At 41.8% G+C, this 56,920-nt stretch carries 60 protein-coding genes (2 of these 60 running past the window's edge); 31 read left to right on the forward strand and 29 right to left on the reverse strand.

Going from position 1 to position 56,920, the window contains the following annotated elements:
* The 6 genes from fliG to ACOQOA_RS14760 all read right to left on the reverse strand — a co-directional run.
* Positions 1-396 carry the 5' end (the start) of a flagellar motor switch protein FliG gene (gene fliG, locus ACOQOA_RS14735; RefSeq protein WP_155153335.1) on the reverse strand. It extends 621 nt beyond the left edge of the window, so only the first 396 of its 1,017 coding nucleotides appear in the window; the start codon lies at positions 394-396; the stop codon falls past the left edge of the window.
* 48 nt (positions 397-444) lie between these two features.
* On the reverse strand, positions 445-2,103 hold the full coding sequence (fliF, locus tag ACOQOA_RS14740) for a flagellar basal-body MS-ring/collar protein FliF (protein WP_420549377.1): 1,659 nt from the start codon (positions 2,101-2,103) through the stop codon (positions 445-447).
* Between the two features lie 469 nt (positions 2,104-2,572).
* A complete protein-coding gene (locus ACOQOA_RS14745; protein ID WP_420549378.1) occupies positions 2,573-4,051 on the reverse strand; it encodes a flagellar hook protein FlgE in 1,479 nt (492 codons plus the stop codon).
* A 104-nt stretch (positions 4,052-4,155) separates the two neighbouring features.
* Positions 4,156-4,818: a flagellar hook assembly protein FlgD gene (locus tag ACOQOA_RS14750; RefSeq protein ID WP_420549379.1), complete on the reverse strand. Its 663-nt coding sequence runs from the start codon at positions 4,816-4,818 to the stop codon at positions 4,156-4,158.
* Between the two features lie 52 nt (positions 4,819-4,870).
* Positions 4,871-6,463: a flagellar hook-length control protein FliK gene (locus ACOQOA_RS14755; protein ID WP_420549380.1), complete on the reverse strand. Its 1,593-nt coding sequence runs from the start codon at positions 6,461-6,463 to the stop codon at positions 4,871-4,873.
* 288 nt (positions 6,464-6,751) lie between these two features.
* On the reverse strand, positions 6,752-7,177 hold the full coding sequence (locus ACOQOA_RS14760; RefSeq protein ID WP_420549381.1) for a hypothetical protein: 426 nt from the start codon (positions 7,175-7,177) through the stop codon (positions 6,752-6,754).
* A 329-nt stretch (positions 7,178-7,506) separates the two neighbouring features.
* Here ACOQOA_RS14760 and ACOQOA_RS14765 point away from each other — a divergent pair, with 329 nt between their 5' ends.
* Positions 7,507-7,923 (forward strand): flagellar biosynthesis repressor FlbT, encoded by a 417-nt coding sequence (locus ACOQOA_RS14765; protein WP_420549382.1) that lies wholly within the window; start codon positions 7,507-7,509, stop codon positions 7,921-7,923.
* Positions 7,924-7,990: 67 nt separating this feature from the next.
* On the opposite strand, the gene ACOQOA_RS14770 is transcribed toward ACOQOA_RS14765, so the two are convergent.
* Both ACOQOA_RS14770 and ACOQOA_RS14775 read right to left on the reverse strand, forming a co-directional pair.
* On the reverse strand, positions 7,991-8,443 hold the full coding sequence (locus ACOQOA_RS14770; protein ID WP_420549383.1) for a flagellar biosynthesis regulator FlaF: 453 nt from the start codon (positions 8,441-8,443) through the stop codon (positions 7,991-7,993).
* A gap of 132 nt (positions 8,444-8,575) precedes the next feature.
* On the reverse strand, positions 8,576-9,598 hold the full coding sequence (locus ACOQOA_RS14775) for a flagellin (protein WP_420549384.1): 1,023 nt from the start codon (positions 9,596-9,598) through the stop codon (positions 8,576-8,578).
* A 252-nt stretch (positions 9,599-9,850) separates the two neighbouring features.
* Here ACOQOA_RS14775 and ACOQOA_RS14780 point away from each other — a divergent pair, with 252 nt between their 5' ends.
* The 10 genes from ACOQOA_RS14780 (at position 9,851) to ACOQOA_RS14825 (ending at position 22,221) form a co-directional block, all read left to right on the forward strand.
* Complete coding sequence (locus tag ACOQOA_RS14780) at positions 9,851-10,750, forward strand: flagellin (RefSeq protein ID WP_420549385.1); 900 nt, start codon at positions 9,851-9,853, stop codon at positions 10,748-10,750.
* 186 nt (positions 10,751-10,936) lie between these two features.
* On the forward strand, positions 10,937-11,845 hold the full coding sequence (locus ACOQOA_RS14785) for a flagellin (RefSeq protein WP_420549386.1): 909 nt from the start codon (positions 10,937-10,939) through the stop codon (positions 11,843-11,845).
* Positions 11,846-11,989: 144 nt separating this feature from the next.
* Positions 11,990-13,906 carry a hypothetical protein gene (locus ACOQOA_RS14790; RefSeq protein WP_420549387.1) on the forward strand — a complete coding sequence of 639 codons (1,917 nt, stop codon included), beginning with the start codon at positions 11,990-11,992 and terminating at the stop codon, positions 13,904-13,906.
* Complete coding sequence (locus ACOQOA_RS14795; RefSeq protein ID WP_420549388.1) at positions 13,903-15,888, forward strand: 6-hydroxymethylpterin diphosphokinase MptE-like protein; 1,986 nt, start codon at positions 13,903-13,905, stop codon at positions 15,886-15,888. The genes ACOQOA_RS14790 and ACOQOA_RS14795 overlap by 4 nt, the downstream gene beginning before the upstream one ends.
* A 3-nt stretch (positions 15,889-15,891) precedes the next feature.
* Positions 15,892-16,908, forward strand: a complete 1,017-nt coding sequence (locus ACOQOA_RS14800) for an N-acetylneuraminate synthase family protein (protein WP_420549389.1) — start codon at positions 15,892-15,894, stop codon at positions 16,906-16,908.
* 3 nt (positions 16,909-16,911) lie between these two features.
* Complete coding sequence (gene asnB, locus ACOQOA_RS14805; protein ID WP_420549390.1) at positions 16,912-18,747, forward strand: asparagine synthase (glutamine-hydrolyzing); 1,836 nt, start codon at positions 16,912-16,914, stop codon at positions 18,745-18,747.
* Between the two features lie 11 nt (positions 18,748-18,758).
* A complete protein-coding gene (locus ACOQOA_RS14810) occupies positions 18,759-19,880 on the forward strand; it encodes an N-acetyl sugar amidotransferase (RefSeq protein WP_420549391.1) in 1,122 nt (373 codons plus the stop codon).
* On the forward strand, positions 19,877-20,605 hold the full coding sequence (locus ACOQOA_RS14815; protein ID WP_420549392.1) for a hypothetical protein: 729 nt from the start codon (positions 19,877-19,879) through the stop codon (positions 20,603-20,605). Before ACOQOA_RS14810 ends, ACOQOA_RS14815 begins: the two co-directional genes overlap by 4 nt.
* Before the next feature lie 100 nt (positions 20,606-20,705).
* Complete coding sequence (locus tag ACOQOA_RS14820; RefSeq protein WP_420549393.1) at positions 20,706-21,530, forward strand: class I SAM-dependent methyltransferase; 825 nt, start codon at positions 20,706-20,708, stop codon at positions 21,528-21,530.
* Complete coding sequence (locus ACOQOA_RS14825) at positions 21,523-22,221, forward strand: GNAT family N-acetyltransferase (RefSeq protein ID WP_420549394.1); 699 nt, start codon at positions 21,523-21,525, stop codon at positions 22,219-22,221. The genes ACOQOA_RS14820 and ACOQOA_RS14825 overlap by 8 nt, the downstream gene beginning before the upstream one ends.
* On the opposite strand, the gene ACOQOA_RS14830 is transcribed toward ACOQOA_RS14825, so the two are convergent.
* The 10 genes from ACOQOA_RS14830 to ACOQOA_RS14875 form a co-directional block, all read right to left on the reverse strand.
* Positions 22,218-22,742 carry a PAS domain-containing protein gene (locus tag ACOQOA_RS14830; RefSeq protein ID WP_420549395.1) on the reverse strand — a complete coding sequence of 175 codons (525 nt, stop codon included), beginning with the start codon at positions 22,740-22,742 and terminating at the stop codon, positions 22,218-22,220. The two genes, ACOQOA_RS14825 and ACOQOA_RS14830, sit on opposite strands and share 4 nt — an antisense overlap.
* Before the next feature lie 32 nt (positions 22,743-22,774).
* Complete coding sequence (locus tag ACOQOA_RS14835) at positions 22,775-23,122, reverse strand: hypothetical protein (protein ID WP_420549396.1); 348 nt, start codon at positions 23,120-23,122, stop codon at positions 22,775-22,777.
* Between the two features lie 8 nt (positions 23,123-23,130).
* A complete protein-coding gene (locus tag ACOQOA_RS14840) occupies positions 23,131-23,856 on the reverse strand; it encodes a cytidylyltransferase domain-containing protein (RefSeq protein ID WP_420549397.1) in 726 nt (241 codons plus the stop codon).
* 11 nt (positions 23,857-23,867) lie between these two features.
* Complete coding sequence (locus tag ACOQOA_RS14845; protein ID WP_420549398.1) at positions 23,868-24,950, reverse strand: NAD-dependent epimerase/dehydratase family protein; 1,083 nt, start codon at positions 24,948-24,950, stop codon at positions 23,868-23,870.
* Between the two features lie 23 nt (positions 24,951-24,973).
* Positions 24,974-26,122, reverse strand: a complete 1,149-nt coding sequence (locus ACOQOA_RS14850) for a DegT/DnrJ/EryC1/StrS family aminotransferase (RefSeq protein WP_420549399.1) — start codon at positions 26,120-26,122, stop codon at positions 24,974-24,976.
* 12 nt (positions 26,123-26,134) lie between these two features.
* Positions 26,135-27,154 (reverse strand): Gfo/Idh/MocA family protein, encoded by a 1,020-nt coding sequence (locus ACOQOA_RS14855; RefSeq protein WP_420549400.1) that lies wholly within the window; start codon positions 27,152-27,154, stop codon positions 26,135-26,137.
* Positions 27,154-29,199: a FlgK family flagellar hook-associated protein gene (locus tag ACOQOA_RS14860; protein WP_420549401.1), complete on the reverse strand. Its 2,046-nt coding sequence runs from the start codon at positions 29,197-29,199 to the stop codon at positions 27,154-27,156. The genes ACOQOA_RS14855 and ACOQOA_RS14860 overlap by 1 nt, the downstream gene beginning before the upstream one ends.
* A 67-nt stretch (positions 29,200-29,266) precedes the next feature.
* The gene (locus ACOQOA_RS14865; protein ID WP_420549402.1) at positions 29,267-29,707 is read right to left on the reverse strand and encodes a hypothetical protein; all 441 of its coding nucleotides are present in this window, start codon (positions 29,705-29,707) and stop codon (positions 29,267-29,269) included.
* A complete protein-coding gene (locus ACOQOA_RS14870; RefSeq protein WP_155155631.1) occupies positions 29,704-30,030 on the reverse strand; it encodes a rod-binding protein in 327 nt (108 codons plus the stop codon). Before ACOQOA_RS14870 ends, ACOQOA_RS14865 begins: the two co-directional genes overlap by 4 nt.
* Positions 30,031-30,038: 8 nt before the next feature.
* The gene (locus tag ACOQOA_RS14875; protein ID WP_420550112.1) at positions 30,039-31,178 is read right to left on the reverse strand and encodes a flagellar basal body P-ring protein FlgI; all 1,140 of its coding nucleotides are present in this window, start codon (positions 31,176-31,178) and stop codon (positions 30,039-30,041) included.
* A gap of 350 nt (positions 31,179-31,528) precedes the next feature.
* On the opposite strand from ACOQOA_RS14875, the gene ACOQOA_RS14880 reads away from it, so the two are divergent.
* From ACOQOA_RS14880 to dksA, 3 genes are all read left to right on the forward strand, one after another.
* Entirely contained in the window at positions 31,529-31,981 is a 453-nt protein-coding gene (locus ACOQOA_RS14880) for a flagellar assembly protein FliX (protein ID WP_420549403.1), read from the forward strand.
* 190 nt (positions 31,982-32,171) lie between these two features.
* Positions 32,172-32,294, forward strand: a complete 123-nt coding sequence (locus ACOQOA_RS14885) for a hypothetical protein (protein ID WP_420549404.1) — start codon at positions 32,172-32,174, stop codon at positions 32,292-32,294.
* A 118-nt stretch (positions 32,295-32,412) separates the two neighbouring features.
* Positions 32,413-32,778 (forward strand): RNA polymerase-binding protein DksA, encoded by a 366-nt coding sequence (gene dksA, locus ACOQOA_RS14890; RefSeq protein WP_235914136.1) that lies wholly within the window; start codon positions 32,413-32,415, stop codon positions 32,776-32,778.
* 52 nt (positions 32,779-32,830) lie between these two features.
* Here the strand turns inward: dksA and ACOQOA_RS14895 are convergent, their stop codons facing one another.
* Positions 32,831-33,160: a DUF1330 domain-containing protein gene (locus ACOQOA_RS14895; protein ID WP_420549405.1), complete on the reverse strand. Its 330-nt coding sequence runs from the start codon at positions 33,158-33,160 to the stop codon at positions 32,831-32,833.
* 104 nt (positions 33,161-33,264) lie between these two features.
* On the opposite strand from ACOQOA_RS14895, the gene soxR reads away from it, so the two are divergent.
* Positions 33,265-33,600, forward strand: a complete 336-nt coding sequence (gene soxR, locus ACOQOA_RS14900) for a redox-sensitive transcriptional activator SoxR (protein ID WP_420549406.1) — start codon at positions 33,265-33,267, stop codon at positions 33,598-33,600.
* Between the two features lie 111 nt (positions 33,601-33,711).
* On the opposite strand, the gene ACOQOA_RS14905 is transcribed toward soxR, so the two are convergent.
* The 6 genes from ACOQOA_RS14905 to flgF form a co-directional block, all read right to left on the reverse strand.
* Positions 33,712-34,038 (reverse strand): S24/S26 family peptidase, encoded by a 327-nt coding sequence (locus tag ACOQOA_RS14905; protein WP_420549407.1) that lies wholly within the window; start codon positions 34,036-34,038, stop codon positions 33,712-33,714.
* A gap of 23 nt (positions 34,039-34,061) precedes the next feature.
* Positions 34,062-34,547 (reverse strand): superoxide dismutase, Ni, encoded by a 486-nt coding sequence (gene sodN / locus ACOQOA_RS14910; protein ID WP_155155644.1) that lies wholly within the window; start codon positions 34,545-34,547, stop codon positions 34,062-34,064.
* A 328-nt stretch (positions 34,548-34,875) separates the two neighbouring features.
* On the reverse strand, positions 34,876-35,652 hold the full coding sequence (gene flgH, locus ACOQOA_RS14915; RefSeq protein WP_420549408.1) for a flagellar basal body L-ring protein FlgH: 777 nt from the start codon (positions 35,650-35,652) through the stop codon (positions 34,876-34,878).
* Positions 35,653-35,709: 57 nt separating this feature from the next.
* On the reverse strand, positions 35,710-36,720 hold the full coding sequence (flgA, locus tag ACOQOA_RS14920) for a flagellar basal body P-ring formation chaperone FlgA (protein WP_420549409.1): 1,011 nt from the start codon (positions 36,718-36,720) through the stop codon (positions 35,710-35,712).
* 71 nt (positions 36,721-36,791) lie between these two features.
* Positions 36,792-37,577, reverse strand: coding sequence for a flagellar basal-body rod protein FlgG (flgG, locus tag ACOQOA_RS14925; RefSeq protein WP_420549410.1), 786 nt, complete (start codon positions 37,575-37,577; stop codon positions 36,792-36,794).
* 23 nt (positions 37,578-37,600) lie between these two features.
* Entirely contained in the window at positions 37,601-38,320 is a 720-nt protein-coding gene (gene flgF / locus ACOQOA_RS14930; RefSeq protein WP_420549411.1) for a flagellar basal-body rod protein FlgF, read from the reverse strand.
* Positions 38,321-38,790: 470 nt separating this feature from the next.
* On the opposite strand from flgF, the gene ACOQOA_RS14935 reads away from it, so the two are divergent.
* From ACOQOA_RS14935 to ACOQOA_RS14970, 8 genes are all read left to right on the forward strand, one after another.
* Positions 38,791-39,327 carry a flagellar basal body-associated FliL family protein gene (locus tag ACOQOA_RS14935; protein WP_420549412.1) on the forward strand — a complete coding sequence of 179 codons (537 nt, stop codon included), beginning with the start codon at positions 38,791-38,793 and terminating at the stop codon, positions 39,325-39,327.
* Positions 39,328-39,519: 192 nt separating this feature from the next.
* Positions 39,520-40,584, forward strand: a complete 1,065-nt coding sequence (gene fliM / locus ACOQOA_RS14940; protein ID WP_420549413.1) for a flagellar motor switch protein FliM — start codon at positions 39,520-39,522, stop codon at positions 40,582-40,584.
* Positions 40,585-40,610: 26 nt separating this feature from the next.
* On the forward strand, positions 40,611-41,321 hold the full coding sequence (locus ACOQOA_RS14945; protein ID WP_420549414.1) for a DUF6468 domain-containing protein: 711 nt from the start codon (positions 40,611-40,613) through the stop codon (positions 41,319-41,321).
* An 11-nt stretch (positions 41,322-41,332) separates the two neighbouring features.
* Complete coding sequence (locus ACOQOA_RS14950; protein WP_420549415.1) at positions 41,333-42,085, forward strand: MotE family protein; 753 nt, start codon at positions 41,333-41,335, stop codon at positions 42,083-42,085.
* 230 nt (positions 42,086-42,315) lie between these two features.
* Positions 42,316-42,702, forward strand: a complete 387-nt coding sequence (locus ACOQOA_RS14955) for a response regulator (protein WP_155156921.1) — start codon at positions 42,316-42,318, stop codon at positions 42,700-42,702.
* 213 nt (positions 42,703-42,915) lie between these two features.
* Positions 42,916-43,689, forward strand: coding sequence for a hypothetical protein (locus ACOQOA_RS14960; RefSeq protein WP_420549416.1), 774 nt, complete (start codon positions 42,916-42,918; stop codon positions 43,687-43,689).
* Positions 43,686-44,408 carry an OmpA/MotB family protein gene (locus tag ACOQOA_RS14965; RefSeq protein WP_420549417.1) on the forward strand — a complete coding sequence of 241 codons (723 nt, stop codon included), beginning with the start codon at positions 43,686-43,688 and terminating at the stop codon, positions 44,406-44,408. Before ACOQOA_RS14960 ends, ACOQOA_RS14965 begins: the two co-directional genes overlap by 4 nt.
* A gap of 61 nt (positions 44,409-44,469) precedes the next feature.
* Positions 44,470-47,940, forward strand: a complete 3,471-nt coding sequence (locus ACOQOA_RS14970) for a hypothetical protein (protein ID WP_420549418.1) — start codon at positions 44,470-44,472, stop codon at positions 47,938-47,940.
* A 59-nt stretch (positions 47,941-47,999) separates the two neighbouring features.
* Here ACOQOA_RS14970 and fliP read toward each other — a convergent pair whose 3' ends face one another.
* The 4 genes from fliP to ACOQOA_RS14990 all read right to left on the reverse strand — a co-directional run bounded on the left by fliP (position 48,000) and on the right by ACOQOA_RS14990 (position 49,932).
* Entirely contained in the window at positions 48,000-48,818 is an 819-nt protein-coding gene (fliP, locus tag ACOQOA_RS14975) for a flagellar type III secretion system pore protein FliP (RefSeq protein WP_420549419.1), read from the reverse strand.
* Positions 48,815-49,150 (reverse strand): flagellar biosynthetic protein FliO, encoded by a 336-nt coding sequence (locus ACOQOA_RS14980; RefSeq protein WP_420549420.1) that lies wholly within the window; start codon positions 49,148-49,150, stop codon positions 48,815-48,817. The genes fliP and ACOQOA_RS14980 overlap by 4 nt, the downstream gene beginning before the upstream one ends.
* 39 nt (positions 49,151-49,189) lie before the next feature.
* Complete coding sequence (locus ACOQOA_RS14985) at positions 49,190-49,492, reverse strand: hypothetical protein (RefSeq protein ID WP_420549421.1); 303 nt, start codon at positions 49,490-49,492, stop codon at positions 49,190-49,192.
* Between the two features lie 104 nt (positions 49,493-49,596).
* Positions 49,597-49,932, reverse strand: coding sequence for an EscU/YscU/HrcU family type III secretion system export apparatus switch protein (locus ACOQOA_RS14990; protein ID WP_420549422.1), 336 nt, complete (start codon positions 49,930-49,932; stop codon positions 49,597-49,599).
* 162 nt (positions 49,933-50,094) lie between these two features.
* Here ACOQOA_RS14990 and ACOQOA_RS14995 point away from each other — a divergent pair, with 162 nt between their 5' ends.
* The 8 genes from ACOQOA_RS14995 to recA form a co-directional block, all read left to right on the forward strand.
* A complete protein-coding gene (locus ACOQOA_RS14995) occupies positions 50,095-50,493 on the forward strand; it encodes a flagellar basal body rod protein FlgB (RefSeq protein ID WP_420549423.1) in 399 nt (132 codons plus the stop codon).
* Between the two features lie 23 nt (positions 50,494-50,516).
* On the forward strand, positions 50,517-50,927 hold the full coding sequence (gene flgC / locus ACOQOA_RS15000) for a flagellar basal body rod protein FlgC (protein WP_420549424.1): 411 nt from the start codon (positions 50,517-50,519) through the stop codon (positions 50,925-50,927).
* Between the two features lie 130 nt (positions 50,928-51,057).
* Positions 51,058-51,390, forward strand: coding sequence for a flagellar hook-basal body complex protein FliE (locus ACOQOA_RS15005; protein WP_420549425.1), 333 nt, complete (start codon positions 51,058-51,060; stop codon positions 51,388-51,390).
* A 53-nt stretch (positions 51,391-51,443) separates the two neighbouring features.
* Positions 51,444-51,710 carry a flagellar biosynthesis protein FliQ gene (fliQ, locus tag ACOQOA_RS15010; protein WP_420549426.1) on the forward strand — a complete coding sequence of 89 codons (267 nt, stop codon included), beginning with the start codon at positions 51,444-51,446 and terminating at the stop codon, positions 51,708-51,710.
* Between the two features lie 54 nt (positions 51,711-51,764).
* On the forward strand, positions 51,765-52,529 hold the full coding sequence (locus ACOQOA_RS15015) for a flagellar biosynthetic protein FliR (RefSeq protein WP_420549427.1): 765 nt from the start codon (positions 51,765-51,767) through the stop codon (positions 52,527-52,529).
* 6 nt (positions 52,530-52,535) lie between these two features.
* A complete protein-coding gene (flhB, locus tag ACOQOA_RS15020) occupies positions 52,536-53,642 on the forward strand; it encodes a flagellar biosynthesis protein FlhB (RefSeq protein WP_420549428.1) in 1,107 nt (368 codons plus the stop codon).
* On the forward strand, positions 53,642-55,831 hold the full coding sequence (locus ACOQOA_RS15025) for an ATP-binding protein (protein WP_420549429.1): 2,190 nt from the start codon (positions 53,642-53,644) through the stop codon (positions 55,829-55,831). Before flhB ends, ACOQOA_RS15025 begins: the two co-directional genes overlap by 1 nt.
* Positions 55,832-56,042: 211 nt before the next feature.
* Positions 56,043-56,920, forward strand: partial view of a recombinase RecA gene (gene recA / locus ACOQOA_RS15030; RefSeq protein ID WP_420550113.1) — the 5' portion only. 223 nt of this gene lie beyond the right edge of the window; only the first 878 of its 1,101 coding nucleotides appear in the window; the start codon lies at positions 56,043-56,045; its stop codon lies off the right edge, out of view.

A 56,920-nucleotide genomic window follows, 5' to 3' on the forward strand; every position in this document is an offset into this window, starting at 1 on the left:
TTGCGGATATTCGTTTTTTAGATAATTTGCTAAAACGACTTCGTTTACATTTGCAAGTTTGTCCCACATTGTGCGACCCGCTGGGCCACGAATTTCTTCCATGATCGTTCCCACACGATCATCACTAAGAACTTTGCTAAGTAAGCGTTCTGTACTTTCATAAGAACCAACAAGACTACCTGTGGAAGAGAGTTGTTCGGCAAAATCAATAAACAGACGTTCCACCAAGTTTGATGAAATTGTCCCTAAGTTGGCCATAGTTTGAGAAAGTTCACGAATTTCTTCATCATCCATTAGGTCGAAAAGCTTAACAGCATATTCTTCGCCAATGGCAAGCATCATCACAGCCGCTTTTTCCGGCCCTGCTAAGCTTCTATAATCCTCACGAACACGCATATTGCTTTATTAAACTCCCTAAAATCACCGTATATTTTATTTCAGGCTTTAATCCATAGGTTGATGCATCCAATTCCGTAGAATAGATACAGCTTCTTCAGGATGGTTTTCAATAATTTCACCGATTTTGCGCATGGAGGATGCTTTTACTTTACCCTCAATTTGCGCAATATCAATCATTTGGTCGAATTCATCATCTTCATCAAAGTCCAAATCAACCCCCGCAGCTGGAACTCCTGGCTGGCCACCTGCGACAATCGGTTGACCAGATTGATCGGTTAAAAGAACAGTTTCTTCTAGCTCATCACTAGGTGTTGTATCCAATAGACGATTTAGCATCGGACGAACAACCAATAGAATTACTAATACAGCTAACAATCCCAAGATCAATGTCTGGGCGAGAGAACGTATGTCTGCAGCAGATAAGCCGAAATAAGTGATTTCTCCATCTGCTTCACTTAATGGCAATTCCGCGAAACGCATATTCACGATTTCAACTGTGTCGCCACGTAATTCATCGAAACCAACAGCAGATTTTACCAAAGTTTCGATTTGTTGCATCTCTTCTGCAGTACGTGGCGTATAAACGAGGTCGCCTTGTTCATTTTCTTCGGTTGGTTCTCCGCGTGCATAATGACCATCAATCAATACGGCGATAGAAAGACGGTTGATTTCACCGACATTTTTAACCTGATTGGTAATAGTCTTTGAATTGGCGAAATTACTGGTTTCTTGAATGCTGGATGTTTGCTCACTATTGCCCCCACCTGCTGCTGCTTGGCCATCGGGTAGGTTATTGCCAACAGAGACGTTTTCTTCATCCGCTTCAGAAGAATTACTTGTTTCTTCAATTGTATTAGAGGAGACAAGTACAGAGCCTTCGGGATCATATTCTTCTTTATTGATCACGGATTGGGTGAAATCCATATCCGCATTTACTTCAACACGTACTTTGCCAATTCCCATTGTACGTTCCAGTAAATCTTGCAGGTTACGCTGGATACGGTTTTCATATTGAGTCTGTAAATCAAGAGAGTCTTCACCAGCCGCGCCTTCCTCATCGCCACCTTTATGCAGTAGGGTACCTTGGTCATCGACAATGGAAATAGAAGACGGTTTGAGGCGAGGAACTGCAGTTGCAACAAGATGTTGAATGGCGGAAATTTGTGACTTTTCAAGTCGTTGTGGACCCTTCATTTTAATAATAATGGAGGCGCTAGGTTCTTGGAGATCGCGGCTGAAAAGTTCACGCTTAGGCAGCACCAAGTGGACGCGGGCTGCTTTTACAGAACTCATAGATGTAATTGTACGGGATAATTCACCTTCAAGTGCGCGGACGCGATTTACTTCTTGAAGAAAGCTTGACGTTCCCAATGTTTCTTCGCGATCAAAAATTTCATATCCGATAATTGAACCACTTAATCCTTGTTCGGCCATTGCAATACGAACATCACCGACGCGTTCAGATGGCACAAAGACTTGGCTTCCATTTTGGCGTATTTCAAAAGGAATGCCCTGACTTGCTAATTGGGTTGTAATTTCTTGAGTGCTTTGAGAATCCAGATTGGAATATAGCAGAGACATATTGGGCTCCCCAAAACGGGTAGCCAGAAAGATAATGAAGCCAAGGACAAGCAGGCTGATACCAGCGATCATGCCGATACGAGCGGGCCCCATCTTTCTTAAGAACTGAATGAACGCGTCCACGATCCAAGCCTCTCTATAAGTGAAGCATTAAACTTTAGATGCTAATCATAGCATAAAAAAGGTTAATGATGGATTTAAAACGGAAGGAAAATATAAGAAAAATAAAGGGTGTACAGGCCTTTAAAATTCTTTGGAATTATTAACTTTCCCTTGTCTTAAAACTCCTGCTTCAACGAAAAAATTACAACCGATTCTAATTAAAATTAGTCTATTCCATTATGATTCAATTTAGAACAGTATCTGATTTGTGAATAAAAGAAAAGAAAAAACCGGGCAAAATTTGCCTAGTTTGTAATATTGTCAAAAGCTTATCTAATATTTCTGACATTCCGCATAATAAAACTAAGAAAAAGTAAGTAATGTGAAGTGGTATTCGCGTGCTGCAAAGTAAAAGCAAAGAGAAATAGGATGTAAAAAAGGCCCTGATAGAAAACTATCAGGGCCAGGGAGCGGTAGCCTCTTAGCTTAATTACCGCTTGGTTCGAATAAGTTCTTCGAGCATTTCATCTGCTGTTGTGATGATTTTTGTATTCGCGGAATAGGCCCGCTGTGTTGTAATCATATCGGTAAACTCTGTCGCCAAATCCACTGTGGATGATTCAATGGAAGAGGGGGAGATGGCACCAGCACCACCTGTTGAGGCTGTATGGGCAATGGCTTCGCCAGATTCATCTGTTTGAATATAGACGTTACCTGTCTGCTCTTGCAGGCCGTTTGGATTTGCAAATGTATTTACAGGAACTTTGTACAAATCACGTGTCGCACCATTGTCAAATAAAGCAGTTACGACACCAACATCATTAACAGTAACACCAGTAAGCGAACCAAACTGCTGACCATTATCTGAGTAAGTGTTGATTGTACTTGTGCCTGCTGCTTGTGAGAGGCCTGTTGTGGTGCCAGGTGTTCCTAAATTCAAATTGATTGCAACAGCATCATCCACACTTGTCGCAGAATAGGTGCCATCATGATCAATAAACACTTGTAATACACCACTGCCTGCATTGTCATCACCACCTACGACTTGGTAGGTTGTGCCTGCTGCGTTGGTCAATGTTGTTGTCGTATCTGATACAATACTGGATAAATTACCGCTTGCATCAAATGTTACAACACCCAGAGCAACCGTAGTGCCGGCTGTAGCTGTGTCACCGCCTGCTTCATGTGTCGTGATTTCTGCATCGGAAATACCAGTAGTCGCATCGGTATCTGCATCAAAAGTACCATCATCATTCACATCTAAGTCAAGGAATTGACCGTTGTCTAATGTGGCGAAAAGATTCCATTCATCAGCAGTACCAGTTTTCTCAAAAGTTAAGGTTAATGTTCTTTGAGAACCCTGACGATCAACGATCTGCAATTCGATATCGAAATTATCATCAGTAGCTGCGTCTGCATTTAAATTTGCGCTGAGGTTATATTCGGTTGTGGGAATTGGATCTGACGAACGTGCAGATACGTTCACAACCTCAAAAGCTGACTGTACATTGGTTTCGGTGAAGCCTGTCCCTGCTGAATTAGCTTCCCAACCCAACAAGTAATAGCCAGCGGCATTAACAAGGTTGCCGTTTTCATCAGGACGGAATTCAGCTGCGCGGGTGTAAAGAATAGATCCATTACGGGACCATTCGCCTGTGGCAGCATCTTGCGTTACACTATCTGTGACCGCAAAGAAGCCATCGCCTGAAATTGCCATATCGGTTGATCGGGAAGATGCTTGAAGCAAGCCTTGCGCGTCATATTCACGCCAAACTTGTGACTGCACACCACCGGAACTATAAAGCGTCGGAGACGGGTTGTTGGTAACCAATGTGGAAAACTTGGCTTTGGATACTTTATAGCCGGTTGTATTCACATTGGCGATATTGTCAGAAATCATGGCCATAGCCTGACTGTTTACAAACATGCCAGATACGCCAGATCTTAATGCGCCGTATAAACTACTCATTTATTTTCTCCTCCGTCTCTCTCATTCAAAAATCGGAGTTAATTCCATTTGGAACTTAACCGAATGTGTTAATATCTTTTGGATAATATCTAGTGTATTTTCCATCAGTTTAGTACTTCCGTAACTTTCCCTAGATCGACGCTGACATTGCCCAGTCTAAGGGTTGTGTTTGTTTCACCGAATTCAACAGCATCTACAACTCCCAGGTAGGCATATTTCATGTTTTCGATCGTTTTTGCTTCTGCGTTTGTAGCACTCACTTCAAAATGATAATTTCCTGCAGGCAAGGAGTTTCCAGAACCATCTTTGGCATCCCATGTTACGCTGTGGGTGCCTTGCGCGGTTGGAGCTGGTGCGGAATAAACCAGATTACCTGCTTCATTGAAGACAAATAGTGCTGCATTTTTTGCGGGTTCAGGCAGGGTATATTCGAGTACTTCAATTTTATTTTCGTAATGAGTAAACTCGTTATGGTCGACTTTGATTATTTTACCCATATAGCCGACAGCGTTGTTTAGTTCGGTTGCTTTTTGTAGGCCAATTAGATCTTCCAAACGTTGGGTTTGGTTGATCGCTTGTTCCACATTGGCAAATTCAACCAACTGGTTTGTAAACTCAGTAGAGTCCATCGGTGAAAGTGGATCTTGATTCTGCAATTGAGTGGTGAGAATCAAAAGAAAGCTATCCAGATCTTCGGCGAGCTTCTTCGAAGACCCCGCAGAACTTGATGCAGCCGTTTGGCTTGCGATAATTGAACTTACACTCATTTCTTTTGTTCCTCACTCATCTCTCAATTACATCCATGGCGTCTGATAGCGATTAGACTTGAATGTCGTAACTACCGTCAGCGTTTGGTTGGGCCTCTTCACCCAAGCCAAGCATGGTGTTGGTTCCAGCATCCTCTTCTGCAGCTTCGTCTCCCTCCAGAGAGAAGTTGGAATCGGAACCGTTATTGGTGCCATTTCCATCTGCGAATTGGTTGTAGCCGTTACCTTGATTGCCCAGATTAAAGCTCAGTGAGCTTGAATCTGCTTGCATGCCTGCATCATTTAAAGATTTAACAAGATTGTTAGAGTCGCTTTTCAGCATATCTAATGTCTCTTGCTTATCGGCAGTGATAACCGCGGTCATCTTGCCATCTTTAGCCATCTCCATTGTCACTTCGATACGTCCCAGTTCATATGGGCGAAGTTGAATTTTGATTTGATCTTGGCCCTGACCAGCAGCGCGTTGAATGTTTACCGAAACTTGGTCAGAGACCAGTTGTGGTGGAACATTCGGACGGTTGTTATTTGCTGCTGCCTGAGTAGATGCAGAAGTTTTGACTGTTTGACCATTTTGGCCATCCAATACTGCTGCGCCTGTTGCGCTATCCACGCTTGCAACCTGTCCAGTGGAACCTGCAGCTGCAGAAGGTGCTGCCGCTGCGGCTGCGCTACCTGCATTTGCTACTGGTGCAACTGTTGGGTTGAATTGTGGGGTTGCCGCTGTTGGGGCAGGTTGTGCTTCTTGAGGGGCAGATTGTCCGTTAGGCAAATTTTGACCAGTTTGATTACCATTGCCATTATTAGCTTGGTTATCAAAGCGGGCAGGTTTTGCCTTGTTGGCAGAATTGCTGCCAGTTAACGCTGCCTCTTCGGCTGTTTCTAAAAGCATATCCGCAACTGTGGATTTTTCACCACTTGCTTCTGCCGTTTTGGCTGTTTGTGCCGCAACAGTAGAAGATGCTGCCAATGCGCTATTTTGTTGCCCAGTCACTGTGGATTGTCTGTCCGTGACGGTAACATTCATGCCGGAAGCATTTTTATTGGATTGTTTTTGATTAAGTTTTGCAGGATCAATATCGACAGTTTCATTCGTTGATGTATCAACTTGAATACCATCTGCCTTTTTTGTCTGCTGTTGGCCGGATTGTTGTGCATTCTGCGCCCCGGTCTTGTCGGCTGATACTGCTTGTGCGGCCTGACCTTGTGTCTGAGCTGCTTGGTTATTTGCTGTATCAGTTTTTGCTGCTGCATTCGGGTCAATTACAGCGGCGTTCATTCCGGTTACAGTCGGGGCAGCATCGTCTGCAGCGCCTTGCTTATCAGATGTTGCTACTTCTTCCTGATCGGATTGATCGTCCTCTGCATATTGTCCGTCATCAACAGCATCATCAGTTTCTGCTGCCGTATCATTATCAATATGACTTGTTTCGTTATTGGCGAAATCAAACTCTTCCGTCTGCGCGCCTTCTGGTATGCTGAGCTGTGAGCCCGGGTTCAAGAAAGTAATATTATTCGTAGCCTGGTCACGTAACAGGTCTGAAAAGACCGTGCCGTCACTCGGGCTATTACTTCCTCTCGCCTGGGAATTCTTCTGATTACCCACGTTGGAGAGCTGATCAAATACTGTTTCTATTTGTGCGCTCATGTCCGTTCCTCAGTTAAAGTCACGAAGATATAAGCAAGAGCTGGGCCAGTTTTGAAAAGTTATTGAAAAATAAAGTGGTTGAGGGGGATGAGGATTAGGCTGTCGATGTTTGAATGAGTTGTAGTGGAAGGGTTTTCCTAGTAAGTATTTCTTGGGAAGTGCGCATAAAAAAGCCCCAACAGGAAGTAGATTCCTGTGAAGGACGGGGCTTTATGCGTAGCCAACAAGGACTATGCCTCATAAACTACATCATGAAGATATCTGTAATCTATAGATTTCTATAGATGATCAAATAGAGCGATCCAACGTTGCACTAGATTGAGCAGATTCTTGAATCAATTCATCAAACTTGCTGTCGAGATATTCTATCAAACTCTCAGAAGGGATACGTTGAATAACGTTGTCAGAATCCGGCTGTAACACTTCCATGAAATATGTATCAGTTTCGTTGTCAAAGCCTAGACGTGTTTGAAAACCGTCGATGCGCAAATTTTGGTATGTATCAAGAGTTGCGGGTGTGTCTGGTCGACTTTCCTGACGGGATGCGTCTTCTTCCCGAACATTCGGTTGATCGGTTTCTGTTGCAGCAGTAACCACATTATCAGGAGTGCGTTGCAAAGTTGAAACAGCACCTGCTTCGATAGTTGCACCTGTTTGTGGTTGGGGCGTGTTTGTTTGGGGCAGGTTTACCTGCGGGGTGAATGCGATATCCATGGCTTTTCTCCTTCAGCTTCTGCCTATGGGTGTGTGCCTTAATATGTGAATAATATGTTGACTTTAAAGCATAAATAACACTTATTCACTTCATGTGCATTTCGATGTCGACTCGCAATTCTTGCTTTGTCTAGCACCGCACATATAATTAGGTTTTTAAACTATACCGGAATTCGCTGATTTTTGCAAGATGGCTTTTATTTCCTATAGTTTTGGGGTGTTTTTAGTTTTTTAAAGGGTGGAATCATGGCCCTTTATCCCTTATATATTGCAATGGATCCTATGAAATACGTTTTCGATTTATAATCGAAAGGGCCTGGAGAAAGTTAATGCCTTTAAGAATTAAGCTGCCAACAAATGAAAAAGTAATCATCAATGGCGCAGTGTTGGAAAATGCAGGTGATGCGACAACTATGATTATTCATAATAAGGTGGATATTCTGCGTCGTAAGGAAGTGATGAATGAGGCGGATGCTGTTTCTCCTGCGCGCAGAGTTTATTACGCTTTGCAGTGTGCTTACTTGTTTGAGAGCGATCGCAATGAGTATTTGACTTTGGCAAATGGTTTGATTTCTGAATATGCCGAAGCAGCACCAAGTTCAGCGGAGATTGTAGATTCGATCGAAAGCAAATTGCGTGATGAGAAATATTATGATGCTTTGAAGAATACTTTGGATCTGATAGATCATGAAACGGAACGTTTGGTTCAGATTGGTGTATTGGAACCTGAAGCGGTATCAGAATAGTTGTCGATTTTTAGTTATAAAAAAAGAGGCTTCAAATGAGGCCTCTTTTTTATTGAATACAGAAACATCAAATTTCGGTGCTTGAGCCGCCACTTGTTCCACCTTTAGCATATGGATTACTTGCAGGTTGTGCTGGAGACGTTGTGTCTTCTGCAGCTGGTTCGTTGTTTTCCATTAAGCCGGCGCCAATTTGTCGGTTGATGTTGATAAGGACATCTAGTTTATCGACTGTAGGGGAGCCAATAACTTCCGTGGATCTCTTGTCGATGAAGTTAGATAAGCTTAATAGGTTTTCGCGAATTTCTTTAGGAACTGCGCATTCTGGATCTACAAGTTCTGATTGAAGGATTGTCCAGACACGCCAGTTTAAACGGCACTGTGTTAAAATTTCATTTTTGTCGCCACTTTGTTTGGCAGCGTCAAGTCTGCGCGCCATTTCAATAAGTGCCCAGCCCTCTGCTTGTGGGCCTGAACCGCGGTTGAGGGCTTGTTTCTGTTGTGAAGCGTATGGATTATTCACGTCAGTACCAATCTTTCTTTCAACACAGTATCATTTCTCTTTTTACTATATATAGATTCTCCGAATCTCGGCAAGCTATCTATTTCTAATGCGAGAAATTTTTTGCATAATACATGAAAAATGTTGAAAAGCCTACAGAAATTGCACCAATGTAAGTTGTGATTTGCGCGAAATTACAGTGAATGACGCCTGCATCATTGTTTGTAATGCAGACATTTCAGTTGCGGCTGTGGCCGTGTCAGCTACGGTAATTTTATCTAGCGCGATTTTGCTGATGGTGATGAAGCTGTCGTGTAAACTGCGTGCATTTTCCAGTTCATTTAGAAATGTCCCGTTTCTTGATTGCAGATGGCGCACTTCTGTACGCGTTGAGTCCGCTAATGTGCGGGCTTCGTTTAGGAAAGAGTTGCGTTGGTCTGTTGTTAAGCCTGGTTGCGTGGCGGCCTTAAAGCGCATGATGGCGTCGACAGCGTTCTGAAAAGCCGGATCTGCGGCGGTTATGCCGTAGCTAATTGTTTGGTCATTTGAAATGGTGACCTGTGCTTCTTCCCATGCTTTGGTATCGATCGTGCCTGTCCCGGCAAAATTTGCCATATAAGATTCAACAGTGTTCGTGCCGCCAGAATCAATAATATGTTCTGGTATTTGGTCTGCTGTTTCCAGTGTGTTGGCGACGCCGATATCATTCGTTGTATATGTAGATAAATTACGCATATCAACGACTGGGGCTTCTGTGAAATTTGTTCCCCCATATATATAGCGTCCACCTATTTCGACATTTAGATTTGATTGTAAGTCAAGTAGCAGGTTGTCTGCGAGGATGGCGTTGTCATCGGCCCAATTTGCATCATCAGGTGAAATAGGATCTGCAGCATTCATTAATTGCTGCAATGTTTCTACGACCCGCTCTAAAGATGAATCATAGGCATTGGCGGTTAATTCTGTCAGGTTGATAGAGCGCTGGTAGGCTTCGCGCGCATCAATTTCATGGCCTAAATCCAGAATGCGAGAGGCATTTGATCCATAATCTTTGAGATCGGCATATTTGCGACCTGTGGAGATTTGGTACTGAAGTTCCCCAAATCGTTCATTCTGTTGTTGGATTTGAAAGCGTGTATAGCTTAAACTGCCTGATGTGCTAATCCGTTCAACCATGATGATGCCTTTCTTGAATGCCGTTTGAGACTCTTTTAAGGGCTCGTTTTGGGCATTTTTGATATATAAATATTTAGTGGTTTGTTTAGCATTTATGGTGCCAACTTTATCTAGTATATTGAAAAATAACAGTTATTCTTGATTTGATATTTTTTTTATAAGAGGGGTTGATTTCATTTTTAATCTGTGTCTATATAAAACTACCGATAGGCAGAAAGCCTTGATTATATATTTCCAGAAAGGAAGATTAAAATGTCTGATATTGCTCTTACAGCTGCGCAACGCACCTCCCTATTATCTCTACAAAATACACAATCTTTGTCCGAACGTACACAAACACGTTTGTCCACTGGTCGTGCCGTAAACAACGTGGTTGATGATGCGGTGAACTTCTTCCGTGCGAAGTCTTTGACTGACCGCGCAGCCGACTTTGATTTGAAAAAAGCTGAGATTGACCAAGGTATTTCTACCTTGAATACGTCTCTACAAGCGATCGAAAGTATCGACTCTCTTGTTAAGCAGATGAAAGGTATCGTGGAATCTGCACGTTCCCAGTCTACAACAGAGCGTAAGTCCTCTACAACTCAGTTCGAAGAGATTGGTAAACAAATCTATCAATTGGTGGAAGATGCTTCCTACCAGGGTTTGAATTTGATTAACTCTACAAACTCCACATTGGACGTTTCCTTCGGTACACGTACAGCTTCCAAGCTTCAAGTATCTGGTATTGACTTGAACGCGACAGCTGGTGACACAGATGCTTTGTTTACTGTTACTGTATTTACCAACGATGGTGACGCAATTAACGTTTCTAACTTCGGTCTATCTGCTGGTTCCTTTACTTCATTCGGTGATGCGAACTCTGAAGTAGATAAAGCGAACGATATGATTCAGGTACTTGACAAAGGTATTGAGCGTCTTCGTGGTCATGCGGCTACATTGGGTTCTAACGTTGCTATCTTGCAAACACGTCTTGATTTCACAAACAACTATGTGAATGAGTTGACTGTTGGTTCCGATAAATTGACACTTGCTGATTTGAACGAAGAGGGTGCAAACCTTGTAGCTCTTCAAACTCGTCAGCAGTTGGGTATTCAGTCTCTATCTATCTCCGGTCAGCAACAACAGGCTGTACTAGGATTGATTGGGTAAGATTTACCTTATATACCAAGAAAAAGGCTCCCAGTTGGGGGCCTTTTTTGTTTTTTACTCCATTCCTTGAATTATCTTCGTTGTAATTTTTTTCATTTAAAAACAATAGGATGCATTGTTTTGGCACGGTGAGTGCAGTGTTCTGGTCGATTTAGAAAATAATTTCGTCCAGAAAGGAATGGAACAATGCCTCTTAGCGATATTGCTTTAACAGCCGCCCAGCGTGGGTCGCTTTTATCACTTCAAGATACTCAGGCTTTATCTGAGCGTACTCAAACTCGTTTAACCACAGGTAAAAAGATCAATAGTGTTGTTGATGACGCGGTGAACTTCTTCCGAGCAAAAGCGTTATCCGATCGTGCAGAAGATTTTTCTTTGCGTAAAGATAATATTGACCAAGGTATTAGTGCTTTGAATTCTACATTGCAGGCGATTGAATCAATTGATGCATTGGTGAAGCAGATGAAAGGTATCGTGGAAGCATCCCGGTCTCAATCTACTCAGGAACGTCAGGCTGCTACTACGCAGTTTGAAGAAGTTGGTACACAAATCTTCCAACTTATCGAGGACGCCTCCTATCAGGGTTTGAATTTGTTGAGTAATACAAATGCGGTTCTTGATGTGGCCTTTGGTGTGCGTACTGCATCTCGTTTGACTGTGACCGGTCTGGATTTGAATGAGACAGATGGTGATGCAGTAAATGGTTTGTTTTCTGTTGGTGTATTCTCGGCAAACGGTCAGAATATCAATATTTCCAACTTTGGACTATCTGGTGGTTCATTCACTTCTTATGGTTCTGCGAACTCAAATGTTGGTTTCGCGAATGACATGATTACAGTGATTGATAAATCTATCTCCCGCCTTCGTGGTCATGCATCTACATTAGGTTCCAACGTTGCGATTTTGCAGACACGTCTAGATTTTACAAATACATATGTAAACGAACTTAGTACGGGTTCTGATAAGTTGACACTGGCTGATTTGAACGAAGAAGGTGCGAACTTGGTAGCTCTTCAAACTCGTCAGCAGTTAGGTATTCAATCCTTGTCTATTTCTGGTCAGCAGCAGCAGGCAATTCTATCTTTGCTACAATAATCCTGACAATAAGAAGTTTAATGATAATAAAAAGGGAGAGGTTTACCTCTCCCTTTTTGTTATATCGTCTTGTTTGCTTTGCATTTTATTGTGAATCTTATACTAATATTGTGAGAGAATTGTGGTTACAAATGTGTGGTATCAATGCAGGAAATAAGCGCTGAAGACATGCAATGGGCAGAAAATGCCTTGCAGCATCTAGCAAACAAAGATCTAAATGCAGCTATGGAAGAAATTTCCTCTCGTCATGTTAGTGAAGAGCTACAGCCAATAAAAGTTCATCTTTTAGGATTGTTGTCCATTCGCATGGAGAATTTTGCTGAAGCTTTAAACCTTTTCAAACGAGCATCAGATGCATCACCCATGTCGAAGATACATTTTGAAGCCGCAAGTTATTGTGCCACAAAACTTGGTATGCTCAGTGATAGTGTTTTCTATTTGAAAATGTCTGGTACCTGCCCAGAAGTATCAGAGTTTGAGACCAAGTTACTTCCCAGTTGGATGGGGACTGTTGAGGACCAATTAGCAAGAATTCAAGAACGCCCATTTTTACAAAAAGCCAAAGAAACCTTAGCCCAGCAGAAATACCCTGAAACTTTGCAGAATCTTCAACAAGCATTAAATGCTGATCCTTTTCACGTGGAGAGCTGGTTGGTTATTCATGAAGTGATGCAGAGATTGGATCGAAAATTTGATTCAGTGCATGCGGTGAAGGCCGCCTTGGATTCAGGTGATGTGAAGGCTGTGCCTATTGCCCAAGCAGCTTTAACTGCGTGCAAATTGGGGATTGCAGAATACAAAGAGCTTTTTTCAAAAGCATTTGAAAAGCAAGATGAGTTTGATCGGAATAAAGTTGAACTATGTGAGTTGGAAGCCTTAAGAGGGCTTCCATACCAATATGATGTATATAAGGAAAAAAAGTTAAATTATCTGAAAGCATTAGGGAATGCAGCAATTTCAGATAAAGTTGTTTCTTTAGTTAAACAAGTAAATATTGGTATTTTTTCCGGGCGGCTGAATTCTGGTCAGGGCGTAGATTTTTTCGTAAATTTTATATTGGATATGTTTTCTTTCCGTCCTGTTTCATGGTTGGCGATACAAATTTTCTCTAATGTTGATTACGGTGACTTTCAAACTAATCGTCTTCGTTCATATGCAAAGGATTATCGGCCCGTCGAACAAATTGACCCAATTACGCTATCGCGAATTTTGAGCAATGAAAGAATTCACTTGTTGTGGGACTTGGATGGATTAACGCATACTGGTGCACCTCAGATACACCAAGAAACAACTTTACCACATAGATTAGTCCTTGATGAATTCTCAGATAAAAAAATGCTCTCATTGGTGGGAGGTCAGAAATATCCATTAGAAATATTACCGCTAGGATTTCCCAAAAATTTTGACCCTGCCTCCTTCGTTGTCAAGAAAGGTAAGGAGCGTAAGACTATTCTGCTATCATTAAACCCATGTGAACTCTCAGATAAACTATTTGATATGCTTGAAAAGTTGAAGAAAGAGACTCCGTTTTTTGACTTGCTTTTAGATACCCGAAAATTGGGAGGTGTCTCTTATGTCGAAAAAATTGAAGAAAAGTTCAGAGATAGGAATTTAGGGAATTTTATTACGTTTAATGAAGTTGGTGAATTTGCAGAAGAATATATTACGGAGCTGTATGGTAAAGCTGATTATCTTTTAACAAATTCAAATGTGGATGCACTTCAATCCATATATCATGGGCTCATTCATAATTGTAATATTTTGATTTATGAAGATGGTGTCGCACGTCTAGTAGAATCCAGTTTAGAACAATTAGGATTGAAGAATAGATACTTTGATCAACTCTGTGATTTAGGTGAAATCTTACGCTCCGAATTGATGGATGATGATCAATTTGTGCAAACATTAGAGCAGCAAAATTCTATGTTGTCGGAATATGTTTCTGTAGATCAACGTGTTCAAAATGTACAAACTTTTGTGGAGTTTATCAAAGATCGTTTATGTGAAACTTATGGTGAGGAATATATGAAAGCCACATTTGGAAAGGGTTCTGAGGCATGAGCAATACTGAATTGTTTAAAAGAAACCTAGAAGTATTACGTGGCCGCCAAAAGGTTCTCGCGCATTTGGTTGAGAACTTGTCTTACGTTCACACAAAGTTAATTGAAACTGAATATGATGGGGTTAAGGGATATAATTTAGATCTTGGTAGTACGCTGTTTTATAATGAAAACCCAATAAATTTGGTTCAAAAGCAAGTCGATAAATATTTAGAAAATCCTTCACGAATTCATGGTGGCTGGCTTTTCAAACCTGTTGCCCCCTGGACGGTGACTGAATTTTTATATGAAAAAGCATGCCATTGGGCCGATGAACATGGAATTATGCAAAGACCTACTGCCAAGCCGGAAGATGGTGGTATCGCAATTATTCTGGGCTTGGGTCTTGGTTATCATATTGAACGATTAATAGACGAACTGGATTGTCGAATATTCTATATCGCCGAAGAGCATATAGAGTTTTTATATCATTTTATGCATCTCCAGGATTTGGAAAAGATATATAAAAAGCTTGCTGAACGTGGTGGTGATATTCGTTTCTTGATTGAGGAAGATCCAGATACGGTGGTTGCCCAAATTAACGTAACAATCCGACAAAATGATTTTGGTATTGTGGATGGTGCTTTTTTCTTCACGCATTATCAATCAAAAACCATGCTGGATATTCGCACGAAATATGTAGAAGCAATTCCATTAATGAATATGAATCCAGGCTTCTTTGATGATGAATGCGTCATGATGCGTAATTCTTTCGCAAATTTAACGAATGAGAAAGTAAGCCTGTATAGAATAGGTGGGAAACTGAAAAAGAATACACCTGCAATTATTGTTGGATCAGGCCCTTCTTTAGATGGATGTATTGAATTAATAAAAAATAAAAGAAATGAGATAATTGTCTTTTCATGTGGAACAGCTTTAGGTGCATTGCTGAGAAATGGTATTCGCCCCGATTATCACGTAGAGTTGGAAAATACGTCAGGACCTCCACAAATTGTGAAAGATCTGAAGGATGGATATGGTTTGGATGGCATTGATTTAATTGCCCCAACGACTGTTCGACCTGAAATGGTGGAGATGTTTGACCGATCCATTTTATTTTATAGGGATTCTGTGACGGCAACGCATTTCTGGGGGGAGCGTGACACCGTTTCACTGGCGGCACCGACAGTAAGTAATACTGGTGCACGGATTGCTGCGGGATTAGGATTTGAAAACATATATTTGGTGGGCGTTGACCTGGGGGCACGTGAGCCTGATAGTCATCATTCAAAAGATTCTATTTATTTGGCGGATGAGACTTTTTTGGAAAACAGTCCAGCTCATGCAGCGGCCTCAAAGTATAATAATGTTCAGCGTGGAAATTTAGGCGGGAATGTCTATACCAATACAAGCTTCCAAGCTTCAGCAGTTGCTATGGGGCATTTATTTATTCTATTTCCAACCATAAAGCTTGTGAATTTATCTGATGGTATACGCATAAAAGGCACAATTCCCTGTTTACCAGAAGTCGTTAGATTATCAGGTACGGAAAAAGAAGCTGCATATGAGAAAAAATTGATAACAAAAGAGTTTGAGGCAACACGTAACAGCTTTGATCTTTCTTTAGACGAACTATTGCGTTTGCAATCGGAATTATTGTTTGATTGCGAAAATATCAAGAAAGTATTTGATAAACATTTTGTTGGCGAATTTGATGTATATGCTTTCTATCGGGATATAAAGTCATGTTTGTTCTATAGTGCATCGGATAAATTTAAACGCGTCAGACATGCTATGTATTACGGTACTTATATGTTGATTTTTCAATTAGCTTTTATTGTCGTACGCCGGGTGAAAGATCAGCCTGAGATATTTAATTCATATATGGAATTTTATAAACGGGAATCTATTGCAAGCTTGAACGAAGTACAGCGACAAACTATTGAATTAATGGAAGAGTTGGTTGAGCGTGGCGAACATTACCTGCAAAAAAAGGAACAGTAAATTATGCAGCTATTTGGCAAAGATCTTTCTAAGGATGTTGTTATTATCGCTGAAATAGGTGTGAACCATGAAGGGGATCTGGAAAAAGCGAAAGAGATGATTTCTTTAGCGGCTGAAGCCGGTGCGGATGCTGTTAAGTTTCAGAGTTATACTCCCGAACGTTTTATTTCATCTGATGATGCAGATCGATTGGCACGTGTAGGACGCTTTAGTCTATCTGAAAAAGATCATTATGAGTTGGTAGATATTGCCAAATCTAAAGATATCCACTTCTTTTCTTCTGCTGTGAGTGAGGATTGGGTGCCGTTCTTGGCAGAAATTAGTGAGACAATTAAAATTGCTAGCGCCGACATTACGTTTGAACCAGTCATTCGCGCGGCGGCTGCCTCTGGAAAGGTTGTGATTCTATCGACAGGGGGCTCAACCATCGACGAAGTAGATACAGCCGTCAGTTGGGTTCGTGAAGAAGTTGGGGGTAATTTACTTTCTGAACGCCTTGTTCTTTTACATTGTATTTCTTCCTATCCAACACCTATGGAGGAAGCAAACTTACTTTCTATTCCTTATCTGCAAGAGCGTTATCCTGATGTCATCGTCGGATATTCAAATCACGCCAAAGAGAGAGAAGTGAATGTAAGTGCTGTGGCACTCGGAGCACGTGTCTTAGAAGTGCATTTTACATATCGTAAAGAAAACCAGGACTTTCATGATCATGCATTATCAGCTGACCCGGATGACATGGCTTATTATGCGGAAATGTTACCAAGAATTGCACAAATGCGAGGTGTATATGACAAACAACCACAAGCATGTGAGAGAGAAATGGTGCCTGTTATCCGTAAAGGATTAATTGCAGCAACAGATTTACCTATAGGGCATATCCTGAAGAATGAAGATATTCATTATGCGCGCCCGTCTACAGGTTTTCCGGCATCTGCAAAACCGGAAGTCGTTGGACGTCAGCTGGATATAGCTGTGAAAGCTGGACAGGTACTGAAACCTGAAATGCTGAAAGGATAATTTATGTGTGGGATCGCAGGGGCATTTGGACCAACACAAATTTCGCCTGATAGGATTACGTCTTGTCATAAGTTAATGGCACTACGTGGTCCCGATGGCGAAGGGCATTGGTCTTCAGATACTGCTGCGGGTAACCATATCAATTTCCTTCATTCTCGTTTGTCGATAGTTGACCTTGCGGAACGTTCAAATCAACCATTTATTAGAAATAACCTGTCTCTAATTTTCAATGGTGAAATTTATAATCATTTCGAGTTAAGAAAAGAATTAGAAGCTCTTGGGCATAATTTTCAAACAGCTGGTGACACTGAAGTTGTGCTTGAAGCTTATCGCCAATGGGGGGCTGATTTTGTTACTCATCTAGAAGGCATGTGGGCCATTGCTCTTTATGATAGCAATCAAGGGCGGTTAGTACTAAGTCGAGATCGATTTGGAGAAAAACCTCTTTATCTTTGGTGGGCAGATAACTGTCTCTATTTCGGATCAGAAGTGCGTTTTCTGATGGGATTGTCAGGAAAAAAAGCAGATGTGAATGTGGAACATCTGCGTAGATTTCTAGTCAATGGTTATAAGTCTCTATTCCCATCTGAAGATGAATATTTTCATGGTATCAAGGCGTTTCCTGCAGGGCATATAGCTGTGTTGGAGACGCCATCTATGCCAAGTCCGAAGCCATTTTGGTCCGTGGGATATAATCCAGTTCCTATGACGCAAGAAGAGGCTTTGGAGGAAACATTTAGTAAAGTACGCCGAGCAGTAGAATTAAGATTACGCGCAGACGTACCTGTCGCCTTGCGGTTAAGTGGCGGCATAGATTCGAATGTGGCATTAGGGATGGCTGTTCAGGAATTAGAGCAAGAAATTACAACTTTCTCTGTTGTTGAAGACGACCCACGTTATGACGAGACAGCGAGTATTCTTGAAGCGATTAAATATCATGGATGCGCTCATGAAATTATAAAAATACCTAAGGAAAACTTCCTTGAACGCCTTTATGGCTTAGTTGACTATTTTGGCAAACCCATGATGACAATCTCATATTATCTTCATGCTTTAGTCAGTGAACATATTCATAAAGCTGGCTTTAAAGTTTCACTTGGTGGAACTGGTGCTGACGAGATTTTTAGCGGTTATTATGATCATTATCTCTTTTGGTTAGCTGAAATGAAAGATCGTACAGATTTTCCTAAGCTGGTTGAAGGATGGCAGGAGAGTTATGGAAAATTCGTCAGAAACCCTTTTTTACAAGATCCAGAAGCTTTTATAAAACAGCCAACAAAGCGGGATCATATTTTTTTAGGGGCGGATAAATTTTCCTCTTTCTTAAAGGAGCCCTTTGAAGAGCAACATCATGAAAAGGTATTTTGTGAGCCGATTTTACGTAACCGAATGCTAAATGAGTTGTTACATGAAACTGTACCTGTCATGTTGCATGAAGATGATTTGTCTGCCATGGCTTATTCTGTAGAAAACCGCGCAGTTTATCTCGATAGCGAATTAGTTGAATTTGTATCGACTGTTCCTAGTGAGCATTTATTTGGGAATAGTCTACCTAAATATTTGCTGCGTCGTGCAGGGAAGGGAATCGCACCAAATTCTATTCTGACTAATCCACGTAAGCAGGGAATTAATGCGCCTGTTACAAGTTTTATAGATTTTAATGACGACGCGGTCCAAGAAGCCATACTAGACGACAGCTTAGTCTATGATATTATTCAAAAAGACAAGGTAGAAGAACTTTTAAATTCTTCTGTAGAATTGAATAGCGAAAGTAAGTTTTTATTCTCAGTTATTTCTGCGAAACTATTTATGGATAGCCATATGGCTTTTCAGCCTTAAAGGATAGGCTTATGAAATATTGCGTTGAATGTATTTTGCCAGATACCCGCCCGGGTATTGAATTAGATGACAACGGGGTTTGTACGGCCTGTCACGGTCATCGTGATAAAGAGAATAAAATTGACTGGGATGATCGTGCACAGAGTTTTGAGGGGTTAGTTGCAGATGCAAAATCCCGTTCCAACGGATATGATTGTATTGTCCCTGTCAGCGGGGGCAAAGATAGTTGGTATCAAATCATTAAAGCACAGAGTTACGGACTTAATGTTTTGGCGGTAACTTGGCGTACGCCAGCAAGAACAGAAATAGGTCAGGAAAATGTCGATCGGATGATCCAAAAATTGGGTGTGGATCATATTGATTACACTATTAACCCAGATGTAGAACGCCGCTTTATGAAAGCAGCATATGAAAAGCTTGGAGCGACAGGGTTGCCAATGCATATGGCGCTTTTTTCCATTCCTATTCGTCTGGCAGTACAATTACAGATTCCACTAATCGTATGGGGGGAAAACTCACAACTTGAATATGGTGGAAATGAATGGGAAAGATTGTCCACGAATCTAGACGCTAACTGGTTGGCCAAACATGGTTGTTTGCAATCAACGCAAGCCTTTGATTGGATAGGTTTAGAAGGATTAACAGAGAAAGATTTATCTGCTTATGCATTTCCTCAAAACCCTAATTTTGAGGTGCGTTCTGTGTTTTTGGGATCGTTTTTCAAATGGAATAGTTTTGAAAATACAGAAATCGCCAAAAAATATGGATTTAAATATGCTAAAGAAGACTTGAAGACAGGGACTTGGGATTTCGCAGATATTGATTGTAAATTTATTTCCCTGCATCATTTCCTGAAATGGTATAAGTTTGGAATAACACGTGCTTTTGACAATCTTTCAGTTCAAATTCGATATGGAATGACGACACGGAATGAAGCTATCAAAACCGTTACAAAAATGGGGCTGCAGCGGCCAGATGGGGATATCGAAGCTTTTTGTGAGTTTCAAAAGCTACCGGTAAGCTGGTTTATGGAAGTTGCAGAAAGCTTTCGTAACAAGGATATTTGGAAACAAGAAGGTGGGCGTTGGATTTTGCCTGATTTCTTGGTTCAAGAATGGGATTGGGATCAATGACTTCAAATTTGAAAATTGCACTGCTCACGTCAGATATGCCTTTTTTGAAGGCCTTTGCGAAAGCGTTACAGGCCCATTATCCCAATATACAAATATTTGAAGAAAAACGTGAGATTTCAGCAAGCTTTGAAACGCGTCATGAAGTAGACGGTTTTAGAGATGAGTATGAGATTGATATTTACTTTGATGGAAAAGAACCCAGCCTTAAAGACATAGCACCAACGCACACGTATCGTGATGTGAATTCGGCGGAATGCGTTAAAGCGATAAAAGACTTTGAGCCAGATGCGTTGATCGCATTTGGAACCGGTGTTATTCGCGAAGAACTGCTGGGTATTAAACCTGATCGCTTTGTTACACTACACGGTGCGGATCCTGAACAGTATCGGGGGTTGGATACGCATCTCTGGGCGATTTATCATGGTGATTTTGATGGCTTAATGGCCTCACTTTTACGGGCCCATGCTATACCGGATCAGGGGGGCGTTGTGATGAAAATGCCGATCCCTATTAAGCCCGGTATGAAGTTTTTTGAATTACGTAAAGCTTATTGCGATATTTGCATTGATATGGTGCTTTCGGCATTAAACATGTTGGAAAGTTTTGATCAATTTATTAGCCAACCGCAACGATATATTGGCCGACATTATTCCTTTATGCCTGCGGTTTTGAAGGATCGTTGCATTCAAAAATTCTATTCGCATGTTTTAACACTGGAAGACTAATTACGTTATCGAAATTAAGTTTAGTATGTTGTCTTCAAATGTAGTTATTTACTTCGACAACGTGATAAATAATTTTTGTAAGTGGAGTATGTAAGTTCAGATGAAAGATACTCAACAGCCCTGTGCCGTGTGTAATCAATCCGATTGGAAATTCCACGCATTCTTTACCCATAAGCCAGATATTGAAGCTAATTATGGATTTAAAGAATATCAGAGAAGTTTATTTGAATGTAAATTTTGTGGACATTTTGAAAATCGTTATGGAGGGGACATTGATTTATCTTCCCTTTATGAAGGTGGGTATTGGGATAGCACATATGCAGATAAGGTTAAGTCGACATTTGATAGAATAATGGCTTTGCCTTCTGCTGAGTCTGATAACCGTGGACGCGTAGGATTTATTAATGATTATTGGCAAACGAATTCTTTATTACCAAAGACGGTTTTAGATATTGGTGCTGGATTAGCTGTGTTTCCTGCGGTTATGAAAGAAAATGGATGGGATGTAACTGCATTAGACCCAGATCCGAAAGCAGCAGAACATGCGGCCAAAAATGCTCATGTTAAGTCGGTTGCTGCGAATTTTTTGACAGATAATGTTGATGGAAAATATGCACTTATAACGCTTAACAAGGTGTTGGAACATGTACCTGATATGGTCGCAATGCTAAGAAAGGTGCAAAGTAACTTAGTCGAAAACGGCGTTGTTTATGTTGAATTACCAGATGGTGAGGCTGCGATTCACGATAAAGATAACGTAACACGTGAAGAGTTTTTAGTTGAACATTATTGTGCATTTTCTTTCACATCATATAGCTTACTTGCAAACAAATCAGGTTATGAGGTTATGACCTTGGAACGTTTGGTTGAACCTAGCGGCAAATATACGTTACGAGGGTTTTTAAAGGTCAAATCAAGTGACTGAAACCAGTTATACGCCATTAACATTTGAAACTGAAATATTTGGCAAACCGGTCTGGCGTTTGAATGATATTTCATGTGCACGTGAAGTCGTTCACTTAGCTCAAAAACAGAATGTTACAATAATCAGTTATCGTGAAAATGGATCAGAGGAGGATTTATCTTTTCTGGAACAAGCGGGTTTTTACTCAGTTGAGATGCTCACCACATTAGAAAGAAAAATCAATCCAGAAACAAAATGGCCAGATCATATACAAATTGCAAATATCGATGATGCGAGCAGTGTTGCAGAGATAGCCGGCAAGTGTTTTTCAGATGATCGCTATCATATTGATAAAGCGATAGATAACAAAATTGCAGACGCAATTAAGTCTCAATGGATGTATAACGCTGTCTCTGGCCGTGCAGATATTGTATTTTTGTATAAAGAGGCCGGAAAAATTTTAGGATTCAACTCATGTATGTTGCGTGACAAGGTCGCAAGTATCGATTTGATAGGTGTTCTTCCAAATTTACAAAGGCGGGGTGTGGGGAAAGCTTTGGTGCAGGCAATGGAAAACCATTATGCGGGAAAAGCTGCTTTTTTGCGTTTAGGGACACAAGCAGCAAATTTAAAATCTCAAAAATTTTATCAAAAACTGGGTTTTCAAGAGATTTATAGACGTCAAACTTGGCATTGGACTAATAAGAGTTAGCCAATCTTGAAAAGTAGCGCGTTTTTTTTCCCTTGAGGTGGAAGAGCAGCGTCAATACCGCGCAATCTCTCATAGATACTGCATCCAAAGATGTAATTCACCTGACCATATTTGTCATTCATCGGAAGATAAATACGTTCTGTGTATTTGAATTCATCATCAGTGGTAATACTATAATAGGCTACAGCAGGTGTTTCGCGGATAAACTTCCAACGTGACATGACGCTGTCAACGGATTCTTGTTCCATGAATTCACCGATAAGAGGGCTTTTTTTGGTCTCTTGCCAGGCCTCTTTGATATTTTGCCCTGCTAAGGTTTGTCGGTAAGTATCTAATTCTGATACATATTCATATATCCAAACATTGGATATATATTTTTTGGGAATTGATAGTGGATCAATATCATTGCGTGCAGGGATCTTCTTGTTCGGTGCAAAATTGAGCCATGCTTGAAATATTTCGTTGGCCATGCGGGTTGGGAAAGTTGGTGGTCCTTCTTGCAAATCTTCGATACTATACATTCAACGTTTTTCCTGATCCTATTAATAGGTTATTATTTGAGCTTGATTTCATCTTCGTCGAGATAGGCGATAACTTCCATATTCTGGGATCTTGTATAGGCATCAAACTCGTTTTTCTTTTCTATTTCATAAGCCAGAATATAGATGAGCTTATCTGGATTACGGCAAAGCACAGTTCTATACCCCGCCTTTTGCATTCTGCCATTTGTGGAACCCGTAAGATAATATCCCCAATCTTTTGCAGTGATATCTATCTCTTTGCCTGTTGAGGATTGAAATGTAATTAATTCATCAGCTTGCAACTGAACATCGGCAACATGTGAGAGCCTTACATCTTTTACCGTGAACATTCGGGGAGGGGATTTAACTTTATAATCCATCACTTTACCTATTTAGGGGCGGGGTGGTTCCGTTGCCAGACCTCTGCCAATGGAACGATATCTTTTAAATCAGCATATACAGGATCATCTAATTGTTGAACCATCCAAATTGCCTTATCTAAGTCTTCAGCGGTATCTACAGTTATAGCTTGCACATCATTGGAATAATTTTCCTTTGCACGAACTGGTTTGATATCAAATTGATCTGGATTTTTATATGCATAGGCTGTGACATGCTCTTGATAATAAGGATCATCTGCTAAATCACATATTTTTTGCATCGCTTCTCTTGTTACTATTTCAACACTACAGCCATAAGGAAAATCACGTGATACAAAAACATTACTTGTGAGATCACTGTTATTTTGCAGAAATTCTGTCGCGACCAAATCTACGACTTTCGGGTCCATTAGCGGGCTATCAGCACAAATTCGAATAAACCAGTTTAAATCATGCGCTTTCATAGCGTCCAAACAACGTCCTGCAACATTATTCACATCGCCACGAAATACAGGAAGTCCGTTTTTTATTGCAAAGTCGACAAGTGGTTGATCGACCTCACGGTTTGTTGTGGTGATGATCATATCAGACATCACCTTACAACGTTCAAGTCGCTTTACAAGCAAGCTTAGGACTGTGAATTCTTGGTTAAGTTTTTTGAGTTGCTTTTGAGGCAAACGATTGGAATCCAGTCGCGCCAGCAGAAGCAATGCCCCTTTGCCACGTGTAGACATCTCAACCAACCTTAGTAATCTTCATTACTCTTGCGTTTGGCTTTTTCCCAAGCATCTACATACCATTGGCAATAATCTTTATAGCCTGTCTCCAAAGTCCATTCAGGCTGGAAGCCAAGAATAGTCTTTGCCCGATCTGTAGAAAGGGTTCCGCGAATTGGTTTATCAACGGCGCGTGGGCGTTCTTCCAAAATAGCATCCGGTACAACGGATTTAACGACAGCCGCCAAATCAGCGATTGTGCGCGCATTTCCGAAGGTCAAATTAAATGTGTTGCTATCTTCTGGTGATTTATGAAGGGCCAATGCACGCACCTGTCCTTGTACCAAGTCTTTGATATAAGTGAAGTCTAGTTTGCCATCACCACCACCTTCCAACAGAAGTGGCTTGCCAGTTAGAGCATTTTCAATAAACATCTGGCTTACACGACGTGAAATACAACGTTCGCCATATAGGGCACTTGGTCGGATAACCGTCGTGCCTAAACCATATTGTGTACGATATGTACGAATCAAACGTTCCCCCATGAATTTGGCATTGGCATAGATGCCTTCGGGGCGTGGGAAGGTTGTCTCATCAACGCTGTCACCTTCAAAATCTCCGTAAACTGTACTGGAAGACATAAACATAACTTGATTGATTTTATCTGTTCTAGGACGAATTAATTCCAAGGTATTCCGCAAGGTGATCAATTGTAAATCAAAACAAAGTCCAGGTTCCGCTTTTGCATCAACAGCGCTGGCGATGGCAGAAAGATGAACAACCTTGGTTGGTTCAAATTCTTCAAAAATACGGCCAAGATCTGCTAAATGACGGGCGTCACAATTCTTTAATTCAACACCTGATTTGCGTAACAAATGAAACCGTTCCAATAAGAAGCCTTGATAGGCCATGCGCTGGACTTTGTCTTTCTCAGATTCAAATGTATTTTCGATCAAACTATTGATCATCAGATTATCAGCAATCATTACTTTTGAACCCATATCTGCGAGTTCGAGTGCTAAATTATGGCCGATAAATCCAGCGCCACCAATTAAAAGAATACGCTGGTCTTTTAAGAGTGGGCGTAGTGTTTCATAGGGAATATGTGACATGATATACCTCGAATTCTTCTTGGTTATGCCTTTGAAACCACAAGGGCTTGTTTAAATGCTTCTGCAATTCTTTCTGGCCCATCTTCAGGCAAATGAGGGCCAACTGGCAAGGATAAAGTTTGTGCAGAAATCCATTCCGCATTCGGGAACTGTCCCTGTTTGTATCCATATTTTTCTGCATAATACTCAAAAAGTGGGACTGGGCCTGGATAATGGACTGAGAAACCGATACCACTTTCTTTTAAACTATCCATTACTTTTGCGCGATCAATGGAGCCATCTTTAGGTAAAATTGTATTCAGACAATAGTGACTGTTTGGGCCATATCCTTCTGGTGGAGGGAGTAAGGATACTTCATCGACATCTTTTAATAATTCTACTAATCGGCGATAGTTTTCAGCACGGACTTTTTGAAAACCATCTAGTCGCTTTAATTGCTCTACACCGACGGCTGCTTCTACGTCACTCATGCGGTAATTGAAGCCTAACTGGTTCACATCATAGAGGCCTGGTTTTGATCTTTCTCCAAGTGCCTTGTTATATCCAAAGGCACGGCGTTTACGTAATTGATCTGCAAGTTCGTCGTCATTTGTGGTGACCATGCCACCTTCGATGGATGTCATATGCTTTACCGGATAAAACGAAAATGCACCTGCTAAGCCATGATTACCGACTTTTTTACCATCAAATTCAGCGTCAAGAGACACGGCGCAATCTTCCAGAATAAAGGCACCATGGCGTTCCGCTGTTTGTTTAATTCGCCGCATATTGCAGGGAAGACCAAGATAATGCACAGGCATAATTACGGAAAGGTTTTCTTCAATTCTATCAAGTGCACCGGGGCACATATTTCCGGTATTAGGACTAATATCAACGAAGATAGGTTTTGCACCTTGTAATTCAACTACATGGGCTGTTGCAGTATGCGTCATCGCAGGCAGAGCAACGGTATCTCCTTCACCAATATTCTTAACAAAGAGAACCATGTGGAGACCAGCAGTACAGGAGGCGACAGATACTGCATGTTTTGTACCTACTCTTTTAGCGAATGCCTCTTCAAATTCAGGCGTTTTTTTACCATGCACCAGCATACCGCTATCTAGTACATCTAATACTGCCTGTTTCTCAGCATCACTTATTTGTGGTTTGCCAAATGGTATTGGATCAGCCATATCCGATTTCCTTTATTCCGCTTGAAAACTATAGCTTACTGGTATTGTTTTTTTCTCCTTAACAGATTCCCAGCAAGCGAAACAGATATCCATTACAGAATAAACATCTTTTGCACCAACATTTGGTTCTTCGCCTTTACGAATAGCTTCAATGAAGTCTGGAAGAAGGTCTCCTTTAGCCATCGCTGGATAGGGTGTCGTGCAAGGTTTTTCGTCTTTTTCCTCATCACCACTGAAAAGTCGACCATGCGGTTTTCCGTTTTCGAAGCTCAATTTTGACCCGTAAATATTTAAGGAATGGAATTTATGTCGTTGTGGCATAAACATCGTTGTTGTTTTCGCCAAAACCTCATCTTCAAATCGTAATAGATTGGTAATTATGTCTGGATAAAGAAATTGGCTGCCATCTGTTGCTTTCTTGACACCCATACCTGTCACTTCAGTCACTTTTTTTCCAATAATCCACCGCATTAAATCGATGAGATGGATGCCGCCGCCATAAGTGATACAATAAAAGTCCATTGCCCCACGCCAACCTTCGGTAATTTTCCATAGTATCTGATGAATATAATCACCTTCCATATAATAAATGTCGCCGAATTCATCGTTTTGAACCATCTGACGAATTTCTTTGAAACGTGGGCTTTCACGTAAGATCAGATTTGAAGAAATTTTTTTTCCACTATCTTGTTGCGCGCGAATGACACGTTCCAAATCGGATTTGTGTAAGGCTATCGGTTTCTCGACGAAAACATGTTTGCCGTTTTGGAAGGCGGCAACTGCTTGATCTGCATGGAAATTGTCATAGCTACAAATGGAAATAACGTCGATATCCGGATCTTCGATGATTTTCTTCGGGTCAGTATGGCAGTCTGACACCTTGCGTCTTGCCCCTACTTCTTTGGCGTGATCAAGGTTGATGTCACAGATAGAGGTAACCTCAACATCAGGAACAGCATTGTAACTTTTTACATGCTGTTCTCCTACGCCAAGGCCAATAACACCAACCTTAAGAGGCTTATTCTCAGTCATTAACGAACCGCTTGTTCAAGGGATTGGAACATCTCATTTACGGTGGAAATTACACGTGCGGATGCTGCATAGCTATTTTGTAAGACAGTCAGTAATGCCATTTCTTCATCGATATCAACCCCAACTTCATTTCGCAATTTTGTATTGAGATTATTCATTACAGATTGATCTTGTTTAAATAGACCGTCATAGCGTTGAGAGCGGGTGGTAATATCACTGATTAAACCGCTTACAAGCCCTGTATAGGACTCATCCGTCAGAGTTAAACCTGAACCAGAGGCATCACGGTTGGAAGATGATAGAGATTCTACCATCACCGAACCAGACCCATCTTTAAGAGAAGAGCTGCCATCAGACAAAACATCATTTACGCGAATATTAATGCGGCTAGCATTTTCATTTGGAGTCCCGGAAACAACTTCGAAAAAGCCCGTTTTTAGTTCTCCGGTGTTAGCTGCGCCTGTTACAGCGGCATTACTACCGTTGAAAGATAGGCCAAGGCTGTTGGCACCCGAAAGAGGGGTACCGGCTGTTTCTTGAATGACCAAATCGCCTTCAACAGTGGAAATGTTTAAGAAACCATCATCTGTAGTATAGGCTCTTACACCTTCAATCGCGTTTAAATCTGCTAATAAATCAGATGTACTATATGGGGATGCACCAATCGTAATTGTTGTCGGAGCAGCACCTCCGACAGAAACGGTGAAGGTGTTACCGGCAGTTACGCCAGCAAGCGTGGTCAAATCTGCGTTGCCACCAATATTTGCTGTGCCTTGAGAATATTCTTCTGCATATGCGTAGTTTAAAGATGGCGGTTCATCCGGATTGTAGGTACCAGCTGTTAAACCCAAACCAGTCAAAGCTGTGCCGCCTAAAACGAAACCTTCTGTAGATGTAAGGATCTGTAAATGTCCGTGTGCATCAACGCGCGCTTCTACGTTGGCAACGGCGTTTATGGCTGTAACAAGAGCTGATGTGGACATACCAGCGGTGATTGTAATTGTTGACGCGGCAGCTTGGCCACCAGCATTAATCGTTATGGTTTGACCTGCAGTAATGCCAGTCAAACTTGTCAGATCGGATTGGTTTTCAACAAATACGTTACCCTTTGTTCGTGCCGCAGAATCATCTACGAGCGCAAAAGCAAATTCATCCAGTTGATTGCGTAATTTTTCAACTGGGTTGAAGATGCCATCGGCATTGTTCACGGCGGCATCATCTGTACGTCCCATTTCAATCAAGGCACGCAATTTACCATCGGATAAACGACCATCGACCACCAGGTCGGTGCTAGTACTACCGGATTTAGTAAGGGAGTGGGTATCTTCATCCCATGTGAAGGTAGAAGCGTTAGCAACTGTAAGAGCCATACCGGAGGTTGCAAATACAGACATAGAACCATCTTCATTACGAATATAGTCAATAGTCATGATCTCGGATAGGTCCAAGAGTTGCTCATCTCGTAAGTTTTCTAAATGTGAAACAGGAAGGCCTTTTGCTTTGTCTCGAACGATTGCATCGTTCAGACGATCAATTTCTGCCAAAGTATCATTTAAGGTATCTACGGTCGCATTGATATCCGCTCGCAAAGACTGCTCAACAGTATCCAGAGCTGTGGAAATACGACCAATCTCACGGGTGAGGTTTTCCGCTGCGAGGATAACTTGTCTTTCCGCCGCGTCACTTTCTGGTGCTGCTTCAAACGCTTTCCATGCTGTATTCAGATTTTCTACATAGTCAATGAGAGGGGTTTCAGAACCCGTTACACCAAGGAGATCTTCAATACGTTCATAATAATTTTGTAAGACTTCGTTTTGCGCAGTGTTGGAGATGGAAGCAGAAAGGTCATCAAAAAGACCTTCATTTACCTTCCGGGTAATGTCAGAGATACGTACACCACCTGTTTGTACATTGGCAAAATTGGCCTCTCGGGCGTTGTAATCTTCGTTTTCCGCGTTTGCAACGTTGTCAGAAACAGTGGCGATTGCTGTGTTAATACTATTAACAGAACTAACCGCGATATTTAAAGCACTTACCAATGACATAACAATTCTCCCAGGTGATTACCTGCATTCTTCCCGTGCCTGCATAAGAAACAGGCGGCATAATCTTTTACAGCGTTTGGTTAATTGCGATTGGGGCTGCACGGGGTGCTGCACCATTTTGCGCATAACCACCAGTCTGACCGTATCCACGAACTTGAGTGCCAGCTGCTTTACGCGCTTCATCTTTGATGCGATCTGCGATCATTTGACTAGAACGTGTCGCCAAACGTAATTTACGCTCATTCGTTAAGGCTGCATCTTGATAACGTTTACTTAATGCACGTAATTTACCCTTCATTTCTTCATTTAGGGTTTGAAAGAAATGTGGCGTAACAGCTAACTGACCCAATTCATGTTCATAATCTGCAAGCAACTCCTGCTTGCGTGTTACGATCGGTCCCAATTCTTTTGAATTTGGTTGGTCAAGTAACAAGTTCTCCTGTTCCAGAACCTCAGTCAATTCAGTTAAAAGTGTAAATAGTTGATTAGCTTTCTCATTTAAATTCATGATCTTGCCTCCTGCATTTTGAGCATTTCGCGCGCGACTTCGTCCGCAATTCCGACCCCACCATTAGAGGCCATGACTTTGCCGTATTCTTGCGCCATCATAGAGCGGAAGATTTTCTCTCCCTGACCACCGCCGAACATGCCGTCAGTAGATACACCGGAGAACATCTGTTCTACCATCTGGGTTAAGAAAACTGCTTCAAAGTCTTCTGCTGCGGCGCGGATCTGCTCGTTTGTTTTCCCCGCCGGGTTCAAATTAGGTGCTTTGCTAGATTGGCTTTGTGCAACATCGAAAGCTTGGGATACATATGAGTCCATCATCATTCGTCTCCTTACATCACTTCGATATCTGCGTTCAGGGCGCCGGCAGCTTTAACTGCCTGAAGGATTGTGATCATGTCACGTGGACCTACACCCAATGAGTTTAAGCCATTTACTAAATCTTGAATGCTTACACCGGTATTTACGACACCTAACTGGTTCTCCGCACCTTCATCTACTTCGATTTCCGTACGGGGCACTTCAACTGTTGTACCTGTATTACTGAATGGGGTTGGTTGGGAAACCTGCGCGGTTTCACTAATACGAATTGTTAGGTTGCCTTGCGCGATTGCAACTGTGTTAATGCGTACATTTTCTCCCATCACAATCACACCAGATTGTTCGTCAATGATGATTTTTGCGATTTGATCGGGTTCAACACGTAACTGTTCTATATCTGTTACTAAATCGACAAGATTATCTTGATAGATATCAGGAACATTCACCATTACAGTGCCAGGGTCTGTTACGCGTGTTGTATCTAAGCCAATGAAGGCATTGATCGCGCGGCTGATACGGCGTGCAGTTGTGAAATCCGGATTGCGCAAACTTAAATGAAATTCAGTTAAAGAATTTAAAGCGAACGGGATTTCTTGTTCTACAATGGCGCCATTCGCAATGCGACCACTTGTTGGAACACCTTTAACAATTGTCTCTGCATCACCACCTGCTTGAAAGCCACCAATTGCTAATGTGCCTTGCGATACGGCATATACCTCACCATCAGCTGCAAGTAATGGTGTTACTAAAAGAGTACCACCTAGAAGACTGCTTGCATCGCCAAGTGCAGAAACCTGAACGTCAATACGGCTACCTTGACGGGCGAATGGTGGAAGAGTGGCTGTTACCATTACAGCGGCAACATTTGCCGTGTTCAAGCTGCCATCACGTGCATTCACACCGAGGCGCTCTAACATACCTACTAAACTTTCTTTGGTGAAAAGAGCCGAATTTAGACCATCGCCTGTACCGTTTAGACCAACTACCAAGCCATAGCCTACGAGCATGTTGTCACGAACACCTTCTACATCAACAATATCTTTGATGCGAGATTGAGCCTGGCTTTCTTTAATGAGAACACCACCAATAATGCCGAGTGCGATCACAAGAGCAAATGCGCGCAAGGCGGTGTGAAACGCATCTGCAAACATTTTCTTGTCAAATTTCTTACCTAATTCCTTCACTTTTGCGAAGTTGAATTTGGTAGCGGCAAAACTTTCCTGCGAAATATCAGTCATTCTCTCTAATCTTCCGGTAAAACGGTGGAAAACCGTTATTCATTTAACCATTAGTTCTCTTCTCGCTGTTTTCTATGCGATAACCGTGCCAATTTTTGAGGGGGTGTAAAAAAGATAGAGGGGGGAGAAAAATATGTGCAAGAAAGTGGAAGCATGTATATACTATAGGTAATAAAAGTACTTCTTTCTTGATGGGGGCTGAATCAGCCTTATAAATATAGATAGAAGTTAACAGTTTGAAATTAGCAAAGAATTAGAAGTTTATGAGTATTCGTGTTTCAGGACCTTCAGGTCCACGGGCAACATCTTCAACGAAGAAAACTGGTAAGACACAGTCTGCTGGTGGTGGTTTTGCTTCTGCCTTAAATGAAACCAGTGGTGCTGATGAAACAGCTTCTGCTGCTTCTGTAGATTCTGTTGCACCTGTTTCTTCACTTGATGCTTTGTTAGCGGTTCAATCTGTTGACGACGCGACTTCTGGCAAGTCACCGAAGCGTCAAGCGATTGACTGGGCTGAGAATTTGTTGGATCAATTAGATGGTATTCGTCATGCTTTATTGATGGGGCAAGTCCCACCAGAGAAGCTGCAGCAAATTGCAAATGATATTGCGAAGCGCAAAGAAAATACGAATGATCCACGACTCGAAAGTATTTTAGACGATGTTGAACTTCGTACTGCTGTCGAATTAGCGAAACATAATCGTGGTCGCAAGTAGAAAAACGTGATTTTTAAAGAAAATTTACAATGATTTAGCTGTTTTTATAAAAAATGGCTTGTTCTTTCCTGTCCAAGGTCCTATATACCCCTCCAATGACGAGGGGTGTCATTGCGGTTTGAGTTTTTGTGAGAGGAGGTAAGTCTTACAAAAACAGAAAAAATTGCAAAGTTAAGGGCGGGTTACAATCTTGGCTATTCATGCGAACGTCATTACCATTTTATTCGCCCTTAAGGATATTGATTTGGATCTTGTCCTGAATTGGCATGTGCTGATTTTAGGCGGTTCCGGGGTAGACCGTAAGGGAGAGTAAGATGTCGCTGAACTCTGAAGCGGAAACAAAGGACCCAGAATTAAAGGGTGCAACAGCTGGTAGTGTAACCTCTACAATACTACCGCATGATTACCGTCCTAGTGACGATGAAGAATTTATGAATCCTGTGCAACTTGAATATTTTCGCCAGAAGCTTTTAGCATGGCGAAATGAGTTGTTAACTGAATCTAGTGAAACATTGCAAAGCATGCAGCAAGAAAATCTTGCACAACCTGATTTGACTGATCGTGCCAGTATGGAAACAGATCGTTCTTTGGAATTGCGTACACGTGATCGCGAACGGAAATTGATCTCAAAGATTGATGCTGCATTAGAACGTGTCGCGGATGGATCTTATGGATATTGTGAAGATACAGGCGAACCAATCGCATTGAAGCGTTTGGAAGCTCGTCCAATCGCAACATTAAGTCTCGAAGCGCAAGAGCGTCACGAAAAAAGTGAATTAACGCGTCGCGACGACTAAGTTGTTTGTGAGCACAGAATTGAAAAGCCGCTGAGAAGTTTCAGCGGCTTTTTTATTTTCTGTCTGGTTCGTTTATCGGCCTCGGTGCTAAAATTTTCCATAGGTTTGGATGGGTGAGGTTGAACAATATCAAGGCAAACGCGTTAGGTTCTGAATGCCAGAAATCTTTCAGTTGTTCTAGGGAGGGGAATTTAATGATGGTGAGATTGGTGCTTGTGTCCCATTTACCTTCATGATGGAAGATTTCAAGCATGTGGCGGTCTGGTACAATAATTTCAGCATTATGCTTGATTAGCAATTCATCGATGGCCCTTTGATAGGCATCAATTGATTTTGGTATCGGTGATCCCGCAACTAGATAGGCAGGTATAATATCAGGCATTATGTTTCTCTTTTAATATCGTAAGTCGGTGCAGGATCTTTTTGACTTTGTTGAAAACTGATGCGACGCTAAAACCTCAACCTTACTTGAGGTCAAGAGTGAAAATGAGGAAAATTATTGAATTTTCGGTCGGGGAAGTTTCCCGGCGTGCCGGTGTTCCAATTTCTACGATTCATTTTTATGAAGAGAAGGGACTTATTAAATCACTTCGTACTAAAGCAAACCATCGGCGTTATACGTCAGATGTTTTGAGGAAGCTATCCATTATTAAGGTCGCTCAGAAAACAGGGATTCCTTTAAAGGAAATCAAGGAAGCTTTGAATTCGGTCCCTGATGGTGAGAAGGTGAATAAACGTCATTGGCAACGATTATCCAAGAACTGGCAGGCGGATTTGGACGCAAGGATTGACCAATTAATCAATTTACGAAATCTACTATAAGGGTGCATTGGATGCGGATGCTTGTCCCTAACAGATTGTTGGATGTTGAATCCAGATGACAAGCTTGGTCGTGATGGGCCTGGGCCGAGATTATTGGAATTGGAAGAGTAGCTATTTCAGTTTTGAAATTTTGGATTCGTGTATACGAAAGAAAAGCTTTCCTTTAATATCTTTAGGTGAAAGTAAACCAAGATCAATACTAGGGGCAGATAAAGGCCCGTCACCCATTATATTAAAATCACCATTTGGTTGCTTTTTGGTCAGACGCTTGACCATTGCGTTTTCATCTCTTCGTTTGAAGAAAACAATATCGCCTTCTTTTAGTTTTGCATGAAGGCGCGAAGGAAAAACGGCGACACGCATAATCGCATAATCGCCGTTTTCTAAACTGGGCGACATACTGTGACCATTGATCTTAAGTAGTCGCCAACCGAACATGTTTGTTCAACCAGTATTCAAAATTACAATACTGGGTAAACCATTTCCATGCTTGGTGGGAATGGGCTTGTTTTACGTGTTGTTTGCACGTCTTTTGTGCTCCAGAAGATTTCAGCGAATTGATTTACCAATTCAACCAATTCTTCACCCGCAGCGCGATCAATACCTGTTTTGCAAGCAGATGCTTTCAACATGATGCTATGTGCAACTTCGTGTACATTTGGGTGTTTTTCGATTTGTGGTGCTTTGATGTAGTCACCCCAAATCACACGGATTTCTTCTTTAACTTTTGCTGCTTCAGCTTCTTTCATCGCAACACAACGGGAAAGTGTGTTGATGGTTTCAGCTGTCATTTCTTTGTCTTTGTTTTCAGCAATGATATCCATCATGCGAACAACGGAAAGAGCAGCTACGATTGCTGTATGCGGATCATAGATTTTGCATGGAATGTCGCAATGTGCGTCAGCTGTTTCAACATTTACCATTTTGTCTAGCATAGAAGTAAACATTTTTTGTCCTCATTTGGTTTGTGTTGTTCAAGGTTTATAGGAGGATACACATCTTTCCCTGTTGGCCCTGATAAAACTCGTTAATTATGTCAGCACACTAAAACAAGATGGCTGAAAGTCAATTATATAAAAAATAATCTTTTATGATTTTTCAAGTGGGATGGTTCGAAAAACATTCCTAAAAAAATCATGAAGTCTAAAAGCTAGAACGGGCCAGCTTGAGAGGCCGGCCCGTTGAGATGAAATTACGCACGCTGAGAGAGAAGAGTGAGAGAGGAGAGTGCGGGCGTAATCTCGGTAACTTGTTAGCTTGTTATGAAAATCATCCTTAGAACGGTAAGATGATATCGATGAGCTGCGAACCATAACGTGGTTGCTGTACATCAGAGATGTGGCCACGTCCGCCATAGGCTAATCTTGCCTCGGCAATATCTTCATAGTTCACAGTATTATTGTTTGTTATATCTTGTGGACGAATAACACCGGCGATTTGAAGTTCACGAACTTCATAATTTACACGTGTTTCCTGACGTCCATGTAAGACAAGGTTTCCGTTTGGTAATACCTGTGTCACAACAGCAGCAACAGTCAAAGTGATATCTTCTTCACGAGAAATATTACCGGTACCACCCTGCGTGGAGGAGGAACCTAAATTAACGAAGTTATCCGTTGTAACTGCTTCAGGTAGCACATCGTTCAAAGCGCCTTGGAAGCCTGCTAAGCCTGGGATATCAACATCTTCGCTGGTTGTACGTGTACGGTTCGTACTGTTTGCAATTGTTGCTTCGTCATCAATACTGATGACAACGGTTACAATGTCGCCGATCTGGTTTGCACGCAGATCTTTCAAGAAGGCTCTGCTGCCTAGGCGCCATAGTGAATTTGCTGTGTTTTTAGCAGCCGTTGGCATAGGCATTGGCATGGAAACTGGTTGATAGTTTGGGTCATGAGTCGGGTTTTCGATCTCATTCAGTTTTGGTTCTTCACCCATTTTAGATAAGCGAGACAATGTGTTACATGCAGTTAATGATGTACCGATAAGGGCGATAGCTGCGAAACGTATAGCTGTTCTTCTCAGCTGTGTATTCTTTGTAATGTTTAACATTGTCTTCTCTCCAGTTTCTCTCAATTTCTTTTCAAACTACAATCTTGTGGGTCTCAATCACATTTGTGCAGATTGTAGTGGGGCACGAACGGTCACCGTGTTGTAGCCAGTTACGATTGCCTCAAGTACTTGACCGCTATGAGAATTTCGAATGCGGATAACTTCTTTATGTGCGCCATCTTCTAAAGCCACACCTTGTGCTGTTAAACGCATTCCCATGGATTCAAGTGTTACTAAAACCATTTGTTTCTTTTTCACCAGCTGAGGCGCCTGTAAATTCGCAGATAAAATTGGGCGACCAGGTGTCACGGTGCGACGGATTTGTTGTCCTACCAAGCTTAGTGTGTCGACTACAGCTTTTCGGGAAACTTTTCGGGACCGCATTGTGATCACTTCCAAATCTTCCTGTTTAATGATCTCACCAGCTTGGATACGACGGTTTGGTAAGGCTACTTCCATCAGTTTATGGACTTTTCCAGATACTTTGCCTTTTACAATTGCCTTGCCAGTTGCGGGTACAACATAAGTGGCAGTGAAGCGGCTCTCGTTATCGGAAAGACGGAAGTTTTTGATCGCTACAGACATATCTGCATCAATTGGTAGGCGTACTGTAGGGATGCGACCGTTTAGTTGAATTTCTAATAAATCAGACTCGCCCGTTTCCTGAATGATTGCCTCACGAAGACTATCTGTGAGAAGGCTAGGTTCCATCTCGAAATAGTCGCGTTCAACAATAGCTTCATCCAATGTGGAGGAAGGTTTCCAATCAAGTTTGTAGAAATTTGCAACGCGCCATAACCAAGATGATGTTAGTTTTTGGGATTTGCCCAATGCTGGTGCTTTTGCAACTACACGATGTGCATTTTCTCCTGCATTTTGGAAAAGATCACCTAGGGTAATATTTTCACCTTCAACTAGGATATTATGGTTCAGAGTAACGGCGTCCTCAATTTCGAAGATCTCGGAATTCGCGTAGGAAGAGCTTGCGGTTGCAGCAATTGTCCCAAAGGACATTGCGCTTCCTAGCAGAAAAGCTGCGATCATTTTATGTGTTGCTTGCTTTTTCATTGTCTTCTTCCTTCTCATTCGTCGAATTGGATTTCTATCGTCTTCGAATTAAATTGCTATGCTCTTAGCGATTAACGCATTTGAGATACAGTGCTCATCATCTGATCAGAGGTTTCAATTACCTTGGAGTTCATCTCATAGGCACGTTGGGCTGTGATCAGGTTGGTGATTTCTTCCACCACATTCACGTTGGATGTCTCAAGGAAACCTTGTTCAATTGTGCCGTAACCTGTACTACCCGGTGTTGAGCTTGCAGGTGAACCGGATGCCGGAGTTTCAAGGAATAGATTGTCACCTATTGCAGAAAGGCCCGCCTCATTGGCAAATGTTGATAAGTTCAACTGACCTAAATTACTTGGTGTTACCTGACCATCGATGGATGCAAGCACTTCACCGCTGGAATTCACTGTGATACCTGTTGCGTCAGCCGGAACTGTAATTCCTGGTTCTACTGTATAGCCATCTGTTGTCACAATATTACCCTGATCATCCAATTGGAAAGAACCTGCACGTGTGTATGCTGTTTCACCGCTTGGCAATGTAATCTGGAAATATCCTTTACCATTAATGGCTAAATCCAAGGTGTTTTCTGTGAGCGTTAAGTTACCTGTTTCAGTAATACGGTAAACTGATGCAGTCTTCACACCTAAACCAACTTGGATACCAACCGGTACGATTGTACCTGTGTCGGAGGAGTTTGCACCCGCACGACGTTGGTTCTGATACAGCAAGTCTTGGAACTCAGCGCGGCGACGCTGATAAGCTGTTGTGTTCATGTTGGCGATGTTGTTTGAAATAACCTCAACATTAAGCTGTTGAGCTAACATGCCGGTTGCGCCGATATTTAAGGATCTCATAGCTTCTCTCCTAGCTTAATGCGTTAACTGAACTGACCAAGACGTTCGATCGCTTTTTTCACGCGGTCGTCTTCGGCTTGGGTGAATTTCTGCATGGAGGCATATTCGCGATGAACACGCATCATGCGGGTGATTTCCAGGATTGGCTGAACATTCGATTCTTCCAACATACCTTGGGTGATATTGTAACCTTCAGAGGCAATAACATCCTGGCTTGTGGCATATAGTCCACCGGCGGATTTTTTCATCTCATACTGGTTTTCGAATGACACCACACGAAGTTTACCAATTTCACCATTGTCGTTGGAGATCGTGCCATCTGACGCCACTAGAATCTCACCACCGTCATTCGGGATGTTAATTGGGCCGCCGTCGCCCTGGATGGTGTAACCGTCTTTGTTTACAAGATTGCCTGTCGCATCTAATTGGAAGCGTCCATTACGTGTGTATCTTTCACCCATCGGTGTATCGACCACAAAGTAACCATCACCGGAAAGAGCAAAGTCAAACGGGTTGTTTGTAGTTGTCATTGGGCCGTCGGTTAAATCACGCGCCAAGCCTACATCTTGTACAAAGGAAAATTGCTGGCGATCATGTTGCGGCTTGGTAATGTATTCTTTAAATACCATTCCTTCGCGTTTAAAAGCAGGTGTATTCGCATTGGCAATATTGTTTGCGACAATATTCATTTCGTTGCGAAGGCTTCTCTGCCTAGATAGTGCGATATAAGCGCTGTTTTCCATGACGCTATCCTCTCTCAAATTTTTGTCGGTTTCTCAGGCCGACATCTCTCAGCGCTTTACATAGCAGGTCTTGTGCCAAAAATTATTAAGTTATTGATATATAAATATTTTATTGTTTGGGTGGGTAAGTTTTCTTAATGTTTTATGCGTAGGAATATATCGAAAACTACGAAATATAATTAATTGTAAGGCGGATTTACATTTGGGCGGCAAAGTTTGCCATATGATAGGTGTTTAATTGAGGAGGGTTGAAATTATTTATTGGAATCAACGAGGTTTATTTTTTGTATTGCGCGAATATTTACGAATATTCAGTTCTTAATGATTGATTTCTGCTGCTAACTTCTGCAATTTATAGTGAATATTTACAAATATGGTCTATTACACAATTGAGCGCTATATTATATATATGTATGAAGTTGTGATGAGTTCCATGAAATGAAAGCTTCTATTGGTGAAGGATAGCGAATATGGCTGATGAAGGTGGAGTAGCCGAAGGCGCAGATGGCGAAGATGAAGAAGGTGGTAAGAAACGCGTTAGTGGTAAGAAGCTCGTTTTATTTATCTTATTGCCTATCTTGATCCTAATTGGCGCCGGTGTCGGTCTGTTTTTATCTGGAATGTTGGACCCGCTACTTGGTGGTGGAGATGAAGTAACAGAGGAAGCAGCGGAAGATACGCCTGTTGAAGTGGCCGAGGCGCCGAGTATCTTTTTGCCGTTGGATGAGATTTTAGTGACTTTACGTTCGCCGGGATCAAAGCAAAAGTTTCTTAAGTTACAAGTTTCTTTGGAAATTTCCACAATTGAGGAACAGGCGCATATTGAGAATCTAAAACCACGTATTGTAGATAGCTTTCAGGTATTTTTACGGGAGTTACGTCTTGAAGAGCTTGAAGGTAGTCAAGGTGTATATCGTATTAAAGAGGAATTATTGGATCGTGTGAATAAAGCAATCGCGCCAGTTAAGGCTAAAGATGTTTTGTTTAATGATTTAATTGTTCAGTAAGGCGTATATTTTTCAAAGGTTTTGAAAAACTGGCGCGGCTTTTGCGTGTAGGTTCTTGGATAAATGTCAGACGGCAGAAGTTACCTGATGATATTTATTGAGATATAACGCAAAAGAATTGACGCTACCTGTATTTGTTGAAAATCAAAATCACGAATTGGGGGTGGCGGCACAGAAAGATCGAGGCTGAATATGGCTGATGAAGATGCTGATGCAGTAATGGAAGAAGACGATGATGCCCTAGCCGCAGAATGGGCGGCGATGGCAGAAGACGAACCCGACCCCTCGATGGGGGCGGCGGCAGCGCGTGTTCTTGATCAGGATGAAATTGATAGTCTTCTTGGTTTCCAAGATGGTGCAGATGGGAATGATAACCAATCCGGTATCGAAGCGATTATCGATTCTGGTATGGTATCTTATGAACGTTTGCCAATGTTGGAGGTCGTTTATGACCGCCTCGTTCGTATGATGTCGACTTCCTTACGTAACTTTACCTCTGATAACGTTGAGGTAAGTTTAGACAATATTACATCAATTCGTTTTGGTGATTATTTGAACTCTATTCCTTTACCAGCGATGCTTACAGTGTTTAAGGCAGAAGAATGGGATAACTATGGTTTGATCACCATTGATAGTTCTTTGATCTATTCTATTGTTGACGTATTGCTTGGTGGACGTCGCGGCACTGCTGCGATGCGTATTGAAGGACGCCCTTATACGACAATTGAACGAAATCTTGTAGAACGTATGATCAGTGTAGTGTTGGCAGATTTGTCTGCAGCCTTTGATCCATTGTCCAGTGTGACAATGCGTTTTGATCGATTGGAAACCAACCCGCGTTTCGCAACGATTGCCCGTCCGGCCAATGCGGCTATTCTGGCACGCTTCCGTATTGATATGGAAGATCGTGGCGGACGTCTTGAATTACTATTGCCTTATGCGACATTGGAGCCAGTTCGTGAATTATTGCTTCAAATGTTTATGGGTGAGAAATTCGGTCGCGACAGTATTTGGGAAAATCACTTGGCAACAGAACTTTGGTTTACAGATGTGCCGATCGAAGTTGTTTTAGATGAATTCACCAGTAATTTAACAGAAGTTTTAGATTGGAAAGTCGGAACTTTCTTGCAATTACAGGCAACTCAGGATTCAATGGTTGAATTACGTTGCGGTGAAATTCCTATGTTTAAGGGCTATGTCGGTCAAAAAGCTGGAAATCTTGCTGTGAAGCTGGATAGGAAAATTGATCCAGATTAGTTTAATTTTGTGTTATATTAGGTCGTATGAAATTGGATCTACTGGAAACTACCCTTGATGTTGCCTTTATTGGTTTATTAATTGCCGTACTGATTTATGCAGTGCGGCTTAACCGCAACATACGTATCCTTCAAGATAGTAAAGAAGAATTGCGTCAGTTATTAGGGCAATTTGTCTCATCTACGCAACAGGCTGAAGAAGCACTTTTGCGAATCAAAAACCGTTCTCGCGATGCGACGGAGACAATTGATGATGCGATTGCTGAAGCAAAAACATTACGTGCGGATTTAATTGAATTAATTCGACGTGCGCAGGAGGTTGCAGGCCCAGTCAGAATTGCAGCCGCGAAAGTGGAGCGTGGTCAGGCGACCTATAATCCGGGGTATAGTACTGGACCAGCAAAAGGTAAGAAGGCGCGATCCAAGAAAGCTAAATCTGCAAAAGCGACACCGGCTTCACCACGTGAACCGATGAATATGCCTGATATTACGGATATGGATGCTGAAATAGACAAGGATTTGGAGGCACGTCTGTCCAAGTTGATTGAATCTGTTGAGGCTGGTAATCCAGAGGTCATGGCGCCTCAAGCTGATATGTTTGGGGCAGAAAGCTCTACTGCGTCACCTGCACAAGAAACTCAAGAAGCCGGCGTGGAATTGTCGGGAGTAGATGAGGCACAAGAATCAAAGGCAAAAAGTAAAGAGGAGCTTTTAAAAGCTCTTCGAGGCATGCGTTAAGAGATTAGTTTATGAATTTTAAAATCCGCATATTACCCATTTTTCTAGTGATCATTTTTTTGATGCTATCCGTACGTTTTGGCGATATGTGGGTGGAATTTACCTCTGTGACAGACACAGCTTCAAATGATGGTCGGTTTTCAGCCCAGGATCTTGCCGCAATTACAAGTGGACAGGCTCTTGCCCAAGAAGCAGGAGAGGCACCTGCTCTAGATGATCCTGCTTTAATCGAAGATGATACTTTGGTTGAAGAAAGCCTTAATGAAACACCTGAAGGGATGGAGCCGACAGATGTTGTTGAGCAAGAAGATTATTTTTCCGGTGGCAATTTTGGTGATATGAGCCCAGGTGAAATTCGACTTTTACATGATTTGGTTGCACGTCGAGAAGCATTGGATAAGCGTGAACGTGTTGTAAAAGAGCGTGAAGCTTTGTTGCGAAGTGCTGAACAACAGCTTTTGGATAAACAGGCTCAGTTGGAAGATATCAAATCTTCTATTGAGGATTTGCTAAAAGTTTATAAAGAAGAACAAACTGAAGAGGCAAAGCGTTTAGTGAAAATTTATTCCAATATGAAACCTAAATCTGCGGCACGTATTTTTAATGATATGGATATGCCAACATTGATTCAGGTTTTGCGCGGGATGAAAGAACGAAGTATCGCACCGATTATGGCAGCAATGAACGCGGATAAAGCGCGTTTAGTGACAAGAGAGCTCGCAACAGTTGAAGCTGTTGATGGTGCTGAAGGGGCATTACAATAACCCGATTATGTAAGAAAAATTATGTAAAACCTGCTAAGTTATGGGGGAATAAGTAATTTTTTTTGGGTTTCTGTGTCTTTCTATATTGCTCTTCTGGAAATCAGCTTGTAAATTTATGAAGGTTTTGATTGTTTTTTAACAGTTTTTCGATCTTACTTGTTAAATAACAAATTATAAGTATCTTATGAAAGATATTCGAAATATAAATAATTGCCAATCGGAGGATCACCATGGCTGTTGATATGAATATGCAAATCTTGATCGTCGATGATTATAAGACGATGCTGCGTATTATCCGCAACCTGCTAAAGCAGTTGGGTTTTAACAATGTTGATGAAGCCACAGATGGAAGTGATGCTTTGGCTAAACTTCGCTCTAAGGACTATGGACTGGTAATTTCCGATTGGAATATGGAGCCTATGACAGGTATCCAATTGCTTCGTGAAGTACGCGCTGATGAAAAAATGCGTGATTTACCATTCATTATGATTACTGCTGAAAGTAAAACGGAAAACGTGATCGCCGCGAAAGAGGCGGGCGTATCTAACTATATTGTGAAGCCGTTTAACGCAGCAACATTAAAAACAAAACTCACAAGTGTGATTGGCAATTTCTAAGTTTTACTTAGATTTACTTGTAAGTTGTAAAAGATTGAAGGCGTATATATGAAAATATACGCCTTTTTCTTTAGCTATTCTTGCTTTTTCCTTTTTGCTTAATGCGAAACTGTGTATGATTCTGGATGGGGTATTCTGGTTTTTGAGGTTTTAGAGCGCGTTTAAATAATGGCAAATGCATCGAAAGTTAAAGGGAAGGATATGGGGCCAATCATGTTTTTGAGCCTCTTCTTGCTATTGCTTGCCTTTTTTATCCTCCTTAATACATTGTCAACTTTCGAAGAAGCTAAAGCTCGTAAAGTCATTAAATCTGTTACTTCTACCTTTAAGACGGAACTGATTAATGAAACTAAAGCGCAAATTATGATTTCAACGATTGGTCCGGTTCCTGAAGCAAATCGTATCATCGATGATGTTGAAAAACTTTGGGTAACCGCCGTTCCAATTGCTGAGGTAGAATCTTTAAGAGATGGATCTGTGATGCAAATGACAGTTCCAACACGAGAAGTTTTCGTTGTTGGTGAGATAGCTTTACGTGCAGATCGCCTTGATCTTTTTCGGGATACCGCAGCAATCTTGGAAAAACCTTTTGAAGGAAATGTTCTAGAACTTCAATTCATGCTTGGTGTTGATTCTCTGGATCGGTTGAAAACGACATTACCGAAAATCGTTGGTACTGAAATAGATCAAACTGTAAACCCCGAAGAAATAAATTTGAACGAGCCCGATGAAGATAATCGATCTTTAGCGTTTGCACGTACAGGTGTGGTTGCACAACAATTAATAAGCGAAGGCGCTCCGAAATCTAGTATTTCTATTGGTTTGATGCATGGGGATCCTAAAACTGTACGAATGCGTTTTTTTGTGCATCCTGGTAATAGTGCTTTTAACACATTTCCAAATGAAGCTGTTGATGAGGCCTCTACATCCGTTATACCTGATGCTTCTAATTCTCCGCAATCGGTAACCGGAGGTGTCGAGCAATGATTGATCTAAAAGGTCATGATCAAGGTAAAGACAATAATGGCGTGGAGAAGGCGCCAGCTTGGTTGTTGAGTTTTGCTGATGTGAGCGCATTGTTGTTAGCTTTTTTCGTTATGCTTTTTTCTATGTCTACGTTAAAGACGGAAGAGTATGAGAAGATTATCTCAAAGATTACAGTTAAAGAAAAACAAGAAGATCCCGTTCGTGATCTAGCGCCGATTGCCAGTGAGACGATCCAAATGGCTGCAGTGCTTCCTGCAGAAGCTCCTGAGTATCTTGAACGTATCTTGGCTGAAGCTATTGAAAGCGATCCGGTATTAGAAAATGCCCAGATTACATTACTAAATGGTCGCATTATAATGTCTTTACCTGCGGAAGAGTTATTTCTGCCGGGTAGTGCTATTATTAGTTCGCGTGCTACTGCTGCCTTATTCAATCTATCAGGTGTTATGTCTCAGTTTGGCAACCAAGTTGTTGTTGCCGGGCATACGGATCCAACGCCTACGAGAGCAGATATATATCCCTCAAACTGGGAGCTATCTCTGGCGAGAGCGCTATCTGTTGCATCTTATCTAAAAGACGTTGGGTATCAGCAAGATTTAACGATCATGGGACATGCGGATGGCCAGTATGAATATTTAAATAAGGCAATTCCAGAAGCGCGCCGAAAAAAGCTTGCGCGTCGGGTCGACTTGGTTATTTATCCGGAGGCAGGAAGTTAATGGATTTTTCTATAATATATTGTAAGTTATGACTGATTCGTCGGTTTCAATTGGGGAATAAATGTCAGGTACGTTCAAAAGATTACTGCGTAACACGGTTTTACCGCTCGCCTTTTCCGCACATTTCATTGGCGGAACTATGTCCTCTGCAATTGCGCAGGAGGCTGTGGGGCTGCGTGCGTGGGCGCATACAGATTTTGGACGCCTTGTATTTGATTGGCCCTCCAATGTGAATGTCACAACTACGATTCAGGGGCAAACACTGGTTTTATCTTTTTCAAAGCCGTTTGATGCTTCTCTAGCGCCTGTCGCGGAACATCTATCAAGCTATCTGGGGCCTGGAAGTTTTTCTTCTGATAAGTTGCGTTTATCTTTTCCTTTGAGGCAGAATTTGGCTGTGAGCCATTTTAAAAATGGCCAATCTATTGTTGTTGATTTAAAACCTGCAGCCCCAACTTCATCACAAGTCACTGAAAATTCAGGGAATTCCACATCTATACGTGTGCGGGTTGGTGAACATGATAATTTTACGCGCCTAGTATTTGATTGGCCGAATAACGTTACTTATAACGCCGACCTGGCGGCGGGACAGTTGGTTCTCTCTTTCGGTGCGGAAGCCGGATTGAATATAACTCAACTTAGAGAACAATTACCTGATGGTTTCTCCGAAGTAACATCTTCTACTTCTAACGGGGGAACTCGTTTTACCTTAACTGCGCCAACTGATACGGGTTTGCGGCATTTCAAGTCTGGTAATAAGGTCGTTGTGGATTTAGTAAAAGGAGCAGGGCAGCCAGTAGCGCCTACTCCTGAACCTACTCCGACACAGGCACAGGTTGAGCCTGAAGAAACATCCACTCAATCACCTGCTGTGTCGCCGTCAGACCCAGTTGAAACCCCAGCAGAATTACCTCCGGTAACAGCTGCGCCAACGACGAATGTAACACAAGCAGAAGTCAATGAAGACGGAGAAGTGCAAGGGGAGCTAGATACCGCCCAGATTCAAAAAGAAGATGAAGCCTTGGCAAAAGCGGAAGCGGAAGGAACTGTAACTTTATTACGTCCAGATCAAGCCGAGTTGGCTGCGCGTCTTGCAGAAAAGAAAAGGCAGGAGGCCCAAAAACAATCCGGACCAGCGCCGGTTACTTTGTTATTCCCCTGGTCTGAAAATGTAGGCTCCGCGGTGTTTCGTCGTGGCGAAAATGTTTGGATTGTTTTTGATAAGCGCGCTCCGATTGATTTAGCGCCTTTGCGTCAACAAGGGCAACCTCTGATAACGCGTATTGAGCAGTTACCTGTTGGTGGTGCAACTGTTTTCAGATTAAAGACTCTTCCCGGCATTAATCCAATTGTTAAAAAAGAAGGTTTTGATTGGTTACTTGAGTTTCGTCAGGGACCAATTTTACCGAGTATTCAAGCAACTATTCAAGCGGATGTTGATGGAGATATCGGACCTCATTTGAATTTTCCTTCAGATGAGCCGGGTGTTTTGATTAATTTGCCTGATCCAGATATTGGTGATGTGTTGCGAATTGCCACTATTAAGGAGCCTGGCATTGGTGTTCAGGGGCAACGTGCTTATCCTGAATTTACTCTTCTGGCATCTGCGCAAGGCGTTGTTGTGGAGATGTTGGGTGATGAGGTTTTCTTTGATCGTGAACTAGACGGTTTCCGTTTGTATAGCACAGAAGGATTACACATATCTGCGATTTCACCAGAAGCGCCTGTTGCTGATATTTCTCAACTATCTTCGAAGCGATTATTTGATTTTGAAAAATGGCTGCGCGGTGGTCCTGATAAATATCAACGTGACCGACAAGAGTTAATCACAACTGTTCAAGATACAGACCCTGTAGATAAGAATGATGCCCGTATTAAATTGGCAGAGTTTTACCTTGCTCATGGACGAGGGCCTGAAGCAAAAGGGGTTTTAGAAGTTATCGCTTTGCATGATCAAACGGTAGAAACCCGCCCCGACTATCGCGCAATGATGGGGGCTGCGCATTTTCTAAATTGGGATTACGATGCCGCACGTCAAACCTTAAATGACCCGCGCTTGGACGGTTTTTCAGAAGCCTCAATCTGGCGAGGCGCAACACTTGCGGAGTTGGGTGAATGGAAGCAGGCCGCCGATTATTTTAAAGCAGGTGACTCACTTCTATTACGTTACCCTTATCCGTTGAAAGCCATTTTAGTTATGCTGCGTATAGAAGCAGCATTAGCAACGCGAGACTTGCGTTCTGCGGAAAATTGGCTTGATGAATTGGATAAGGATACCGACCAATTGAGCCGGGGGCAACTTGCAGCTTTACGTTATCATCAAGCGCGTATTGCTTTGACCAAGAATAACTTGGATCAAGCGCAAGATATATGGAAAGATTTAGCGGAAGGGTCTGATCAGTTTAATGCGGTACGTGCACAATATGCATTAGTGAACCACGGTTTAAAACAAGAAACACTCTCATTAGGTGAAGCAATCGATATTCTTGATAAGTTAAGGTATCGCTGGCGTGGTGATAGTTTTGAACTTGCCGTGTTACGTAGGTTATCAGAATTACATTTTGAAAATCTGGATTATCGAAATGGTCTCAATATTATGAAGACTGTTGTAACTTATTACCCGGAAACACCGATCGGCAAAGAAATGGCCGAAGAAATGGTGAATATATTTAAGCGTCTTTATCTGGAAGGAGATGCAGATTTACTTCCTCCATTGAAGGCATTAGCGATTTACGACGAATTCCGCGAACTGACTCCATCCGGTCCGGATGGGGACGAAATGATCGAAAAATTGGCTGATAGACTTATCGCGGTTGACTTGTTAAATCGCGCAGCCGCTTTACTAGATCATCAGGTACGTTTTCGTTTACAAGGTGAAAATCGAGCAAGGGTCGGTGCGAAGCTGGCTTTAGTACATTTGATTGATGGCCAGGCAGAAGACGCTATTCGTGCTTTGAATGCATCTCAAAGCCCTCAGTTGAATGAAGATTTAGAAGGGGATCGCCGTCGTTTACGTGCCAAGGCCGCATTCGAATTAGGGGATTTGCCTGAAGCAATCAAATTGCTGGCTGGTGACGTTTCTAAAGAAGCTGATATGTTACGTCGTGATATGTTTTGGGCAGAGGAAAACTGGTCAGAGGTTTCACGCGTACTGCAGAGTTTGGCAGGAAATCCACCAGAAGAAGCAGAACTTGGTCTTGATGATGAAAAGGCAGGCTATGTATTGAATTGGGCCGTGGCTTTAAGACTGAACGAAGACGAAGATGGTTTGGCGTTGTTGAATGAACTATATGGCCCTGCCATGCAATTTAGCGCTTTGGCAAATGCTTATAACTTTATTGCCACATCCGTTAACTCAGAACGTCCGGAAAAGCTGCAGGATATGATCAGGCAATTAGCTAATAGTGATATGTTTAACGCATTTGTTAATAACTATCGTGATAAGCTGTTGAGCCAAGATGATGATGAATATAGACCGCCAGAAGATGAAACATCGGTAGATAATGAAGGTGTGGAAGAAACACCTGCATAAATATAAATAACAGTTGAGTTCGTTATAAGATAGCCCTGCATGAAAATGCAGGGTTTTATTTATGGGATAAAGCTTTGGACCAAGCTTCCGACAACCAGATACCAACCATCTACCAAAACAAAGAAAATGAGCTTGAATGGTAGGGAAACCATAACAGGCGGCAGCATCATCATACCCATCGACATAAGGACGGAAGCTACAACCATATCGATGACGAGAAAGGGAACGAATAATAAAAAGCCAATCTCAAATGCACGCTTCAACTCTGAAATCATGAATGCCGGAATAAGGGCCCGCAGGGGAATATCTCGTGGGTTTTCAACTGCTTCAAACTTACCTATATCCATAAACAACTGAAGGTCTTGCTGTCTTACGTGACGTCGCATGAAGTCGTGAAATGGGGCAACTGTACGTGTAAACGCATCCTCTTCAGTGATTTGTTCTTCGATTAGAGGTGCAATGCCGTTGTCATAAGCTTCTTCAAGAGCGGGCTGCATGATAAATAGGGTCATGAATAACGCTAAGCTGACCAATACCATATTGGGAGGAGTCCCCTGTGTTCCCAATGCGGTTCGAAGTAAGGACAGTACAATGACAAGGCGTGTAAAGCTAGTCACCATAATCATAAGAGAAGGGGCTAAAGATAGCACCGTGATCATTGCGATTAGTTGGACAAAGCGGCCTGTCACAGAGCCGCCTTCGCCAATGTCAATATTTACAGATTGCGCAAGCGCAGTACCATGAAACAAGGCTGTGATTGCAAATGTGAAAAGGCCAGCAGCTAAGCTAAATGTGAATGCATTTTTTACTAGATCAGCTTTGCTCGCACTATTTGCTTTTGTTGAGAAAGAGGTCTTAATGTATTTTACAATGCTCATTTCCCTAAGGCCTTATCGTCAGGGCTTTTTGGTTCCGGTGAAGAGTCAAAAGCTGTAATTGAAATATTTTTCTCTATGAGAACGGCTGTTTCTTGTCCGATAACTAGAACATGTTCCATATTATCGCGTCTTACAATCATCATACGTTGCTTAGGACCAATAGGAAGGCTTTCGATGATTTGTAGACGGCGTTTTGTGAGGGGAGTGTGCTGAAAACCCCAACCTTTTCCATATTTTCGACCAAGAAATAGGGCAAGTAAAATTAAGGATAAGACAAAGATTAGAGCGACAATCATTCGAAGAAAATCTGCGTAACCGATCACGCTTTCCATGCTTATCTATCCGTCTCTAATCTAGGTTTCAGTCTAATATTATTCAGAAGAAGCAGCTTGTTCCGATGTTTCATCATCATCATCATCACCTGCGCGTAGGCGACGGGCTATCTCTCCCATCTCCCAAGAAAGTTGGGCAAGATCGTCGCGTAATAAATTTAATAAGGCTTTTAATTCTATGGAATCTTCATCTGATAAAGCGAGTACATCTGAAGAAAGTTGCGCCAATTGCTCGGGGTAACGTTCTAAAGTGGGGACTTCCCCTCTGGTCATACCAACACGACTTGCTTCAACTTGGTCAAGCATATCATGGATTTTTTGTTCAACTTCAGCGCGTGACATATGGTCACTCCAATCCCTATTCAAGAACGTATACAAAAACCTTTGCTCTGACTATGAACTGATTCTTTGCATAATAAAAGCGATTGTTTGTTAATGTTACAGTCTTATGAGCTTGGAATTTTTATTCCATTTTGTTCATAGATAAAACGTAAAATTTCGGCAACAGCGATAAACGCTTCTAGCGGGATTTCATCCCCAACATCACTTGCTGTTAATAGCGCTAATAAATCGGGGTCTTTATGAATAGGAATATCAGATTCTTTAGCCAGAGCTAGGATTTGGTCAGCAAGCTCCCCCTGTGCTGATGCAAGGATCGTCGGGGCGCCTTCTTTATTCAACGGGTCGTATCCTAGTGCTACAGCTGAAGAAATGTCTTCTTCAGGAGGTTGTGCCTTTTGATCTTCTGACCCAGTGTCTGTTTGCCGTTTTGATATTTTCATATTCTTAACCTTTATTGCAGGAATAGTATCATATCTTTGTAAAAATGGAAGAATTTAAAAGTTGGCATTGCTTTTGCTTATATGTTTCCGAGAGAAATTGAGAGATCAACCCGAAACCAAAATGTGAGAGTGATGGTGAGGGTTGTAACTAGGAGAGAGAAAATGACAATCGCGTCTTCTGCATTGGGTGGTATGATGAAAGAACGTTTGAACTGGTCAGTTCAACGCCAATCTTTGATCGCTGAAAATATCGCTAATGCCAATACCCCGGAATATGCTGCTAAAGATTTGAAAGCTTTGACTTTTAAAGAAACTTTGAGCGAGAATAAAGTTGGCTTGAAGATGACGCATGAGGCGCATTTCAATACACCACGTGGTGGTGTCGGGGAGTATGATGCGAAAGCCAGTAAGTCTGGATATGAGATTTCTCCTGATGGTAACCGTGTGGTTTTGGAAGAGCAGATGATGAAAATGAACCGTACAAACGGTATGCATGCAACTGCGACCAATCTTCTGAAAAAATATAACGCAATGTATCGTATTGCCCTTAAGGGTCAGTAAGAGATTAGGTGAGGAGAGAGACAATGAACGATTTAGCAAATTCCTTTTTTATTGCTGGCGCTGGTATGCGAGTGCAGGGTGCACGTCTACGTGTGATTTCTGAAAACCTGGCTAATAAGGATTCTACGGCGCAAACTCCTGGTGGTGACCCGTATCGCCGTAAAACAATCACTTTTAAGAATGAATTGGATAAAGCGCTGGGCACTGATTTGGTGAAGGTTAATAAGATTGGCGAGGATATGTCCGATTTTAGTTTGGAATTCGATCCAGGTCATCCGGCGGCAAATGCTGAAGGCTATTACAAACGTCCAAATATCAATAGCTTAATCGAAATGATGGATATGCGTGAAGCCCAACGTTCTTATGAGGCAAATTTGAGTGTTATTCGTGCCACAAAAACCATGGTAAATAACACGATTAACCTATTGAAATAAAGGTTCTACTAAGATAAAATGAACTCAGTGATAGTGGAAGTAATCGATGATATGGGGTTGATACCCTTTGATGAAATAGGGGTGAGAGCCTAATCCACTATTTAGCAGAAACTTGCCATAGGAGAGAGTGATGGCAAATATCTCAGCAGCTCAAGCGGCCGCCGCATATCGTACTAACGCCTTAAAGACTATCAACGATGCGTCTGCGATGAAGCCTGGTGATCTGTCCGGTTCTAAAGAAACTGGAAGTGATTTCTTAGGTATGGTGAAAGGTGCTGCTGAAAGTGCAATTGACGCTAATCGTCATGCTGAGCAAGTTTCCAAGGATGCTATGACAGGGAAGGCGGATCTAACAGACGTTGTGACGGCGGTTGCATCTGCTGAACAAACATTGCAAACCGTTGTAACTGTGCGCGATAAAGTCATTAGTGCATATCAAGAAATCTTAAAGATGCCGATCTAGGCATTTCTTACCTACATGCTTTTATAAAACTTACAGGATTGGTAACGCTTTAGATGACAGAACAAGAAGTTCTTGATTTTGCCCGAGAGGCAATTTTCCTTCTGTTGAAGCTCGGTTTGCCTGTAATGTTAATTGGATTAGCTGTTGGTCTGGTTGTAGCCATTTTTCAATCATTGACTCAAATTCAGGAAATGGGACTGACTTTTGTTCCCAAGATTGTAACTGTGTTCTTGGCATTATTGGTACTCTTGCCTTGGATGTTACAGATACTTCAGGATTTTATGGCTTCTGTTGGGCATAGAATTATTGGTATTGGTTAAAACTGTTGATCTTTTACTAGCTTTAAGTAGTGGGAATCTGTTAAATCCACTTTCATGTATGATATTTTAGTTCCACAAGAATTTTTTGCCTATGCCTTGGTATTCGCACGTGTCGGTGCAGTATTGATGCAAATGCCAGCTATTGGGGAAACTTATATCAGTCCGCGCATTCGTCTTATGTTTGGTATGATGTTGACTTTGATCGTGACGCCTGTAGTGCGAGACGGTTTACCAGCTATGCCAGACAGTATCCTTCTTATATTGTTACTGTTACTTGCAGAGATATTAATAGGTGTATTTATCGGTAGCATTATGCGGATTGTCATTTTAACAATGGCTACGACCGGTGCTGTAATGTCCTTTGTTTCTGGATTTGCTGCTGCGCAGGCTTTCAATCCGATGCTACAAGGACAAGGTGCGTTACATACTGTTGTGTTAACGCTTACTGCGACGGCTGTTATATTGGCGACAGATACGCATCATCTTTTGATTATGGCAACTGTGGATAGTTATCAGTTATTTAATCCGGGTGAAGTACCAATACTAGAAGATTTCTCGCAAACGATCGCACGTACTGTCGCGAGAAGTTTCGTGGTAGGTGTACAATTTGCGTCGCCTTTTTTATTAGGTGCAATTATTTATAACTCTTTACTTGGTTTATTGGCGCGTCTAATGCCTAATCTACAAATTTTCTTCGTCGCAATGCCTTTGCAAATTCTATTGGGCATTATCCTTTTTGCGTTGATTATTTCTTCGGTTATACTTTGGTTTATGCGTTACTTTACAGAAACAATAGCCCCCTTTGTTGTAGTGAGTTAAGAAGTCATGGCTGACGGTGATGATGGTGAAAAGTCGGAAGAACCCACTGCGCGCAAACTTCAAAAAGCGCGAGAAAAAGGTACTGTGGCCAATAGTAAAGAGTTGACCACGTGGTTAATGTTGTTAGGTGTAGCCCTGATTATTGGGGCGTCTGGTCCATATGTTGCGGGTGCCATTCGAGATAAATTAGTGGTTTTTATAGCTCAGGCGCATCAAGTTCCTTTTCATAGTACCGATTTGAAAGATTTTCTCTTCGATGTGATTGGTAGTGTTTTACTTATCATACTCTGGCCGATCCTTGGTTTTTTGATACTGGCATTCATGGGGAATGTTGGACAGTTTGGCTTAAAAATCTCTCTTGAAAGTATTAAGCCAAAATTTAGTAAACTTGATCCTATTAAGGGAGCTAAAAAATACTTCAATGCCAAACAACTTGTTGAGTTTGTAAAGAATATTATCAAGCTCATCGTGATTGGTTCTGCAGGCGTTATCACACTGATCCCTGATTTGGGAGTGTTACAGGCAATGCCGGGAATTGACGTCGCGTTTTTACCTCGGGAAATTTATATCCTACTTTTGAAGGTAATGACGGTTGTTTTGCTGATCTTGTTTGTAATCGCAATTGGGGATTTGGTTTTTCAGCGATATCAACACAAAAAGCAATTGCGCATGACAAAACAAGAGGTAAAAGAGGAATTTAAAAACGTCGAAGGCGACCCACAAGTAAAAGGTCGAATTCGCCAAATTCGAATGCAACGTGCTGCTGAGCGTATGATTCAGGCAGTGCCTCAGGCAGATGTTGTGGTGACGAACCCGACACATTTCGCGGTAGCGTTGGCATATGATCAAGATGCAATGGATGCTCCAAAGGTATTGGCCAAGGGGCAAGATGTCATCGCTGCGCGCATTCGTGAAATCGCTGAGGAAAATGAAATTCCAATGGTGGAGAATCCGCCTCTGGCGCGTGCTTTATATGCGACTGCCGAAGTGGATGAATATATTCCTGAAGAACATTATAAGCCTGTCGCTGAAGTTATTTCTTACGTTTACAATTTACGTTCACGCGGTAAGACAAAGGGACGCATGGGTAAGCCTGAACAAGCGAGATTGTAATGAAACGCGTATTATCGAAATCTGAGAATACGCGACCGGCTAAACATTCCTATTGGCATGACTTACTTGTATTGATGGGGGTAATATCTTTGTGCCTTGCAGTGGGATTTTTCTTACATCTGGAAGGTACAAAATATGCCGTAATCTTTGTCGTTATTGCCTCTGTATTTTTAGGTGGTCTATTTTTCTTGTTTCAAAATAGGCGGCTGAGTCGTGAGCTTTCGCAAATACAGTGTGAATTATTGTTGCATAACAAGCAGGAAGAGTTTTTTGAGTTCTCCTTTGCATTAGAAAATACCAAAGGACAACTTGAATTTGTAAATGATAGATTTCGAGAATTGTTCTTTCCCGTTATAGAAGTTCTCCAAAGAAATATACCGAATTATGAACATCGTCCCTTCGATTTATTGGAAGATAGTGAGGTATATGATCTGGATCTTAAGACCGTAAGCTTGGAAGAATTACAGGCGCGACTGGACCGTGAGGGACAATTAGAGTTCCTGATTCAGTCTTCACATCAATTGGGTCATCCACGAATGCTTATGAGGGTTTCTCCATTTGATGATAGAGGTACGTTAATATGGTCGTGTTTACCAGAATCCAAAGAGTCTCAAAAGTATTATAACTCCCGCAAGCGTTTGGATTTCCTAAATGAGTTTATGGAAAATGCGCCATTTGGCCTTTTTAGCTGTAATTTTGACCTCATTTTGCAAGAGATGAATCCTAGTGCGCGTGAAGCCTTTGGTGAGTTTTATGCAAAAGGAAGTAGTTGTATAGAAGCATTTCATCCTGAAGATCAGACTAAGTTGGAGGATTATCTAAAACAATTCTTCGAAGATAAGAACGTTCCTGCACATAGTATAGATGTTCGTATGAAAAACAGTATGGAAACAGTGTTTTCTATAAATGTATTACGATCGGTTGATAGTCAGAAACGTGATGCAGAACTTCTTGTCAGTATGACTGACGTAACTGAAAGAATGCGTCTTGAAAGTCAGTTTACACAATCACAGAAGATGCAAGCGGTCGGTCAGCTAGCTGGCGGCGTCGCACATGATTTCAATAATATGTTGACGGCAATTATAGGCTTTTGTGATCTGTTACTTCTCCGTCACCGCCCTGGTGATGCGTCTTTTGTAGACACGATGCAAATCAAACAAAATGCTAATCGTGCTGCGGGATTGGTTCGTCAGCTTTTGGCTTTTTCCCGGCGTGAAGAAGTGGAACCACGAAATCTTAATATAGTCGACATTTTCTCAGAAATTTCCTCTTTGTTAAATCGTTTAATAGGGGACAACATTGAGTTGGATGTTTTGCATGGACGCGATTTAGGGCGGGTGAAATTTGATCAGGTACAATTTGAGCAAATGATCATTAACTTAGCTGTGAATGCACGTGATGCAATGCCTCAAGGAGGACGTCTGTCTATCCAGACAGATCAATTTACTGCCAAGAAACCTTATCCGATACGTGATGAGATAATGCCTGCCGGCGATTATATCAGTATTAGTGTTGCAGATACCGGGATTGGCATAACGAAGGAGAACCTCAGTAAGATTTTTGACCCCTTCTTTACAACTAAAGATGTAGGTGAAGGAACTGGACTAGGGTTATCAATGGTTTTCGGAGCTGTACGACAAGCAAAAGGTTATATTTATGTGCATAGTTCCGGTGAAAATAAAGGAACGACTTTCGTTATTTACCTGCCGAAAATAGATGCGTCAGAAGAAGAAATGGACGATACGTTGCTGGAAGATATTGCCGAACAAGACAATACAGGAGGCGGTTCCATTTTACTGGTTGAGGACGAAGATGCGGTAAGATTATTCGCGGCGCGGGCTTTGCGTTCTAAGGGATATCGTGTAACGGAGGCGCGTTCCGGGGAGGTTGCTCTTACCTTGTTAGAAGAACAAGAAGAAAAATTTGATTTACTTGTTACTGATATGATGATGCCAAAAGTGAGCGGTGTCGAAGTTATTCATGTTACACGCCAACGATTTCCCGAAATTCCAGTTATATGCATCTCTGGATATACCAGAGAGACAGTTGCAGCAGATTTATCTAATTTAGCCCATATCTACTTTCTTCCAAAACCATTCAGCTTGAAACAATTAGCGACACGAGTAAAGGAAGCCGTCGATTCGGTCGAAACACCGGATGATGATTATAAGAATTTACCTCTTGGATAGAAAAGAACAGATTCTTATTTGGAATCTTTAATGAGAACATCTAGTAAATAATTAGTATTATTAAAGAGAACATATTTCTATAACATTGAAAATTAATGATATTTAATGAGAATAAAAAAAGAACTTGCGTAATGAGAACATTTGCGGCACATTGCGTTTAGATGAAGCCCGTTGCAACAGGGGAAAGCCTATGAGAAAAGGGAATGAAGCAATGTCGCAACCGCAATTACGTTTAGTGGATAAAGATACTATGGATAAGCAAAAAGCATTAGAAGCTGCGCTGAGTCAGATTGAGCGCTCTTTTGGTAAAGGTTCCGTGATGAAATTGGGCCAGCAGCAACATTTGGATGTTGAGGCTATTTCTACAGGCTCTCTCGGGTTGGATATCGCATTAGGTATTGGTGGACTTCCTAAGGGACGTATCATTGAGGTTTTCGGTCCAGAAAGTTCGGGTAAGACAACATTGGCGTTACATTGTGTTGCGGAAGCTCAGAAAGCTGGTGGTACTTGTGCCTTTGTTGATGCTGAACACGCGCTGGATCCTGCTTATGCCAAGAAACTTGGTGTTGATGTTGATGAGTTGTTGATCTCTCAACCAGATGCGGGTGAGCAAGCGTTGGAAATTGCAGATACATTGGTACGTTCTGGTGCTATTGATGTTTTGGTTGTAGATTCCGTTGCCGCATTGGTGCCACGTGCAGAATTAGAAGGTGAGATGGGGGATACCCATGTTGGTCTTCAAGCGCGTTTGATGTCTCAAGCACTTCGTAAATTAACAGGCTCCATCAATCGTTCTAATTGTATGGTGATCTTCATCAACCAAATTCGTATGAAAATTGGTGTGATGTTTGGTAACCCTGAAACCACAACAGGTGGTAATGCGCTGAAATTCTATGCATCAGTACGTTTGGATATTCGTCGTATCGGTCAGGTAAAAGATCGTGATGACGTAACAGGTAATCAAACCAGAGTGAAGGTTGTAAAAAATAAGGTCGCACCGCCATTCCGCGTTATTGAATTCGATATCATGTATGGTGAAGGTATTTCCAAAATGGGTGAAATTCTGGACCTCGGTGTGAATGCGGGGAT

This window comes from Curvivirga sp. (genome assembly GCF_965219885.1).
GTDB lineage: Bacteria > Pseudomonadota > Alphaproteobacteria > UBA8366 > Aestuariispiraceae > Curvivirga.

What these genes read in the sequence shown, in the direction of transcription:
- ACOQOA_RS14745 (WP_420549378.1), bottom strand. Translation starts at nt 4,051, where the DNA reads ATGAGTAGTTTATACGGCGCATTAAGATCTGGCGTATCTGGCATGTTT.
- ACOQOA_RS14750 (WP_420549379.1), bottom strand. Translation starts at nt 4,818, where the DNA reads ATGAGTGTAAGTTCAATTATCGCAAGCCAAACGGCTGCATCAAGTTCT.
- ACOQOA_RS14755 (WP_420549380.1), bottom strand. Translation starts at nt 6,463, where the DNA reads ATGAGCGCACAAATAGAAACAGTATTTGATCAGCTCTCCAACGTGGGT.
- ACOQOA_RS14760 (WP_420549381.1), bottom strand. Translation starts at nt 7,177, where the DNA reads ATGGATATCGCATTCACCCCGCAGGTAAACCTGCCCCAAACAAACACG.
- ACOQOA_RS14765 (WP_420549382.1), top strand. Translation starts at nt 7,507, where the DNA reads ATGCCTTTAAGAATTAAGCTGCCAACAAATGAAAAAGTAATCATCAAT.
- ACOQOA_RS14775 (WP_420549384.1), bottom strand. Translation starts at nt 9,598, where the DNA reads ATGGTTGAACGGATTAGCACATCAGGCAGTTTAAGCTATACACGCTTT.
- ACOQOA_RS14780 (WP_420549385.1), top strand. Translation starts at nt 9,851, where the DNA reads ATGTCTGATATTGCTCTTACAGCTGCGCAACGCACCTCCCTATTATCT.
- ACOQOA_RS14785 (WP_420549386.1), top strand. Translation starts at nt 10,937, where the DNA reads ATGCCTCTTAGCGATATTGCTTTAACAGCCGCCCAGCGTGGGTCGCTT.
- ACOQOA_RS14790 (WP_420549387.1), top strand. Translation starts at nt 11,990, where the DNA reads ATGCAGGAAATAAGCGCTGAAGACATGCAATGGGCAGAAAATGCCTTG.
- ACOQOA_RS14795 (WP_420549388.1), top strand. Translation starts at nt 13,903, where the DNA reads ATGAGCAATACTGAATTGTTTAAAAGAAACCTAGAAGTATTACGTGGC.
- ACOQOA_RS14800 (WP_420549389.1), top strand. Translation starts at nt 15,892, where the DNA reads ATGCAGCTATTTGGCAAAGATCTTTCTAAGGATGTTGTTATTATCGCT.
- asnB (WP_420549390.1), top strand. Translation starts at nt 16,912, where the DNA reads ATGTGTGGGATCGCAGGGGCATTTGGACCAACACAAATTTCGCCTGAT.
- ACOQOA_RS14810 (WP_420549391.1), top strand. Translation starts at nt 18,759, where the DNA reads ATGAAATATTGCGTTGAATGTATTTTGCCAGATACCCGCCCGGGTATT.
- ACOQOA_RS14815 (WP_420549392.1), top strand. Translation starts at nt 19,877, where the DNA reads ATGACTTCAAATTTGAAAATTGCACTGCTCACGTCAGATATGCCTTTT.
- ACOQOA_RS14820 (WP_420549393.1), top strand. Translation starts at nt 20,706, where the DNA reads ATGAAAGATACTCAACAGCCCTGTGCCGTGTGTAATCAATCCGATTGG.
- ACOQOA_RS14830 (WP_420549395.1), bottom strand. Translation starts at nt 22,742, where the DNA reads ATGTATAGTATCGAAGATTTGCAAGAAGGACCACCAACTTTCCCAACC.
- ACOQOA_RS14835 (WP_420549396.1), bottom strand. Translation starts at nt 23,122, where the DNA reads ATGGATTATAAAGTTAAATCCCCTCCCCGAATGTTCACGGTAAAAGAT.
- ACOQOA_RS14840 (WP_420549397.1), bottom strand. Translation starts at nt 23,856, where the DNA reads ATGTCTACACGTGGCAAAGGGGCATTGCTTCTGCTGGCGCGACTGGAT.
- ACOQOA_RS14845 (WP_420549398.1), bottom strand. Translation starts at nt 24,950, where the DNA reads ATGTCACATATTCCCTATGAAACACTACGCCCACTCTTAAAAGACCAG.
- ACOQOA_RS14850 (WP_420549399.1), bottom strand. Translation starts at nt 26,122, where the DNA reads ATGGCTGATCCAATACCATTTGGCAAACCACAAATAAGTGATGCTGAG.
- ACOQOA_RS14855 (WP_420549400.1), bottom strand. Translation starts at nt 27,154, where the DNA reads ATGACTGAGAATAAGCCTCTTAAGGTTGGTGTTATTGGCCTTGGCGTA.
- ACOQOA_RS14860 (WP_420549401.1), bottom strand. Translation starts at nt 29,199, where the DNA reads ATGTCATTGGTAAGTGCTTTAAATATCGCGGTTAGTTCTGTTAATAGT.
- ACOQOA_RS14865 (WP_420549402.1), bottom strand. Translation starts at nt 29,707, where the DNA reads ATGAATTTAAATGAGAAAGCTAATCAACTATTTACACTTTTAACTGAA.
- ACOQOA_RS14870 (WP_155155631.1), bottom strand. Translation starts at nt 30,030, where the DNA reads ATGATGATGGACTCATATGTATCCCAAGCTTTCGATGTTGCACAAAGC.
- ACOQOA_RS14875 (WP_420550112.1), bottom strand. Translation starts at nt 31,178, where the DNA reads ATGTTTGCAGATGCGTTTCACACCGCCTTGCGCGCATTTGCTCTTGTG.
- ACOQOA_RS14880 (WP_420549403.1), top strand. Translation starts at nt 31,529, where the DNA reads ATGAGTATTCGTGTTTCAGGACCTTCAGGTCCACGGGCAACATCTTCA.
- dksA (WP_235914136.1), top strand. Translation starts at nt 32,413, where the DNA reads ATGAATCCTGTGCAACTTGAATATTTTCGCCAGAAGCTTTTAGCATGG.
- ACOQOA_RS14895 (WP_420549405.1), bottom strand. Translation starts at nt 33,160, where the DNA reads ATGCCTGATATTATACCTGCCTATCTAGTTGCGGGATCACCGATACCA.
- soxR (WP_420549406.1), top strand. Translation starts at nt 33,265, where the DNA reads ATGAGGAAAATTATTGAATTTTCGGTCGGGGAAGTTTCCCGGCGTGCC.
- ACOQOA_RS14905 (WP_420549407.1), bottom strand. Translation starts at nt 34,038, where the DNA reads ATGTTCGGTTGGCGACTACTTAAGATCAATGGTCACAGTATGTCGCCC.
- sodN (WP_155155644.1), bottom strand. Translation starts at nt 34,547, where the DNA reads ATGTTTACTTCTATGCTAGACAAAATGGTAAATGTTGAAACAGCTGAC.
- flgH (WP_420549408.1), bottom strand. Translation starts at nt 35,652, where the DNA reads ATGTTAAACATTACAAAGAATACACAGCTGAGAAGAACAGCTATACGT.
- flgA (WP_420549409.1), bottom strand. Translation starts at nt 36,720, where the DNA reads ATGAAAAAGCAAGCAACACATAAAATGATCGCAGCTTTTCTGCTAGGA.
- flgG (WP_420549410.1), bottom strand. Translation starts at nt 37,577, where the DNA reads ATGAGATCCTTAAATATCGGCGCAACCGGCATGTTAGCTCAACAGCTT.
- flgF (WP_420549411.1), bottom strand. Translation starts at nt 38,320, where the DNA reads ATGGAAAACAGCGCTTATATCGCACTATCTAGGCAGAGAAGCCTTCGC.
- ACOQOA_RS14935 (WP_420549412.1), top strand. Translation starts at nt 38,791, where the DNA reads ATGGCTGATGAAGGTGGAGTAGCCGAAGGCGCAGATGGCGAAGATGAA.
- fliM (WP_420549413.1), top strand. Translation starts at nt 39,520, where the DNA reads ATGGCTGATGAAGATGCTGATGCAGTAATGGAAGAAGACGATGATGCC.
- ACOQOA_RS14945 (WP_420549414.1), top strand. Translation starts at nt 40,611, where the DNA reads ATGAAATTGGATCTACTGGAAACTACCCTTGATGTTGCCTTTATTGGT.
- ACOQOA_RS14950 (WP_420549415.1), top strand. Translation starts at nt 41,333, where the DNA reads ATGAATTTTAAAATCCGCATATTACCCATTTTTCTAGTGATCATTTTT.
- ACOQOA_RS14955 (WP_155156921.1), top strand. Translation starts at nt 42,316, where the DNA reads ATGGCTGTTGATATGAATATGCAAATCTTGATCGTCGATGATTATAAG.
- ACOQOA_RS14960 (WP_420549416.1), top strand. Translation starts at nt 42,916, where the DNA reads ATGTTTTTGAGCCTCTTCTTGCTATTGCTTGCCTTTTTTATCCTCCTT.
- ACOQOA_RS14965 (WP_420549417.1), top strand. Translation starts at nt 43,686, where the DNA reads ATGATTGATCTAAAAGGTCATGATCAAGGTAAAGACAATAATGGCGTG.
- ACOQOA_RS14970 (WP_420549418.1), top strand. Translation starts at nt 44,470, where the DNA reads ATGTCAGGTACGTTCAAAAGATTACTGCGTAACACGGTTTTACCGCTC.
- fliP (WP_420549419.1), bottom strand. Translation starts at nt 48,818, where the DNA reads ATGAGCATTGTAAAATACATTAAGACCTCTTTCTCAACAAAAGCAAAT.
- ACOQOA_RS14980 (WP_420549420.1), bottom strand. Translation starts at nt 49,150, where the DNA reads ATGGAAAGCGTGATCGGTTACGCAGATTTTCTTCGAATGATTGTCGCT.
- ACOQOA_RS14985 (WP_420549421.1), bottom strand. Translation starts at nt 49,492, where the DNA reads ATGTCACGCGCTGAAGTTGAACAAAAAATCCATGATATGCTTGACCAA.
- ACOQOA_RS14990 (WP_420549422.1), bottom strand. Translation starts at nt 49,932, where the DNA reads ATGAAAATATCAAAACGGCAAACAGACACTGGGTCAGAAGATCAAAAG.
- ACOQOA_RS14995 (WP_420549423.1), top strand. Translation starts at nt 50,095, where the DNA reads ATGACAATCGCGTCTTCTGCATTGGGTGGTATGATGAAAGAACGTTTG.
- flgC (WP_420549424.1), top strand. Translation starts at nt 50,517, where the DNA reads ATGAACGATTTAGCAAATTCCTTTTTTATTGCTGGCGCTGGTATGCGA.
- ACOQOA_RS15005 (WP_420549425.1), top strand. Translation starts at nt 51,058, where the DNA reads ATGGCAAATATCTCAGCAGCTCAAGCGGCCGCCGCATATCGTACTAAC.
- fliQ (WP_420549426.1), top strand. Translation starts at nt 51,444, where the DNA reads ATGACAGAACAAGAAGTTCTTGATTTTGCCCGAGAGGCAATTTTCCTT.
- ACOQOA_RS15015 (WP_420549427.1), top strand. Translation starts at nt 51,765, where the DNA reads ATGTATGATATTTTAGTTCCACAAGAATTTTTTGCCTATGCCTTGGTA.
- flhB (WP_420549428.1), top strand. Translation starts at nt 52,536, where the DNA reads ATGGCTGACGGTGATGATGGTGAAAAGTCGGAAGAACCCACTGCGCGC.
- ACOQOA_RS15025 (WP_420549429.1), top strand. Translation starts at nt 53,642, where the DNA reads ATGAAACGCGTATTATCGAAATCTGAGAATACGCGACCGGCTAAACAT.